At 58.5% G+C, this 57,671-nt stretch carries 48 protein-coding genes and 2 tRNA genes (2 of these 50 cut by a window edge); 25 read left to right on the forward strand and 25 right to left on the reverse strand.

The window, feature by feature from the left end; translation table 11 throughout:
• From I2E69_RS06960 to I2E69_RS06990, 7 genes are all read left to right on the forward strand, one after another.
• On the forward strand, window positions 1-510 hold the end of the coding sequence (locus I2E69_RS06960; RefSeq protein WP_195460267.1) for a cupin domain-containing carboxymuconolactone decarboxylase family protein. The gene continues 759 nt to the left of window position 1, outside the view; 510 of the gene's 1,269 nt are visible here — the last part of the coding sequence; its start codon lies beyond the left edge, outside the window; the stop codon is at window positions 508-510.
• A 16-nt stretch (window positions 511-526) separates the two neighbouring features.
• Window positions 527-1,369: an aldo/keto reductase gene (locus I2E69_RS06965; RefSeq protein WP_195460269.1), complete on the forward strand. Its 843-nt coding sequence runs from the start codon at window positions 527-529 to the stop codon at window positions 1,367-1,369.
• 6 nt (window positions 1,370-1,375) lie between these two features.
• A complete protein-coding gene (locus I2E69_RS06970) occupies window positions 1,376-1,915 on the forward strand; it encodes a flavodoxin family protein (protein ID WP_195460271.1) in 540 nt (179 codons plus the stop codon).
• Between the two features lie 148 nt (window positions 1,916-2,063).
• Window positions 2,064-3,545: a 4Fe-4S binding protein gene (locus I2E69_RS06975; protein ID WP_195460273.1), complete on the forward strand. Its 1,482-nt coding sequence runs from the start codon at window positions 2,064-2,066 to the stop codon at window positions 3,543-3,545.
• Between the two features lie 12 nt (window positions 3,546-3,557).
• Window positions 3,558-4,952: an aldo/keto reductase gene (locus tag I2E69_RS06980; RefSeq protein WP_195460275.1), complete on the forward strand. Its 1,395-nt coding sequence runs from the start codon at window positions 3,558-3,560 to the stop codon at window positions 4,950-4,952.
• Window positions 4,953-5,069: 117 nt separating this feature from the next.
• Window positions 5,070-6,425 (forward strand): MATE family efflux transporter, encoded by a 1,356-nt coding sequence (locus tag I2E69_RS06985; RefSeq protein ID WP_195460277.1) that lies wholly within the window; start codon window positions 5,070-5,072, stop codon window positions 6,423-6,425.
• Window positions 6,426-6,459: 34 nt separating this feature from the next.
• Window positions 6,460-7,038, forward strand: a complete 579-nt coding sequence (locus tag I2E69_RS06990; RefSeq protein WP_195460279.1) for a Crp/Fnr family transcriptional regulator — start codon at window positions 6,460-6,462, stop codon at window positions 7,036-7,038.
• Window positions 7,039-7,046: 8 nt separating this feature from the next.
• Here I2E69_RS06990 and I2E69_RS06995 read toward each other — a convergent pair whose 3' ends face one another.
• The 3 genes from I2E69_RS06995 to I2E69_RS07005 are packed head-to-tail and all read right to left on the reverse strand — an operon-like array spanning window position 7,047 to window position 12,811.
• Complete coding sequence (locus I2E69_RS06995) at window positions 7,047-8,444, reverse strand: efflux transporter outer membrane subunit (protein ID WP_195460281.1); 1,398 nt, start codon at window positions 8,442-8,444, stop codon at window positions 7,047-7,049.
• Window positions 8,441-11,539, reverse strand: a complete 3,099-nt coding sequence (locus tag I2E69_RS07000; protein ID WP_195460283.1) for an efflux RND transporter permease subunit — start codon at window positions 11,537-11,539, stop codon at window positions 8,441-8,443. Before I2E69_RS07000 ends, I2E69_RS06995 begins: the two co-directional genes overlap by 4 nt.
• A 6-nt stretch (window positions 11,540-11,545) precedes the next feature.
• Window positions 11,546-12,811 (reverse strand): efflux RND transporter periplasmic adaptor subunit, encoded by a 1,266-nt coding sequence (locus I2E69_RS07005; RefSeq protein ID WP_229095413.1) that lies wholly within the window; start codon window positions 12,809-12,811, stop codon window positions 11,546-11,548.
• 234 nt (window positions 12,812-13,045) lie between these two features.
• Between I2E69_RS07005 and I2E69_RS07010 the strand changes: the two genes are divergently transcribed.
• From I2E69_RS07010 to I2E69_RS07050, 9 genes are all read left to right on the forward strand, one after another.
• Window positions 13,046-13,630 carry a L,D-transpeptidase gene (locus tag I2E69_RS07010; RefSeq protein WP_195460285.1) on the forward strand — a complete coding sequence of 195 codons (585 nt, stop codon included), beginning with the start codon at window positions 13,046-13,048 and terminating at the stop codon, window positions 13,628-13,630.
• A 155-nt stretch (window positions 13,631-13,785) separates the two neighbouring features.
• Window positions 13,786-14,409, forward strand: a complete 624-nt coding sequence (locus I2E69_RS07015) for a TetR/AcrR family transcriptional regulator (protein WP_195460287.1) — start codon at window positions 13,786-13,788, stop codon at window positions 14,407-14,409.
• Window positions 14,410-14,412: 3 nt separating this feature from the next.
• Entirely contained in the window at window positions 14,413-15,693 is a 1,281-nt protein-coding gene (locus tag I2E69_RS07020) for a TolC family protein (protein WP_195460289.1), read from the forward strand.
• Window positions 15,690-16,577, forward strand: a complete 888-nt coding sequence (locus I2E69_RS07025) for an HlyD family secretion protein (RefSeq protein ID WP_195460291.1) — start codon at window positions 15,690-15,692, stop codon at window positions 16,575-16,577. The genes I2E69_RS07020 and I2E69_RS07025 overlap by 4 nt, the downstream gene beginning before the upstream one ends.
• On the forward strand, window positions 16,574-17,482 hold the full coding sequence (locus tag I2E69_RS07030; RefSeq protein WP_195460292.1) for an ABC transporter ATP-binding protein: 909 nt from the start codon (window positions 16,574-16,576) through the stop codon (window positions 17,480-17,482). Before I2E69_RS07025 ends, I2E69_RS07030 begins: the two co-directional genes overlap by 4 nt.
• Window positions 17,475-18,215: an ABC transporter ATP-binding protein gene (locus I2E69_RS07035; RefSeq protein ID WP_195460295.1), complete on the forward strand. Its 741-nt coding sequence runs from the start codon at window positions 17,475-17,477 to the stop codon at window positions 18,213-18,215. The genes I2E69_RS07030 and I2E69_RS07035 overlap by 8 nt, the downstream gene beginning before the upstream one ends.
• A 2-nt stretch (window positions 18,216-18,217) precedes the next feature.
• Window positions 18,218-19,312 carry an ABC transporter permease gene (locus I2E69_RS07040; protein WP_195460296.1) on the forward strand — a complete coding sequence of 365 codons (1,095 nt, stop codon included), beginning with the start codon at window positions 18,218-18,220 and terminating at the stop codon, window positions 19,310-19,312.
• A gap of 2 nt (window positions 19,313-19,314) precedes the next feature.
• A complete protein-coding gene (locus I2E69_RS07045) occupies window positions 19,315-20,418 on the forward strand; it encodes an ABC transporter permease (RefSeq protein ID WP_195460298.1) in 1,104 nt (367 codons plus the stop codon).
• Between the two features lie 6 nt (window positions 20,419-20,424).
• On the forward strand, window positions 20,425-21,003 hold the full coding sequence (locus I2E69_RS07050) for a TetR/AcrR family transcriptional regulator (protein ID WP_195460300.1): 579 nt from the start codon (window positions 20,425-20,427) through the stop codon (window positions 21,001-21,003).
• A gap of 112 nt (window positions 21,004-21,115) precedes the next feature.
• Here I2E69_RS07050 and I2E69_RS07055 read toward each other — a convergent pair whose 3' ends face one another.
• From I2E69_RS07055 to I2E69_RS07090, 8 genes are all read right to left on the reverse strand, one after another.
• On the reverse strand, window positions 21,116-22,831 hold the full coding sequence (locus tag I2E69_RS07055) for an ATP-binding protein (protein ID WP_195460302.1): 1,716 nt from the start codon (window positions 22,829-22,831) through the stop codon (window positions 21,116-21,118).
• 3 nt (window positions 22,832-22,834) lie between these two features.
• Window positions 22,835-23,956, reverse strand: coding sequence for a sensor protein KdpD (locus I2E69_RS07060; RefSeq protein WP_195460304.1), 1,122 nt, complete (start codon window positions 23,954-23,956; stop codon window positions 22,835-22,837).
• A 2-nt stretch (window positions 23,957-23,958) separates the two neighbouring features.
• Window positions 23,959-24,714 carry a hypothetical protein gene (locus I2E69_RS07065; RefSeq protein WP_195460306.1) on the reverse strand — a complete coding sequence of 252 codons (756 nt, stop codon included), beginning with the start codon at window positions 24,712-24,714 and terminating at the stop codon, window positions 23,959-23,961.
• 3 nt (window positions 24,715-24,717) lie between these two features.
• Entirely contained in the window at window positions 24,718-25,293 is a 576-nt protein-coding gene (gene kdpC / locus I2E69_RS07070; RefSeq protein ID WP_195460308.1) for a potassium-transporting ATPase subunit KdpC, read from the reverse strand.
• Window positions 25,294-25,308: 15 nt separating this feature from the next.
• Entirely contained in the window at window positions 25,309-27,351 is a 2,043-nt protein-coding gene (kdpB, locus tag I2E69_RS07075; protein ID WP_195460310.1) for a potassium-transporting ATPase subunit KdpB, read from the reverse strand.
• Window positions 27,352-27,363: 12 nt separating this feature from the next.
• Entirely contained in the window at window positions 27,364-29,055 is a 1,692-nt protein-coding gene (gene kdpA / locus I2E69_RS07080) for a potassium-transporting ATPase subunit KdpA (RefSeq protein WP_195460312.1), read from the reverse strand.
• Between the two features lie 27 nt (window positions 29,056-29,082).
• The gene (gene kdpF, locus I2E69_RS07085) at window positions 29,083-29,163 is read right to left on the reverse strand and encodes a K(+)-transporting ATPase subunit F (RefSeq protein WP_195460920.1); all 81 of its coding nucleotides are present in this window, start codon (window positions 29,161-29,163) and stop codon (window positions 29,083-29,085) included.
• 379 nt (window positions 29,164-29,542) lie between these two features.
• On the reverse strand, window positions 29,543-30,877 hold the full coding sequence (locus tag I2E69_RS07090) for a sigma-54-dependent transcriptional regulator (protein ID WP_195460314.1): 1,335 nt from the start codon (window positions 30,875-30,877) through the stop codon (window positions 29,543-29,545).
• A gap of 152 nt (window positions 30,878-31,029) precedes the next feature.
• On the opposite strand from I2E69_RS07090, the gene I2E69_RS07095 reads away from it, so the two are divergent.
• The gene (locus I2E69_RS07095; protein ID WP_195460316.1) at window positions 31,030-32,547 is read left to right on the forward strand and encodes a sulfatase-like hydrolase/transferase; all 1,518 of its coding nucleotides are present in this window, start codon (window positions 31,030-31,032) and stop codon (window positions 32,545-32,547) included.
• A 101-nt stretch (window positions 32,548-32,648) separates the two neighbouring features.
• Window positions 32,649-33,782 carry an acyltransferase family protein gene (locus tag I2E69_RS07100; RefSeq protein WP_195460318.1) on the forward strand — a complete coding sequence of 378 codons (1,134 nt, stop codon included), beginning with the start codon at window positions 32,649-32,651 and terminating at the stop codon, window positions 33,780-33,782.
• Here I2E69_RS07100 and I2E69_RS07105 read toward each other — a convergent pair.
• The 5 genes from I2E69_RS07105 to I2E69_RS07125 all read right to left on the reverse strand — a co-directional run bounded on the left by I2E69_RS07105 (window position 33,777) and on the right by I2E69_RS07125 (window position 39,001).
• Window positions 33,777-34,994 (reverse strand): MFS transporter, encoded by a 1,218-nt coding sequence (locus tag I2E69_RS07105; protein WP_229095414.1) that lies wholly within the window; start codon window positions 34,992-34,994, stop codon window positions 33,777-33,779. The genes I2E69_RS07100 and I2E69_RS07105 overlap by 6 nt on opposite strands.
• Window positions 34,995-35,105: 111 nt before the next feature.
• Window positions 35,106-35,606 (reverse strand): cyclophilin-like fold protein, encoded by a 501-nt coding sequence (locus I2E69_RS07110; RefSeq protein WP_195460322.1) that lies wholly within the window; start codon window positions 35,604-35,606, stop codon window positions 35,106-35,108.
• The gene (locus tag I2E69_RS07115) at window positions 35,603-36,781 is read right to left on the reverse strand and encodes an MFS transporter (RefSeq protein WP_195460324.1); all 1,179 of its coding nucleotides are present in this window, start codon (window positions 36,779-36,781) and stop codon (window positions 35,603-35,605) included. The genes I2E69_RS07110 and I2E69_RS07115 overlap by 4 nt, the downstream gene beginning before the upstream one ends.
• A gap of 3 nt (window positions 36,782-36,784) precedes the next feature.
• Window positions 36,785-37,804 carry an alpha/beta hydrolase gene (locus I2E69_RS07120; protein ID WP_195460326.1) on the reverse strand — a complete coding sequence of 340 codons (1,020 nt, stop codon included), beginning with the start codon at window positions 37,802-37,804 and terminating at the stop codon, window positions 36,785-36,787.
• Between the two features lie 21 nt (window positions 37,805-37,825).
• The gene (locus I2E69_RS07125) at window positions 37,826-39,001 is read right to left on the reverse strand and encodes an iron-containing alcohol dehydrogenase (protein ID WP_229095415.1); all 1,176 of its coding nucleotides are present in this window, start codon (window positions 38,999-39,001) and stop codon (window positions 37,826-37,828) included.
• 283 nt (window positions 39,002-39,284) lie between these two features.
• On the opposite strand from I2E69_RS07125, the gene I2E69_RS07130 reads away from it, so the two are divergent.
• Genes I2E69_RS07130 through I2E69_RS07140 form a run of 3 tightly spaced genes read left to right on the forward strand, consistent with a single transcriptional unit; the run spans window position 39,285 to window position 41,522 of the window.
• Complete coding sequence (locus I2E69_RS07130; protein ID WP_195460328.1) at window positions 39,285-39,692, forward strand: hypothetical protein; 408 nt, start codon at window positions 39,285-39,287, stop codon at window positions 39,690-39,692.
• Entirely contained in the window at window positions 39,689-41,005 is a 1,317-nt protein-coding gene (locus I2E69_RS07135; RefSeq protein WP_195460330.1) for a DUF3440 domain-containing protein, read from the forward strand. The genes I2E69_RS07130 and I2E69_RS07135 overlap by 4 nt, the downstream gene beginning before the upstream one ends.
• On the forward strand, window positions 40,950-41,522 hold the full coding sequence (locus tag I2E69_RS07140) for an IbrB-like domain-containing protein (protein ID WP_195460332.1): 573 nt from the start codon (window positions 40,950-40,952) through the stop codon (window positions 41,520-41,522). Before I2E69_RS07135 ends, I2E69_RS07140 begins: the two co-directional genes overlap by 56 nt.
• A 179-nt stretch (window positions 41,523-41,701) precedes the next feature.
• Here the strand turns inward: I2E69_RS07140 and I2E69_RS07145 are convergent.
• Window positions 41,702-41,774 (reverse strand) — tRNA-Gly (locus tag I2E69_RS07145).
• Between the two features lie 110 nt (window positions 41,775-41,884).
• Window positions 41,885-42,487, reverse strand: coding sequence for a nitroreductase family protein (locus tag I2E69_RS07150; RefSeq protein WP_195460334.1), 603 nt, complete (start codon window positions 42,485-42,487; stop codon window positions 41,885-41,887).
• A 94-nt stretch (window positions 42,488-42,581) separates the two neighbouring features.
• Between I2E69_RS07150 and I2E69_RS07155 the strand changes: the two genes are divergently transcribed.
• The 4 genes from I2E69_RS07155 (at window position 42,582) to I2E69_RS07170 (ending at window position 45,181) form a co-directional block, all read left to right on the forward strand.
• Window positions 42,582-43,568, forward strand: a complete 987-nt coding sequence (locus tag I2E69_RS07155; protein ID WP_195460336.1) for an acyl-CoA reductase — start codon at window positions 42,582-42,584, stop codon at window positions 43,566-43,568.
• Window positions 43,569-43,619: 51 nt separating this feature from the next.
• Window positions 43,620-44,129, forward strand: a complete 510-nt coding sequence (locus I2E69_RS07160) for an IS1096 element passenger TnpR family protein (RefSeq protein WP_195460337.1) — start codon at window positions 43,620-43,622, stop codon at window positions 44,127-44,129.
• Complete coding sequence (miaA, locus tag I2E69_RS07165) at window positions 44,122-45,027, forward strand: tRNA (adenosine(37)-N6)-dimethylallyltransferase MiaA (RefSeq protein ID WP_195460339.1); 906 nt, start codon at window positions 44,122-44,124, stop codon at window positions 45,025-45,027. The genes I2E69_RS07160 and miaA overlap by 8 nt, the downstream gene beginning before the upstream one ends.
• Before the next feature lie 68 nt (window positions 45,028-45,095).
• Window positions 45,096-45,181 (forward strand) — tRNA-Leu (locus I2E69_RS07170).
• A gap of 57 nt (window positions 45,182-45,238) precedes the next feature.
• Here I2E69_RS07170 and I2E69_RS07175 read toward each other — a convergent pair.
• The 7 genes from I2E69_RS07175 to I2E69_RS07205 all read right to left on the reverse strand — a co-directional run.
• Window positions 45,239-45,703: a lipocalin family protein gene (locus I2E69_RS07175; protein WP_195460341.1), complete on the reverse strand. Its 465-nt coding sequence runs from the start codon at window positions 45,701-45,703 to the stop codon at window positions 45,239-45,241.
• A 19-nt stretch (window positions 45,704-45,722) separates the two neighbouring features.
• A complete protein-coding gene (locus I2E69_RS07180) occupies window positions 45,723-47,735 on the reverse strand; it encodes a S8 family peptidase (RefSeq protein ID WP_195460343.1) in 2,013 nt (670 codons plus the stop codon).
• Window positions 47,736-47,828: 93 nt separating this feature from the next.
• On the reverse strand, window positions 47,829-50,309 hold the full coding sequence (locus I2E69_RS07185; RefSeq protein WP_195460345.1) for a hypothetical protein: 2,481 nt from the start codon (window positions 50,307-50,309) through the stop codon (window positions 47,829-47,831).
• A 30-nt stretch (window positions 50,310-50,339) separates the two neighbouring features.
• Entirely contained in the window at window positions 50,340-51,965 is a 1,626-nt protein-coding gene (locus I2E69_RS07190) for a RagB/SusD family nutrient uptake outer membrane protein (RefSeq protein WP_195460347.1), read from the reverse strand.
• A 6-nt stretch (window positions 51,966-51,971) separates the two neighbouring features.
• Window positions 51,972-55,175 (reverse strand): SusC/RagA family TonB-linked outer membrane protein, encoded by a 3,204-nt coding sequence (locus tag I2E69_RS07195; protein ID WP_195460349.1) that lies wholly within the window; start codon window positions 55,173-55,175, stop codon window positions 51,972-51,974.
• A 169-nt stretch (window positions 55,176-55,344) separates the two neighbouring features.
• Window positions 55,345-57,243 carry a hypothetical protein gene (locus tag I2E69_RS07200; RefSeq protein WP_195460350.1) on the reverse strand — a complete coding sequence of 633 codons (1,899 nt, stop codon included), beginning with the start codon at window positions 57,241-57,243 and terminating at the stop codon, window positions 55,345-55,347.
• A gap of 60 nt (window positions 57,244-57,303) precedes the next feature.
• Window positions 57,304-57,671, reverse strand: partial view of a hypothetical protein gene (locus I2E69_RS07205; RefSeq protein WP_195460353.1) — the 3' end only. Its footprint extends 1,882 nt past the window's final position; only the last 368 of its 2,250 coding nucleotides appear in the window; its start codon lies beyond the right edge, outside the window; its stop codon occupies window positions 57,304-57,306.

A 57,671-nucleotide genomic window follows, 5' to 3' on the forward strand; every position in this document is an offset into this window, starting at 1 on the left:
CCGGTCGAGGTGAAAGAGGTGCTTTATCAGGCTGTTCCTTACGTCGGTATGGCCCGTGTGGCCGATTTTATCGGCCTGACCAACGAGGTATTGGCGGTGCACGGCGTGACGCTGCCGCTCGAAGGACAGTCGACGACGACGCCTGCGGACCGTTTTGAAAAGGGGCTGGCCGTGCAGAAGTCGATTTTCGGCGCGGAGCGTATCGACGGGATGCACCGGACGGCTCCGGAGAACCAGAAGCACATCCAGCGTTACCTGTCGGATAACTGCTTCGGCGATTTTCTGACCCGCCGGGGCCTGGACGTGAAGATGCGCGAACTGCTGACGTTCTCGATGCTCGTGTCGCTCGGGGGCTGCGAGCCGCAGGTCAGGGGGCATATCGCCGGAAACGTGAACGTCGGCAACGACAAGGCTACCCTGCTGGCCGTTGTGACCCAATTGCTGCCCTACATCGGCTATCCGCGCACGCTGAACGGCATTGCATGCCTGAACGAAGTTATACCCGAATAATGAAAAAGTAAAAAAAATGAAATACGTAAAATTGAATAACGGCGTCGAAATGCCGATCCTCGGTTTCGGCGTTTATCAGATTCCGGACCCTGCCGTTTGCGAGCAGGCTGTCGGCGATGCCCTGAAGATCGGTTACCGCTCGATCGACACTGCCGCGGCCTATGACAACGAGGAGGCCGTGGGCCGTGCGATCCGCCGCAGCGGCATTCCCCGCGAGGAACTTTTCATCACCACGAAACTGTGGATCAGCGGCGCGGGTTATGAACCGGCGAAGAAGGCGTTCGAAGAGTCGATGTCGAAGCTGGGCCTGGACTATCTCGACCTTTACCTGATCCACCAGCCTTACGGCGACGTTTACGGCTCGTGGCGTGCCATGGAGGAGTTGTACCGGGAGGGCCGCATCCGGGCCATCGGCGTTTCGAACTTCTATCCCGACCGCCTTGCGGACCTGATCCTTCACAACGAGGTCGTGCCGGCCGTCAACCAGGTCGAGACCCATCCCTTCCACCAGCAGACCGTCCCTGCGGAGTTCATGCGTTCGAAAGGCGTGCAGATCGAGTCGTGGGCGCCGTTCGCCGAGGGCAGGAACGGATTGTTTACGAACGAATTGCTGCTGGCGATCGCTGCCCGGTATCGGAAAACGGTGGCGCAGGTGGTGCTGCGCTGGCTGATCCAGCGCGAGGTGGTCTGCATTCCCAAATCGGTGCATGCGGAGCGTATTGCGGAGAATTTCGATGTGTTCGGCTTCGAACTCGACGCCGAAGACATGGCCGTGATCGCCACGCTGGACCGTCCCGAGAGCAGCTTCCTCGATCACCGTGATCCTGAAATTGTTGAATGGCTGAGTAATTTACATTAGGATAATATGGCAAAGAAAGTTTTGATTCTCTCCTCCAGCCCGCGCCGCGGCGGAAATTCCGACCTGCTGTGCGACCGCTTTATGGAGGGCGCCCGTGAGGCGGGCCTCGAGGTCGAGAAGATATTCCTGAAAGACAAGACGATTAACTATTGTATGGGCTGCAACCGCTGTTATAACGGCGAGCATCCCTGCCCGCAGCGTGACGATGCCGCTGAGGTCGTCGGAAAAATGGTCGAAGCGGATGTGATCGTGATGGCCTCGCCGGTCTATTTTTACACCGTGTGCGGGCAGATGAAGACCCTGATCGACCGCGCCTGCGCCCGCTATACCGAGATGAACGACAAGGAGTTCTACTTCATCCTGACGGCTGCCGAAGAGAGCATCGACATGATGCAGCGCACGGTGGAGTGCTTCCGCGGCTTCCTCGACTGCCTCGAAGGGCCTGCGGAGAAAGGCGTTATCTACGGTGTCGGAGCCTGGCACGCGGGCGAGATCAAATCCTCGCCTGCGATGCAGGAGGCTTACGAACTGGGCCTGCGGGCGTAACGCATAACGGAACCAGCATCCGGCGGTCGGCGAAAACGCCGGCTGCCGGATGAATAAAGCCCCGCGAGGGGCGGATTTATCAACGGCGCCGGAATGGGCAAACGGCGTTGAATCCGGAACGACAATAATAAACTACCAGACTTAATCTATGTTACGAAAAATCCGAATTGCGGCTGCGGCCCTATTCTTCGTGCTGATCACGCTGCTGTTTCTCGATTTTACCGGGACGCTCCATGCGTGGTTCGGCTGGATGGCCAAAATCCAGTTCCTGCCTGCCCTGCTGGCCCTCAACGTCGGCGTTGTGGCGTTCCTCGTGATCCTGACGCTTCTCTTCGGCCGTATCTATTGTTCGGTCATCTGCCCGCTGGGCGTGATGCAGGACATCGTTTCGTGGGCCTCCGGGAAACGCAAAAAGCATCGCAACCGCTTCAGCTACTCCCCGGCGCTCACCTGGCTGCGCCGGGCGATGCTCGTGGTGTTCATCGCAGCGATGCTCGCAGGCGTCGGTTCGCTGCTCGCGCCTTACAGCGCCTATGGACGCATCGCTTCGAACCTGCTGGCCCCGGTCTACGCGTGGGGCAACAACCTGCTGGCATACATCGCCGAACGCATGGACAGCTATGCTTTCTATTCGGTCGACGTGTGGATGAAGGGCCTCTCTACGTTCCTCGTTGCCGTCGTAACGTTCGTCGTGCTCTTTATCCTTGCCTGGCGCAGCGGGCGTACTTACTGCAATACGATCTGTCCCGTGGGTACGGTGCTGGGATTCCTCTCCCGCTACTCGCTGTTCAAGCCGCGTTTCGATACGTCGAAGTGTAACGGCTGCAAACTCTGCGCCCGCAACTGCAAGGCGTCGTGTATCGACCCGGCGGCGCATAAGATCGATTACAGTCGTTGCGTGGCCTGCATGGACTGTCTCGAAAACTGCCGCCAAGGGGCTATTACCTATACGCTGCGGCGATCGGAGTCCCCCGTAGTTCCCGAGGCCCCGAAGCCGGAGACCGACGCCGCACGCCGTAAGTTCCTGGGGCTGGCGGGCGTACTCGCCTACTCCGCGCTCCGAGCGCAGGAGAAGAAGGTCGACGGCGGACTGGCCGTGATCGTCGACAAGAAGGTTCCGAACCGCGCTACTCCCATCGTGCCGCCGGGCGCGCGGAGCCTGCGCCACTTCAACGCCCATTGCACGGGCTGTCAGCTCTGCGTCTCGGTGTGTCCCAACCAGGTGCTGCGCCCGTCGGGTAAGCTGATGACCCTGATGCAGCCCGAGATGTCGTTCGAGCGCGGTTATTGCCGCCCGGAGTGCGCCAAGTGTGCCGAAGTGTGCCCTACGGATGCCATCCGCCTGACCGACCTTGCCGAAAAATCGTCGATCCAGATCGGCCACGCCGTATGGATTGCGGCCAATTGTGTGGTCAATACCGACGGTGTAACCTGCAACAACTGCGCGCGGCATTGTCCTGCCGGAGCGATCAAAATGGTGCACAGGGACCCCGACGACCCGAAATCGCCGCGCATTCCCGCTGTGAACGAGGAGCGCTGCATCGGCTGCGGAGCCTGCGAAAACCTCTGTCCGGCGCGACCGTTCAGCGCCATTTACGTCGAAGGCCACGAGCGCCACAGAACTGTTTAAAAACGTCAATCCATGGAAAAGAAAAAGATAGACCGCCGGGTATTCCTGAAAACGTTCGGCCTCGGCGCCGCCGCCGCGACTGCCGGGCTTTACGGCTGCAAAACGAAAGGTGCGTCGGAAAAGACTGCCGCTGTCGGCGAAGTTCCGACCGGTGCGATGACTTACCGGGAATGCCCCTCGACGGGCGACCGGGTATCGCTGCTGGGCTACGGGTGTATGCGCTGGCCGCTGCTGGAAACCCCTGCCGCCGACGGTAACCCGATCGACCAGGAGGCCGTCAACGACCTCGTCGACTACGCCATCGCCCACGGAGTCAACTATTTCGATACGGCGCCCGTCTACATCCAGGGTTTTTCCGAGAAATCGACGGGTATCGCCCTTAAACGCCATCCGCGCGACAAGGTGTTCATCGCCACCAAGATGTCCAATCACCGCATGGCAGGGCGCGGAATGTCTCCCGCTCAGATATTAAAGGATTCGAAGGAGATGTACCGACGTTCGCTCCGCGATTTGCAGACGGACTACCTGGATTACTACCTGCTTCACTCGGTGGGCGGCGATAAGGGCGTCGAGACCTTCAACGAACGCTTTGTCGACAGCGGCGTCCTCGATTTCCTCCTGCGTGAGCGTGAGGCCGGGCGTATCCGCAACCTCGGGTGGTCGTTTCACGGCGACCAGAAGGTTTTCGATCACCTGCTGGCGATGGATATCAAGTGGGATTTCGTGCAGATCCAGATGAACTATGTCGATTGGAAGCACGCTTCGGGCCGCAACGTCAATGCCGAGTACCTCTACGGCGAGTTGGAGAAGCGCGGCATTCCGGCCGTCATCATGGAACCCCTGCTCGGCGGCCGTCTGTCGCGGCTGAACGACCACCTGGTCGAGCGGCTCAAGGAGCGCCGCCCGACGCTGAGCACCGCTTCGTGGGCATTCCGTTATGCAGGGTCCTATCCCGGGGTGCTGACCGTGCTGAGCGGTATGACCTACATGGAGCACCTGCAGGACAATATCCGCACCTATTCGCCGCTGGAACCCCTGACCCCTGCGGAGTTCGAACTGTTGGAGGATACGGCGCAGCTGATGCTCAAATACCCTACCGTGCCCTGCACCGAATGTCAGTACTGCATGCCCTGTCCCTATGGGCTCGACATTCCGGCGATCTTCGCCCACTACAACCGCTGCGTGAACGAGGGCAACGTTCCCAAGGACCGGCAGGACCCCGCTTACCGGGCATCCCGGCGGGCGTTCCTCGTCGGGTATGACCGTTCGGTTCCCAAACTTCGGCAGGCAAGCCATTGCATCGGCTGCGACCAGTGTGTGTCGCATTGCCCGCAGTCGATCAAAATTCCGCAGCAACTGCGCCGCATCGACCATTTCGTCGAACAACTCAAGCAGGAAACGCTCTGATTCCCGCCGTGTAAAGCCCCTTCGTTCCGGAGGGGCTTTTTTAGGGCACTTTTTACCAAATGGTAACTTTTGTCCGTCGGGAAGCGCGTATCTTTGCACACCCAAAAAATGAATGCAATGAAAGACAGTATCGATTTCGGCAGCATGGAGATTCCGAAGTTATTTCGGAAACTGCTGATCCCCACCGTCCTGGGGATGGTTTTCTCGGCCGTTTTCGTAATCACGGACGGGATTTTCGTGGGACGCGGCATCGGCAGCGATGCGCTGGCGGCGGTCAACATCGCCGCGCCGCTGTTCCTGATCAGCACGGGCGTCGGGCTGATGTTCGGTGTCGGGGCTTCGGTCGTGGCGTCGATCCACCTCTCGCAGGGGAAGGTCAAGGCGGCGCGTATCAACGTCACGCAGGCCGTCGTGGTGTCGTCGCTCCTGCTGGCGGTGTACAGTTTCCTGATCACCTTTTACGCCCGCGAAGTAGCGCTGCTGCTGGGCAGTTCCGAGCGGCTCCTCCCGCTGGCGGTGGAATATATGCACTGGTTCGCACCGTTCCTGCCGTTCAGCGCACTGCTGAGTTCGGGCATGTTCTTCATCCGGCTCGACGGGTCGCCCAATTATGCGATGCTCTGCAATGCGGTTCCCGCCGTCATCAACATCGTACTGGACTACGTTTTCATTTTCATCTTCGGCTGGGGCATGATGGGTGCGGCGCTGGCTACGAGCCTGGGCTATATCGTGGGTGCGGCCATGATCCTCGGCTACCTGGGCCGCCGCCGCAACGTCGTGCGTTTCTGCCGGGTGAAGACGAGCTGCAAAAGCATGCGCCTGACCCTCCGCAACGTGGGTTATATGTGCCGGCTGGGGCTTTCGACCTTCCTTTGCGAGGGGGCTATCGCCACGATGATGTTCGCCGGGAATTACGTCTTTATCCGCTATCTGGGTGAGGACGGCGTGGCGGCATTCAGCATCGCCTGCTACTTCTTCCCGATCATCTTCATGGTCTACAACGCCATCGGGCAGTCGGCCCAGCCGATTCTGAGCTACAATTTCGGCGCCGGTAACGGTGTGCGGGTGCGAAAGGCCTTCCGGTTGTCGCTGGTGACGGCCGTGGTGACGGGACTGGCGTTTTTCGGCGTCACGGCGCTGTTCAGCCACTGGATTGTGGCGATGTTCATCGACAGTTCCTACCCGGCGTATGCCATTGCCGTCAAGGGACTTCCGCTCTTTGCTTCGGGATTCGTCTTTTTCGCGGTTAATATCGTTTCGATCGGTTATTTCCAGAGCGTCGAGCGGCCGCGTCCGGCAATGGCGGTGACCCTCCTGCGGGGATTCGTTTTCATGATCCTCTGCTTCTTCGGACTGCCCCTGTTGTTCGGCGTGGAAGGTATCTGGCTGGCCGTGCCGCTGGCCGAGGTGCTTACCTTTGCGGTCGTTGGCGCGATTTACTGGCGCGGGCGGCATCTCGTCCCGACTCGATAATTTCACTATCTTTGCCTTCTCAAACTTGTAAGGCATGGAGGCATTTATCGAGAAATTCAGCAGGAAATACAACCTGCCGGCGGCGGACTGCGGACGGCTGATCGGCCGGATGGCGCGCTGTACGTTCCGCAAGGGGGAATGCGTCGTTCGTCAGGGCGAGCGGAATCCCGATTTCTACATCGTGAGCCGCGGCATCTGGCTGGGCCACTATTTCGACGACGGCGTGGATGTCTCGGTCTGGTTCGCCGCCGAAGGCGAAGCGCTCTTTTCGACGTGGGGATATGTCGAAAACGAAATTTCGCGGATTTCGATCGAAGCGATGTGCGACGCCGAACTTTACCGCATCTCCAAAGCCGACCTGGAGGCCTTTTTTGCCGAATCGGTCGAGGCGGCCAACTTCGGGCGGAGGCTTTTCGAACAGCAGTTCCTCGGCCTCGAAAACTGGATACTCTCGGGCGGCGCCCCGCGGGCCGAAGAGCGTTACCGGACATTGATGGCGGAGAGTCCCGAGTTGTTGCAATATGTGCCGCTGAAGCACATCGCCTCCTACCTTTGGATTACGCCGCAGTCGCTGAGCCGCATCCGCGCCAAACTGGGAAAGAAAAAGGGTTGACCGTGCGGTCAACCCTTTTTTTCGATGTCCGACGGTTGCCACCCGCCGCCGAGGGCTTTGTAAAGCCCGACCAGCGCGAGGTGCTCGTTGCGCACCGCCTTACCCTCCTCGACTTGTGCGTCGAAGAACTTACGCTGGGCGTCGAGCACGTCTATGTAGCGGATTACACCGTTGATATACTGCAATTTGGCCAGTACGACATACTGCCGGGCCGCCTCCTTGAGGTTGAATTTCAGTTCGGCCGTCTTGCGCATGTTGCGGTAGGCGACCACGGCGTCGTTCACCTCGCGGAAAACCTCCAGCACCTTCTGTTCGTAAGCCAGCCGTGCCTGGTCGTAGGCCGCCAGCGACGCCCGGTATTTCGCTCGTTTCGACCCGAAGGCGAACAGCGGAGCGGTGAGGCTGCCGACGGCGTAGGAGAAGGGCGAATTGATCAGTCCCTTGAGCGCGTCGTTTTCCAGTCCTCCCGTCAGTGAGATCGTCAGCCGCGGGAAACGGTCGGCATAGGCCATGCCCGCAGCGGCCATTGCCGCGCGCAACTGCTGTTCCGACTGCCGTACGTCGGGACGGCGCTGCAACAGTGTCGAGGGCAGGCCGACAGGCAGCGAGTCGGGCATCCTGACGTTCATGTTCATCTTGCTGCGCGCCACGCGTGAAGGATAGTTGCCTGCGAGCACCGAAATCTGGTTCTCCTTCTGGGCGATGCGCAGTTCGAGGTCGGGGATCAGCGCCGCGGCGCTCGCCAGTTCGACCTTCGCCTGCTGGTAAGCCGTCTCGGAGGTCAGACCGCCTTCGAAACGCAGTTTTGCCTGGCGCACGCTCTCCTCTCGGGTCTCCACCGTGCGGCGTACGACGCCCAGTTCATGGTCCAGGGCCGTCAGTTCGAAATAGGCTGTGGCGACTTCGGCGATGAGCGTCATCTGCACGGCGCGTGCCGCCTCGACCGAAGCGAGGTATTCGGCCGCGCCCTTGCGTTTGGCCCAGCGCAGGCTGCCCCACAGGTCGGCCTCCCAGCTCAGGGTGGCTTTGACGCTGAATTCGGCGTCGCTTTTGTGCGCTTCGCCGTAGTAATCGTTGGTTTCGTTGTCGGCGAGAACCAGTCCGCTGAGCGACGGCAGGCGTGCGGCTTTGCTTACGCGGTAGAGTTCTTCCAACTGGCGGATGCGCGCTTCGGCCGAGAGCATGTTGCGGTTGCGGTCGAGTGTTCGTCCGATCAGCGAACAGAGCGTCGTATCGGTGTAAACCTCCCACCACTTCCGGTCGCTCAGCGTCAGCGAGTCGCTTTGCCCGGCGACGATCTCGGCGGGCATGTCGAACTCCGGAGCCTTGCACTTCTTCTGCACGGAGCAACTGCCTGCCGCCAGCAGCAGGAGCGCGCCGAAAATATAGGTTGTGCTTCGTTTCATCGTTTTGACCATTTTTCTTTCACTTTGTAAACCCAGACGAAGAAGAGCGGTACGAAGACGATACCGACGGTGATCGCCACTAACATGCCGAAGAATACGCCCGTACCGATGCCCTGGCGGCTGGCCGATCCGGGTCCGCTGGCGAAGACCAGCGGCAGCATGCCGAGGATGAAGGCCAGCGAGGTCATGACGATGGGCCGGAAGCGCAGGTGTGCCGCCATGATGACGGCCGTCAGCGTGTCGTGCCCCTTTTCGACCTCGTCTTTGGCGAATTCGACGATCAGGATGGCGTTCTTGGCCACGAGGCCCACCAGCATCACTAGTCCGATCTGGAAATAGATGTTGTTTTCCAGTCCGCATACCCAGTTGCCCAGGTAGGCCCCGATGCCGGCGATCGGCAGCGAGAGAATCACCGCCACGGGAATCAGCCAACTTTCGTACTGCGCCGCGAGGAACAGGAAGACGAAGAGGAAAGCCAGCGCCAGCACATACCCGGCTTGTCCGCTGACGTGTTTTTCCTGGTAGGAAAGGCCGCTCCACTCGACGCCGATCGTCGGCGGCAGGTGGCGGCGTGCGATCTGTTCGAGGATGGCCATCGCCTGTCCCGAACTGTACCCCTGCGCCGCTTCGCCCGAGATGGTCGCCGCATTGAACATGTTGAAACGGCGGATCGTGCCGGGGCCCGTGGTGTAGGAGGTCGTACCGAGCGCCGTGATGGGGATCATCGCTTTATCGGCGCTCCGGACGAAGAAGAGCCCGAGGTTTTCCTGGTGGGCGCGGTACGGCGCTTCGGCCTGGATGTAGACGCGGTAGATACGGTTGAACAGGTTGAAGTCGTTGACGTAAACCGATCCCGTGAAGGTTTTGACCGTCGAGAAAATGTCGGCCATCGGCACGCCCAGCATCTGGGCTTTGTCGCGGTCCACGTCGAAATAGAGCTGGGGAATGTCTTTCTGCATCGACGACGAAAGCCCCGTCAGTTCCTTACGCTGCGCCGCATAGTGCAGCAGTGTGTCGACGGCGTGTTGCAGGTCGCTGTAAGAGGCGTTTCCGCGCGCTTCGAGCACCAACTCGAAGCCGCCCGAGGCTCCCAGTCCCGGAATGACGGGCGGTGTCGAGAGGTAGACCTTGCTTTCGGGATAGCGCCGCATCTCTTCGCGCACGCGGCCCATCAGTTTGCGGATATCCGAGGTTTTGCGTTCGTCCCACGGTTTGAGGATGACGGTCAGTTGGCTGCGCGACTGGTTGGTTCCCACACGCGGGCTCGATCCCGTAACGTTGAGCACATATTCCACATCCTCGCACGACATCAGGAATTCCATGGCGCGCTCCGTCACGCGGCGCGTGCGTTCGAGCGTGGCCCCTTCGGGCAACTCCAGTTCGACGGTGAAATATCCCTGGTCCTCCTGCGGCATGAAGCTCTGGGGGACGACTTTATTGAGCAGCCACAACGCCACGAGTGTCAGCCCGAAGAGCGTGAGCATGCGTTTCGAATGGCGCACGCCGCCGCGGATCATCTTTTCGTAAAACTTGTTGCCGCCTGCCAGCCAGAGGTTGATGCGGCGGAACAGCCGGTTTTTCTTTTTGCCCGATTCGGGGCGCAGGATCAGGGCGCACAATGCCGGCGAAAGCGTCAGGGCCACGAAGGTCGAGATCAGCACCGACACGGCGATCGTGATGGTAAACTGCCGGTAGAGTTGTCCCGTGATGCCCGAGAGGAAACTTACCGGAACGAATACGGCGCACAGCACCAGCGACGTAGCGATAATGGCGCTTCCCAGTCCGCCCATGGCTTTCTTGGTCGCCTCGTAGGGCGAAAGCCCCTCTTCGTCCATCGTGCGCTCCACGGCTTCCACGACCACGATCGCGTCGTCCACGACGATACCGATCGCGAGAATAAGTCCCAGCAGGGTCATCATGTTGAGCGAGAATCCGAATGCGAGCATCACGCCGAAGGTTCCGATCAGCGAGATCGGCACGGCGATGGTCGGGATCAGCGTCGCACGCCAGTTCTGCAACGAAAGGAAAACGACGAGGATCACGAGCAGCAGCGCTTCGAACAACGTGTGGTAAACCTCCTTGATCGACTGCGAGATGTAGGAGGTCATGTCGAACGGAATCTTGTAGGAGATTCCCTCCGGGAAGTTGCGGCTGATCTCGTCCATCGTCTCCCGGACGGCGCGTGCCACCTCCATGGCGTTTGCGCCCGGCAGCATGTTGATGTTCATAACGGCCGCGTTGCCGCCGTTGATGCCGCTTTCGGTGCTGTACGACGAGGCTTCGAGCGATACGCGTGCCACGTCGCGCAGGCGGATGAGCGATCCGTCGGGATTGGCCCGGATGACGATTTCCTCGAATTCGCCTACCGACGAAAGACGCCCGCGGGCGGTGATCGGAATTGTAACGTCGAGGTCTGTGATGGGCTGCTGGCCCAGCACGCCTGCCGCCGATTCGCGGTTCTGGTCCTTGAGGGCCTTTTGCAGGTCCTGCACCGTCAGTCCGAGGTTGGCCAGCCGGTCGGGCTGTACCCAGATCTGCATGGCATAGTAACGGCTGCCGACGTTCGAAACGCTGCCGACGCCCTTCACGCGGCGCAGCATGTCCAGCACGTTGAGCGTAGCGTAGTTCGAAAGATAAATTTCGTCGAACTTGGGGTCGGTCGACAGGAGCGTGATGGTCATCAGGCGGCTCGACGCCTGCTTCTGGACCGAAATGCCGTTCTGTATGACCTCGGCCGGGAGGCGTGCCTCGGCCTGCTTCACGCGGTTCTGAATCTCGACGGCCGCCAGGTCGGCGTCCGTGTCGATGTCGAAGGTTACGGTAGCGGAGAATCCGCCCGAGTTGCTGCTCGTCGACTCCATATAGAGCATGCCGGGCGTTCCGTTCAGTTCCTGCTCGATGGGTGTTGCCACGGCCTGCGTCACCGTCTGGGCGCTGGCGCCGGGATACGAGGCCGAGATTTTGACTACCGGGGGCACAATGCGCGGATACTGGTCCACGGGGAGCATCACCAGTCCCAGCAGTCCGACGATCACGATGATTACGGACAGGACGGTCGAGAATATGGGCCGGTCGATAAAGAAATCCAACTTCATAACTCGCTATTTTTCGGACGTTTCCGCCTCGGTATTATGGTTTTTCTCCGGGGCGCGTACGGGGTCGACCTTGTCGCCGTGCGTCAGCTTGTGGAAGCCCTCCACGACGATCATTTCGCCCGGAACGACGCCGCGCTCGACGATTACCCGGTTGTTGACTTCGGGACCGAGTTCGACCAGGCGGCGTTCGGCGATGCTGTCGCGCCGTATGACGAAGACATAGGCGCCGCCCTTCTCGATAATGACCGATTTGGTCGGAACGACCGTGGCTTTCTCTCGTACGTCGAGCAGCAGGCGCACTTTGGTGAACTGTCCCGGCAGCAGGATGCGGTCGGGATTGGCCATTTCGGCGCGCACGGAAAAGGTTCCCGTTTCGGGGTCTACCTGCGGGTCGGCGAAGTCGACCAGTCCGCGCAGCGGATACTGCGTGTTGTCGGCCAGCGTGATGGTGATGTAGGGGTCCCACTTGCGGGTGGAGTCCTTTTGTCCCAGGTTGACGTTGCGGGCCTTGCTTTTCAGGTAGTCGAGGCCCGTCATGCTGAAGTCCACGCGCACGGTGTCGCTCTTGACGACCGTTGCCAGCAGCGACTTGCCGTTGGGGCTGACGATCGTGCCGATGTCGACGCTGCGTTCGGAGATGTAGCCCGACAGCGGCGAACTGACGGTGGTATAGCTCAAGGCGGTTTCAGCCTGCGTGAGGTCGGCTTCGCTCATCGCCACGGCAGCCGTAGCGCTTTCGTAGGAGGCGATGGCGTTGTCGAGGTCCAGCTGGCTCGCGGCGTTCTGCTCGTAGAGCGGGCGGATTCGTTTCAGGTCGCGGTCTGCCTTGAGGGCCATGGCCTTATCCTTGTTCAGCTGAGCTTTTGCTTTATTTACACGGGCCTCGTAGAGCAGGGGGTCGATGATGAACAGCGGCTGCCCTTTTTTGACGTAGGTTCCCTCTTCGAAAAGCATTTTTTCAAGGAAGCCCTCCACCCGGGCGCGGATTTCGACGAACTGCTGGGCGCGGATGCGGCCCACGTATTCGCCGTAGATTTCGATGTCGTCGGTCTGTACCGGGTCGACCTGGACCACGGGCAGTATGGGCTGCTGGGGCTCGGGGCGCAGCCACCACCAGAGTCCTCCGGCGATCAGTAGGGCTATTGCGGCCAGGATCAGCCAGGAGCGTTTCGACAGACCGCGTATTTTGTTACCTGCATTTTCTCCGAATTGCAAGGTGCGGCGGCCGGCATGGGTCGCCTGCTGCATGATTTTCTCGCGTGATAGTTTCATGTTGTCTTTCTAACTAAGGTTCCGGATTGTTTGCCTGTGTCGTCCGGTTTTTCGGCGTAAAATTATGAATTTTTTTGCCAACATATTATCCTAACGACAGAAGTTAGACGAATATGATGCCGCAATGCCTATTTTTGTTTGGTCGGAGGCTATTGACGACTTTTCGGAAAATGCAGGGCGGCTTTTTCGATCAGTGCGGCGGATTTTGCCCGGGAAAATCGTATATTTGTGCCTATGAAAACAATTCTGCATATTCTTATCCTCTCTGTGCTGTTTTTCAGCAACGACGCACTGGCCCAGCAGGCCCCGCCTTCCGGTGCGGCCCTTATCGCCATTTCCAAAGAGTCGATGACCCTTGCGGTCTACGATTTCAACAGCCGCCTGCTGGCCGCCTATCCCATAGCCTGCGGCCGGGCGCTGGGCAACAAGGAGAAGCCGGGCGACATGAAGACCCCCGAGGGCCTTTTTTCCGTCCAGCAGGTGCAGGACGCAAGTGCGTGGACGCATGATTTCGGTGACGGCAAGGGAGAGATCAAAGGGGCTTACGGTTCGCATTTCATCCGTCTGAAGACGCCGGGCCACCGCGGTATCGGCATTCACGGTACACACGATCCCGCTTCGATCGGCACGCGTGCTACCGAAGGATGCATCCGTTTGAATAACAGCGATCTGCTCGAACTCGTTAAAAAATATGTCTATGTCGGCATGCCGGTCGTGATCATTACTTCCGAGGCGGACAGCGCTGTCCCCTGCCGCCTGCCCGATGCGGCAAAAAACGCTCCCCGGCTGACGAGCGGTTCGCCGGCGCGGCCGAACTAAGGCTTTTGTTCCCGGAACTTGATTTTGCTACCAACTCTGTTGGTAGCATTTTTTATGTGCGAAATTTTTATTAACAAAATTGTTGGACAATTCGATTCTCTGTGTATATTTGCATTAACAAGATTGTTAAATAAGTTTGTTAAAACAAAGGAATGATGACGGAACAGACTCAGAATAAGGAACAAGCGATCCTTGAAGCGGCCGAACGGGAGTTTCTCGCCAAGGGGTTCGACGGGGCGCGCACGATTTCGATAGCCCGGGCTGCGGGTGTGACGCATGCCATGCTCCACTACTATTTCCGTACGAAGGAGAATATCTTCGAGCGCATCCTCGACGAGAAAATGCGCCTGATGGGCGAATTGGTGATGACGACCTTCGGCCGTCCGGGACTGCCCCTGTTGGAGCGATTGCGGGACGGCGTTGCACGGCACTTCGATTTTATCGTCGTCAATCCCGATTTGCCGCGCTTTATCGTCAATGAGGTTTTTGCCCGGCCGGAACGCCACGAAGTCATGCGGCAGCGTCTCCGGAAAATCATGGACGACCTGTTGAGCGGCATGCAAAGCCAACTGGACGAATCGGCGGCCCGGGGCGAGACCGAACCGATGGATGCGCGGATGCTGATGCTCGACATCATTTCGCTCAATGTCTTCATATTCATCGCCTACCCCATTATCGAACCGATCCTCGGCGACCTGACGGCCGATCGGGAGCGGTTTTTCGAACTGCGCAAGCAGGAGAACATCGAAACCATCATGCGACGACTGAAAAAACAATAAACCATGAAACGAATCCTTCTTTTGTGCGGATGCCTGCTGGCGGGCTTTTCGGCGCAGGCGCAACTGACGCTCGGCGAGTGCCGGGCGCTGGCACGGGAGCACTACCCCGAAATCAGGCAGTACGACCTGATCCGCCGGACCGAGGCCTATACCCTTTCGAATGCCGCACGCTCCTACCTGCCCCAACTCTCTTTCTCGGCGCAGGCTGCGTGGCAGACGGCCGTGCCGGAATTTCCCGATGCGCTTACAGGTATGCTCTCCCAGCAAAAAGTCTCGATTCCAGGGATGAACAAGGATCAATATAAAGTGATGCTTGAACTCAGCCAGACCATCTGGGACGGAGGTAAGACGAGCGCCGACAAACGAATTGCCGAAGCTGAGTCGGCCGAACAGCAACGCTCTGCGGATGTCGACCTTTATGCGCTCGAAGGACGTGTTGACGGCTTGTATTTCGGGATTCTGCTGCTCGACGAGCGTATCGCGCAGACGCGACTGACGATCGGCCTGCTGCAAAGCAATCTCGAAAAGGTCCGTTCGTACCTTCGCAACGGCGTTGCGATGCAGTCCGACGCCGATGCCGTGGAGGCCGAACTGCTCGCCGTGAACCAACAGTTGACCCAGTCCGAATCGATGCGCGACAGTTACCGCCGGATGCTCGGCGTTTTCATCGGCCGCGATCCGGAAGGCGAGCGGTTGGTGAAGCCCGACATGGTGTCGCCGGCCGCCGCGGAGCCTGCGCGCCCCGAGCTGGCACTGTTCGACGCCCGTATCGACAAACTCTCGGCGCAGGAGCGGCTGGTGAAGTCGTCGACGCGGCCCCGCTTCGGGCTTTTTGCGCAGGGGTATTACGGTTATCCGGGACTCGACTATTTTCGGAGTATGACCTCTTCCGACTGGTCGTGGAACACGATGGTCGGCGTGAAGATGTCGTGGAATTTCGGCGGCTATTACACGCGGAAGAATTCGCTGAACCAACTGCGTACGGCTAAAGAACAGGTTGAAGTACAGCGGGATATTTTCTTGTTCAACAATCGGTTGGAAACGACGGAGGATAACGGGGAGATCGCCCGCCTGCGCAAAGCCCTTGCGGACGACGACCGGATCGTCGCCCTGCGCCGCCGTGTGCGGGAAGCCGCCGAATCGCGGCTCCGCAACGGTGTGATCGACACCAACGACCTGTTGGGTAAGATTACCGAGGAAGATGCCGCCGCCGCGGCCCGCAGTGCCCGGGAGATCGAACTGCTGAAAGCGATTTACGAATTAAAACACACGATAAACCAATGAAACGGATTGTTATTTATGGTGTTACGGCCCTGTCGGCCGTAGCGTGCGGCCGCGGCGGGGATTTCGACGCTACGGGAACCTTCGAAGCCACGGAGGTGACGGTTTCAGCCGAAGCTGCCGGGCGGATTCTTTCTTTCGACATCGAGGAGGGCGACGATCTGGCTGCCGGGAAGCAAATCGGGGCCATCGACACCGTGCAGCTCTATTTGCAGAAGTTGCAGTTGGAGCGCCAGCAGGCTTCGGTGCGCTCGTCGCGCCCCGACATCGCCAAACAGGTGTCGTCGCTGCGCGAGCAGATCGCCAAACAGCAGACCGAACGCCGCCGTGTCGAAAACCTGCTCAGGGACGGAGCCGCCGCGACCAAGCAGCTGGACGACATCGACTCGCAGTTGAAGGTGCTCCAGCAGCAGTTGGACGCCCAGCTTTCGACGCTGGGCAACAATGCGGCGTCGATCGACGAAAACTCGTCGGCCATCGAGTTGCAGATCGCGCAGGTCGAGGATCGGCTTGCAAAATGCCGCCTCGCGTCACCCATAGCGGGGACCGTGCTGGCCAAATATGCCGAGGCTGGCGAACTGGCCTCCGTGGGGCGTCCGCTGATGAAGGTCGCCGACCTGGGACGGATCTACCTGCGGGCCTATTTCACCTCGGACCAGTTGGCGGAACTGACGCTCGGCCGGCAGGTGACCGTTACGGCCGATTTCGGAGGCGGCGAACGGTTCGAATATCCGGGACGGGTGACGTGGGTCGCTTCCGAAAGCGAATTTACGCCCAAGACGATCCAGACCCGCGACACGCGCGCCAACCTGGTTTATGCTGCGAAGATTGCCGTCGAGAACGATGGACGGCTGAAAATCGGCATGTACGGCGAAGTGAAATTATGAATGCCATCGAAGTCGATAAACTGACCAAGCGGTACGGCGCATTGACGGCGCTGGACGGGGTGTCGTTCTCGGTAGCCCGAGGCGAACTGTTCGGGCTGATCGGCCCCGACGGTGCAGGCAAGACCACGCTGTTCCGCCTGCTGGCGACGTTGCTGAATCCCGATTCGGGGCGTGCGTCGGTCGACGGCTGCGACATCGTGTCGGACTACCGGACGATCCGTTCGCGGGTGGGCTACATGCCGGGGCGTTTCTCGCTCTACCCCGACCTGTCGGTCGAGGAGAACCTCGCGTTCTTCGCGGCTCTGTTCGGTGTCGGGGTGCGGGACAACTACGGCCTGATCGCCCCGATCTACCGTCAGATAGAGCCGTTCCGCACGCGTCGCGCCGGGAAACTTTCGGGCGGCATGAAGCAGAAACTGGCCCTGTGCTGTGCATTGATCCACCGTCCCTCGGTGCTGTTGCTCGACGAGCCGACGACGGGCGTCGACCCCGTTTCGCGCAGCGAGTTCTGGGACATGCTTTCCGAACTCAAACGCGAGGGCATTTCGATGCTCGTATCGACGCCCTACATGGACGAAGCGCGGCGATGCGACCGCATCGCCCTCTGCGATAAAGGCCGGTTGCTGAGTATCGACACGCCCGAAGGGGTGGTCTCTTCGTTCGGGGAACCGCTGTATGCCCTTTCGGGCGAAGACATGTACGGCCTGCTGAAAGCGGCCCGCAACTCGGCGGAGGTGGCCGAAAGCTACCCTTTCGGAGCGGAGCACCACCTGATCGTCCGCGAGGGGTTCGATGCCGGTGCGTTTGCCCGCAAACTGGCGGATGCGGGTTTTCGCGGCGTCGGGGTACGGCGGGCCGAGCCGGGGATTGAAGACGTATTTATAAAACGGATGCGCCATGAATGATGCGATCATATCGGTCAGGGGCCTGACCAAACGTTTCGGCGGCTTTACGGCTGTCGACGGCATTACGTTCGAAGTAGCGCGCGGCGAGATATTCGGTTTCCTCGGGGCCAACGGAGCCGGGAAAACCACGGCGATGCGCATGCTCTGCGGGCTGAGCTACCCCACTTCGGGCAGCGGCACGGTCGCGGGTTTCGACGTGATGCGCGACGGCGAGCGGATCAAACGCCGCATCGGCTACATGAGCCAGCGGTTCTCGCTTTACGACGACCTGACGGTGATGGAAAATATCCGCCTCTACGGCGGCATCTACGGCCTGGGGCGGATGCAGATACTCCGCCGTACGGTCGAGATCCTCCGGCGGCTGGATTTCCGGTCGGAGATCGATACGCTGGTGGGATCGCTGCCGCTGGGCTGGAAACAGAAGCTGGCGTTCTCGGTGGCGACGCTGCACCGTCCCGAGGTGGTGTTTCTCGACGAGCCGACCGGAGGCGTCGATCCCGTGACGCGCCGCCAGTTCTGGGAACTGATTTACGAGGCGGCGGCCGGAGGCACGACGGTCTTCGTGACGACGCACTACATGGACGAGGCGGAGTACTGTTCGCGCGTGTCGATCATGGTCGACGGCCGGATCAGCGCACTGGGAAGGCCTGCCGACCTCAAAAAACAATTCGCCGCCGACTCGATGGACGAGGTGTTCCGCCGGCTGGCCCGCGAAGCTAAACGAACCGAATAGAGATGGGAAGTTTTCTGTCATTCGTCAAAAAAGAGGCGCTGCATATCCTGCGCGATTCCCGCACGATGCTCATCGTGCTGGGGATGCCCGTCGTGCAGATGCTGTTGTTCGGATTCGCCATATCGACCGAAATCCGGAACATCGACTTCGCCGTCGTGGCGCCGCATCCGACCGAGGCGGTGCGCCGCGCGGTGGAGACCGTCGGGGCCAACGAATATTTTACCTTCAGAGGCTACGTCACCCAGCCGGAAATCGACCGTACGCTGCGTGCGGGAGACGCCGACGTGGTGGTCGTGTTCGCTGCCGATTTCGACCGGCAGATGCTTGCCGCGGTGCATGGGGAACCCGCGCAAAGCGCCGTGCAGTTGATTTTCGACGCTTCGAATCCCAACACGGCGTCCGCCGGGATGGGTTATTTGCAGCAGATACTGCTGTCCGACGGGCCGGCTTCGGCCCTGATGCCCGAGATGCGGTTGTTGTACAATCCGCAGATGAAGAGCGCTTACAACTTCGTGCCGGGCATCATGGGACTGATTTTCATTCTGATCTGCGCCATCATGACCTCTGTCTCGATCGTCCGCGAAAAGGAGACCGGGACGATGGAGGTGTTGCTGGTGTCGCCCGTGCGGCCCGTGTGGATCGTCTTTGCCAAGATGATCCCCTATTTCCTGCTGTCGTGTTTCAACCTGGTTACGATCCTGTTGCTGGCCCGCTACGTGCTGGATGTACCGATGTCGGGCAGTCTCGCGGGGCTGGTGGGGCTGTCGCTGCTCTACCTCGTGCTGGCGCTGGCGCTGGGGCTCTTTATCTCCACGGTTTCCGACAAGCAGTCCACGGCGCTGATTATTTCGGGAATGCTGATGCTCCTGCCGATCATCATGCTTTCGGGCATGGCATTCCCGGTCGAGAACATGCCCGGCATCCTGCGGGGTATCTCGTGCATCATCCCGGCCCGGTGGTATATCGAAGCCGTGCGTAAGCTGATGATCGAAGGCCTGCCGTTCGGGGCTGTCCTGAAAGAGTTCTCGATCCTGCTGGTCATGACGGCTGCGCTGGTCGTCGTGGCGCTTAAAAAGTTCAACGATAAACTCGAATAACGATGCGTACGCTGTTAGTTTTGCTCGATAAGGAGTTCCGGCAGTTTTTCCGGAACCCGTTCCTGCCGCGAATGGTCGTGATATTTCCCTTGATGATCATGTTCGTGATGCCGTGGGTGACGACGATGGACGTGCGCCATATCAATGTCGCGGTGGTCGACCACGACCGTTCGGACGCTTCGCGGCGGATCGTGCAGAAGATCGCCGCTTCGGATTACTTCTCTCTGCAGGAGATTACGGCCGATTATGTTGCGTCGCTCGAAAACCTCGACGCGGGGGCTTCGGACGTTATCCTGGAGATTCCCCGCGATTTCGAGCGCGGACTTACCCTCGGGCGTCCCGAGCGGGTCGCCATCGCGGCGAACGGCGTGAATGCCGTCAAAGGCAGTCTCGGCGGGCAGTATCTTATGGCCGTGGTGACGCAGACCGTCGCCGAGCTGAGCGGCGAGCGGGGCGCGCCGGCGTCGCCGGATCTGATTACGGTGCAGAACCGCTACAACCCTACGCTCGAATACCGTCATTACATGATTCCTGCACTGATGATCATGCTGCTGGTGATGCTCTGCGGATTTCTTCCGGCCCTGAACCTCGTGGGCGAGAAGGAGACGGGAACCATCGAGCAGATCAACGTTACGCCCGTCAGCGCACTGACCTTCACGCTCGCCAAGTTGATCCCGTTCTGGATCATCGGCCTGGCCGTGCTGGCGGCGGTGATGCTGGTGGCCTGGATCGTTTACGGGCTGATCCCGGCCGGCAGCATCGGGGCGCTGTTCCTTGCGGCCGGACTCTTCATTTTCACAATGTCGGGCCTCGGCGTCGGGATCGCCAACGGCTCTTCGAACATGCAGCAGACGATGTTCGTGATGTTTTTCTTCGTGATGATTTTCGTGCTGATGAGCGGCCTGGTCACTCCGGTCGAGTCGATGCCCGTGTGGGCGCAGTGGATCACCCGCATGCTGCCGCCGAGCTATTTCGTCGAGGTGATGCGTTCGGTTTACCTCAAAGGCACGACGATCGGCGAACTGTGGGTCAACTATGCGTCGTTGGCTGTTTTTGCCCTCCTGTTCAACAGTTGGGCGGCATTGAGTTACAAAAAACAAGCATAAAAGACTATGGAACGGAATCAGATGTTGGACGCTGCCTACCGGATTTTTATCCGCGAAGGCATTCAGGATTTGCGCATGCGTACGCTTGCCGGGAAGATCGGAATCACGAAGCAGGAGCTGGACGCATGTTTCGCAAACAAGCAGGACCTCGTGACACAGAGTGTCGAGCGGGCGCTGTCGCTGTTGAACGAACGGATGGATGCGGCCTGCCGTACGGCAGCAACGCCCCTCGAGGCGTTCGTCCGCCTGGCGGCGGGAATCTACGACACCTTCGGAAAGGTGAGTGACCTGTTTATCGACGATGCGGAATATTACCCGGCGGTGGTCGACGTGATCGGCTACGAACGGCACACGTTGCAGGAGCGGCTGCGCGACCTTTTCGACGACGGCGTACGGCAGGGATATCTGCTCGGAACGGAGTATTTCGACATGTTCGGGGAGTTGTTTTGGCCGGGAATGACAGCCGGCCGGGACGCCGCCGGCAAGGCGCTGTTCATGTTCCTGCGCGGCTCCTCGACCGAAAAGGGCTGGCTGGAGATGCAGCGCCTGCGACAACTGAAAGAAACCCTCGCGGAGGACGAATAGCCGCTCTTTCCGGGGAGGACCGCCAAGCCCGGCCGCGCGCCTTTGGGCATTGGCGAACGCCGGGCCAGGAAGCCGGAAACGACTGGCGGTATTCTTTGTCCGGGAAACGGCTTTATGCCGGCAGCAGGATCGAGAAGCGGCTGCCGCGGCCGATTTCGCTTTCGACCGAGATCGAACCTCCATGCGCTTCGACGAACTCCTTCGAGATGGCCAATCCTAACCCGCTGCCCTGCACCTTGGTTCCCGGAACACGGAAATAGCGTTCGAAAATGCTCTTGTGGTAGCGCGGGTCGATGCCGCGGCCGAAGTCCTGGACGTAGATTTCGACGGCCTTTTCGCGTTGTACGGCCCCGATGATGATGCGCGACCGTTCGGGCGAATGGTGGATGGCGTTCGACAGCAGGTTGGTGATGACCCAGGCGATCTTTTCGTTGTCGACGAATAGTTTTGCAATTTTCTCGGGATAATCGACTTCGACGAAACAGCAGAACCGTTCGGCGAGCACCTGCGTGGCCTTTACTGCATAGTCTATTAGCTCGATAGGCTTGGTTACTTTAGGTATCAGTTTAAGTTTGCCGGTTTCGATCTGGGTCATGTTCAGCAGTTCGCCCGTGATCGAAAGCAGGCGGTCGCTGCTCTCTTTGATGCTGGTGACGAGTTGCTTCTGTTCGCCGTTAAGTTCTCCCAGGCGGTTGTCGCCGAGCAGTTGCAGGCTCATCAGGATCGACGAGATCGGGGTTTTCATTTCATGCGAAACCGTCGAAATGAAGTTGGTCTTGGCCGAATCCAGTTCCTTGAATTTGGTGATGTTGTTCAGGATGATCAGGTTGCCGACGAACTGCTGATCGCGCCCGCCCACGGGCGTGATGTAGAGCGGCGTGTTTTCCACCTGGAAATAGCTCTCCTTGTTGTCGGCATAGATTTTCAGCGGCTCGTCGACGGCTTTCTTCGCCTCGTCGTAAAGTCCGCGGATCAGTCGCCGCAGCAGGTCGTTCGAGAGGGCTACTTCGGTAGCGTTGCGCCCGACGGCGTCTTCCCGGAGGTTCAGCACCGAGAGCGCCTCGCGGTTCATGAAGAGGATTTTACGGTCGGGACCCAGCCCTACGATCGGCTCGTGGAGGGTATTCACGATCGCTTCGATGCGTTTTTTTGCCGTCATCAGGTCGTCGAGCGAACTGCGGCGGTATTCGTCGAGTTTGGCGGCCATGTTGTTGAACGACTCGGCTACCGATTCGAATTCGCGGTTGCCCGAGAAATCGAGCCGCTGCCGGTAGTTGTGGTTGGCAATCTCGGTGATACCCTTTTTCAGGGCGTCGATCGGACGCAGCACCAGTTGCGGAAACCAGACCAGAAAGCCCCCGGCGATCAGGGCGCAAAGGGCTGCGGCGGCGATCAGCCACCACATTACGTAATCGGCGCGCTGCTCTACCCCGGCGCTTTTGGCGCGGATAGCTGCCATGTTCAGTTCCATAATCCGGAACAGGTCCTGGCGCACGGTACGTATTTCGGCCTCGGTGACGGGATCGCTCAGCGAGGCGACATGCCGTTCGAGCGCCGCAGTGGTCTCTTTCTCGCTGATTTCGGTGATGTTCTCCTGCTGGAGCGCGAGGCTCTGGCGCAGGGCGTGCCGCGACACGGAGTCGGCGCCGATGTCGTTGAGCGACCGCAGCATGTCCCCGGCGTATTGTAGCGAATTGTAGTTGTCGGCGAGAATGGTTCCGGTTGCCCGCGAGAGCTGGCGGACGTAACTGACCGACTGGATGCCCAGCAGCAGGATCATGGCGAAGAGGATACCGATGCCCAGGGTGATTCTCCTTTGTATTCTCATGGCTTATGAAAAGATAAAAAGGTCGATGTTCATGCGCGACAGCAGTCCGGTCAGCCGCCGCAGGTAGATTGTACTTTTCAGCAGCGAAAGTAATGAAAATTCGGGACGCCCGACGCAGACGATGTTTATTTTTTGTTCCCGGCACAATCCTACGATGCTCTCCACCGGGGAATTGGAGCGTATCCGGCGCGCCTCGCCGCCGAGTTCCGTGGCGAGGTTCAGGTTGTTGATCAGGTAGCGCTGCCGGGCGAGCGGAATACGGTCGTCAGCTTCGTGGTCGCCCTGCACGTAGAGTACCGTGAATGCGGCGTTCAGATGCGTGGCCATGCGTGCCGTCTTGCGGATGATGCGGCGGGCGCGCTTTTCGGAGGAGTCGATCACCGCCAGCAGTTTGTCGCGCCGGAACACCTCGGAACCGGTCACTTCACTGTCTACCTTCTTTTCCACGCGCAGCGCTACCTCCTTGAGCGCCAGTTCGCGCAGTTGCAGCAGGTTGTCCTGCGTGAAGAAGTTGCCGAGCGCCGCGGCGATCTTGTCGGGACGGTAGATTTTTCCGGCTTTCAGGCGTTCGATCAGTTCGTCGGCCGTGAGGTCGATATTCACCACCTCGTCGGCCATGGCCAGCACGCTGTCGGGAACCCGCTCGCGGATTTCGACGCCCGTGATCTCCTCGACGGACTCGTTCAGTCCCTCGATGTGCTGGATGTTGACGGCGGAGATGACGCTGATTCCCGCGTTGAGAATTTGCATCACGTCCTGCCAGCGCTTGGGGTTGCCGCTGCCTTCGATGTTGGTGTGGGCCAGTTCGTCCACGACGACGATCTCGGGGTGCAGGTTGACGATGGCCTGCGTGTCCATCTCCTCCAGTTCCTTGCCCTTGTAGAAGAGCCTGCGGCGCGGCACGAGCGGAAGTCCTTCGACGAGGGCTTCCGTTTCGGTGCGGCCGTGCGTTTCGACGTAGCCGATGCAGACATCGACGCCTGCATCGTGCAGTTGACGGGCCTCCTGCAGCATGCGGTAGGTCTTGCCTACGCCGGCGCTCATGCCGATGTAGACCTTGAACTTCCCGCGGTGCGAACGCCGGATCAGTTCCAGGAACCGCTGGACGCTGTCTTCTTTTTCCATCGTTACATCCTCAATGAGAATCCGCCCACGAAATTGACATCTTCCGCTGCGGGATTCCAGCTCAGCGAGGTGAAGACGCCCAGTTGCAGCGATTGGAACACGGTCCAGCTCTTTCCGACATTCAGAAAGACGTTCTGCACGTAGAAATCGCGGTCGATGCCGTAGGTTCCGAGGGCGTTCCACGGCACGATGCCCACCCCGGCCTTCATTTCCACGTCCTTGACAGCGAAGGGATACGAAACTTCGGCGTAGGTGGCGTAGGCCCGCTCCCCGGTTGCATTCACGTCGGCGGGACCGAACAGTACGGTGTTCCAGGCCAGCGTGACGGGGATTTTCTCGTCGATACGCCATGCGATGCCTGCCTCGACGCGGTGGGGCGAATCGTTTCCGAAGCGGAAGTAGTTGCGGCTGACCGTGCCGCGGTCGGCGGCTCCGCCTTCCCAGTAAAGGTCGGCCAGCGAGAAGGTTACGGGACCGAGCGTGTAGGCCAGTGTGAGGTCCATCTCTTTGTAGGAGGTTGCGGCGAAGTCTACCGAACCCCAGGCTGTCGCCGAGAAGTTTCCGGCGGTCATCGTCAGCGTGGGTTGTAAGGCCGAACCGCTTTCCCAGACCCCGCGCCAGATGTAGGCGCTCACTACGTCCGTGCCGCCCGAGAAGCGTACGCCGCGCTCCTGGGCGCAGAGGTCGGTTGTCTGGAAGACCGCCAGGGCAGCCGTCAAAATAAATAGCCAGCGTTTCATCGTTTTGTATAATTTCATGGTTTACAGTTTGTTATTGTTCAGTTCTTCCAATGCGACGTTCAGGCGGAGCACATTGACTTTCTCCGTGCCGAAGAGCCCCAGCCACGGTTTTCGGGTCAGCGAGTCGACCAGGCGCTGTACGGTTGCGGCGTCCAGTCCGCGGGCCCGGGCCACGCGCTGCACCTGTACCTGTGCACCGCGGGGCGAGATGTCGGGATCGAGTCCCGACCCGCTTGCTGTTACCATCTCTGCGGGAACCTCGGCACGGGTGAGGTAAGGATGCGCAGCGAGGAAATCTTGTACGCGCTGTTCGACTTGGGCAAGGTATTCGGGGTTGGTGGTAGCCTTGTTGCTGCCGCCCGATCCGCCGCCGTTGTAGTCGACGGCCGAAGGACGGCTCCAGAAATGGGTGTTGTCGGCGAATGCCTGCCCGACGTTCGCCGCGCCGACGATTCGTCCGTCGAGCATGACTGTTTCGGCCTCGCCGCCGTTGGGGCCTGCGACGGCCGATACGCCGCGCAATACGAGCACATAGCCCACGCCGAGCAGCAGGCACATGGCCAGCGTTATTTTGAGTGAAATCCAGAGGTTTTTCATAGTTGAAGCAATGCTTTAGAAAAATACGCTTATTAACATGTCTATCAGTTTGATGCCTATGAACGGTACGATCATGCCGCCCAGGCCGTAGATAAAGAGGTTGCGGCGCAGCAGCGCCGAAGCTCCGATCGGTTTGTACGTCACGCCGCGCAGGGCCAGCGGAATAAGCAGCGGGATGATCAGGGCGTTGAAGATCACCGCCGAGAGGATGGCGCTTTCGGGCGAATGCAGGTGCATGACGTTCAGGGCTTGCAACGACGGAATCGAAGCGATGAACAGCGCCGGGACGATGGCGAAATACTTGGCTACGTCGTTGGCGATGGAGAAGGTCGTGAGCGTGCCGCGCGTCATCAGGAGCTGCTTGCCGATCTCGACGATCTCGATCAGTTTGGTGGGGTCGTTATCCAGGTCGACCATGTTGCCCGCCTCCTTGGCGGCCTGTGTGCCGCTGTTCATTGCGACGCCTACGTCGGCCTGCGCCAGCGCCGGGGCGTCGTTCGTGCCGTCGCCCATCATGGCCACCAGTTTGCCGGCCTGCTGTTCGCGGCGGATGTATTCGAGTTTGTCCTCGGGCCGGGCTTCGGCGATGAAGTCGTCGACACCGGCCTTTTCGGCGATATATTTCGCCGTCAGCGGATTGTCGCCCGTGACCATCACGGTTTTGACGCCCATCCGGCGCAGGCGCTCGAAGCGTTCGCGGATACCGGTTTTGATGATGTCCTGTAACTCGATGACACCTGTGATGCACTCGTTTTCGCAGACTACGAGCGGCGTGCCGCCGTTCTCGGAAATCGTACGGGCCGAGGCTTCGATGCCGGCCGGGCAGGGGTTTTCATGTTCGGCGGCAATGCGGAGAATCGCCTCGGCGGCTCCCTTGCGGATGCGGCGGCCGTCGGGCATGTCGACACCCGAACATTTGGTCTCGGCGGTGAATTTCACCATTCGTACGCCGACCATCGTCATCGGGTCGACGCGGACGCCTTCGGCCGCGCCCAGTTCGACGACAGACTTGCCTTCGGGCGTCGGGTCGGCGACCGACGAGAGTACGCACATGCGGACGAAAGCCTTGGGGTCGACGCCTTCGGCCGGGTAAAAGCGCGTGGCTTTGCGGTTGCCGATAGTGATCGTGCCCGTCTTGTCGAGCAGCAGCGTGTCGATGTCGCCCGCGGTTTCGACGGCCTTGCCCGACTTGGTGATGACATTGGCCCGCAGCGCGCGGTCCATGCCGGCGATGCCGATGGCCGACAAAAGGCCGCCGATGGTCGTCGGGATCAGGCAGACGAACAACGAGATGAACGCCGCGACGGTGATGTTCGCACCGACGTAGTCGGCGAAGGGTTTGAGCGAGGCGCAGACGATGACGAAAACGAGCGTGAACCCTGCCAGCAGGATTGTCAGGGCGATTTCATTCGGCGTTTTCTGGCGCGAGGAGCCTTCGACGAGGGCGATCATCCTGTCGAGGAAACTCTCGCCGGGTTTGGCCGTGACTTTCACCAGGATACGGTCGGAAAGCACCTTCGTGCCGCCCGTGACGGAACTTTTGTCACCGCCCGCTTCGCGGATCACCGGGGCGGACTCGCCCGTGATGGCACTTTCGTCTATCGAAGCCAGTCCCTCGACGATTTCGCCGTCGGCAGCTACCGTGTCGCCGGCGACGCATTCGAAAACATCGCCCTGGCGGAGCGCCGAACTGCTCACGATGTGCGATTGTCCGTCGGGATCGATGCGTTTGGCGGGGGTCTCTTCGCGGGTTTTGCGCAGGCTGTCGGCCTGTGCCTTGCCGCGCGCTTCGGCGATGGCTTCGGCGAAGTTGGCGAACAGCACCGTGAGCAGGAGCACGGCGAAAATCACGAGGTTGTAGAGCAGCGAACCCTGTGACGTGTTGCCCGTCACGGCGATCCAGACGATCAGCAGCAGCATGGCGAAGGTGACGGCTTCGACGGTGAACATGATCGGGTTTTTGACCATCGTGCGCGGGTCGAGTTTCGTGAACGAAGCACGCAGGCTCTGACGCAGTAACGTGCGGTCGAACAGTGAATTATTGCGATTTTGTTTCATGGAAATAACGATTTAGAAAGTCAGGTAATCGGCGATGGGTCCCAGCGCCAGCGCGGGGAAGAACGAAAGGGCCGCGACGATGATGATGACGGCGAAGGTCATCAGCGAGAAGGTTCCCGTGTCGGTCTTGAGTGTTCCGGCGCTCTGGGGGATATACTTCTTCGAGGCGAGGAGTCCTGCGATGGCGATTTGTCCCACGATCGGGAAATAGCGGCCCATGATCAGTGCGATGCCCGTCGAGATGTTCCAGAACGGCGTGTTGTCGGCGAGCCCTTCGAAGCCCGAGCCGTTGTTGGCTGCCGAGGAGGTGTATTCGTAGAGCATTTCGCTCAGGCCGTGGAACGAAGGGTTGTTGAGCCACCCTATTTCGGGATTGGCGGCGGCGACGGCTGCCGAAATGCCCGTGCCGACGAGGATCAGGAAGGGATGCATCAGCACGACCAGCGTGGCGATTTTCATTTCCCGGGCCTCGACCTTCCGGCCGAGGAATTCGGGCGTACGGCCGACCATCAGGCCGCTGATGAAGACTGCGATGATGAGGAATGCGAAATAGTTCATCCACCCTACTCCGACGCCGCCGAACCAGCAGTTGATCTGCATGTTGAGCATCTGCATCATGCCGCTCAAGGGGGTCTGCGAGTCGTGCATCGAGTTGACCGAACCGTTCGACGTGACGGTCGTCGTCATACCCCACATGGCCGAGGCGGCAGAGCCGATGCGGATCTCCTTGCCTTCCATCGAGCCTGTTTCCTGTGCAATACCCATCTTGTCGATCTGCATGCTGCCGCTTGTCTCCTGCCAGACGGAGAAGACCACGCCCGCGGTATAGGCGAAGAGCATCACCCCGAAGATCCAGGCTGCGAGTTTGCGGCGGCGGACGAAGAACCCGAAGGCGAAAACCATCGCCATGGGCAGGATCAGGATCGACCAGCATTCGAGGATGTTGGTGAAGGCATTGGGGTTTTCGAGCGGGTGCGCCGAGTTCGTGCCGAAGTAGCCGCCGCCGTTGGTTCCCAGTTGCTTGATGGGTACGATGGCCGCCGTAGGACCTTGCGAGATGACTTGTTCGGCGCCTTCGAGCGTCGTGAGCGACTGTTTGCCGTCGAAAGACATCGGTGTGCCGTTGACGATGAGCAGGACGCCGACGACGAGCGACAGCGGCATCAGAATGCGCGTTACGCTGCGGGTGAGCAGCACCCAGAAGTTGCCGATGGTTTTGGTGGTTTTGCCGGCCAGCGCTTTCATCATTCCGGCCATGGCCGCCATGCCGCAGGCGGCAGTGACGAACTGGAAGAGCATGATGACGAACAGTTGCGTGAAGTAGCTCAGGCCCGTTTCACCGCTGTAATGCTGGAGGTTGCAGTTGACCATAAACGAGATGCAACTGTTGAACGCCAGGTCGGGCGACTGTCCGGGGTTGGCGTCGGGGTTGAGCGGCAGCCAGCCCTGGAGGACCAGCAGCAGCATCCCCCAGAAGAACCAGAAGAGGTTGACTGTCAGCAGCGCCTTGAGGAATTGTTTCCAGTTCATCTCTGCGGCGGGGTCGATGCCGCAGAAACGGTAGAGGGCCCGTTCGACGGGGGCCATGAAGTCGAGCCAGGTGCGTTCGCCCCGGTATACTTTGGCAATATAACGCCCCAGCGGGTAGCTCAGCGCCACCAGAAGGGTCCATTGCAGGATTACACCGTATAGTTCCGTATTCATTTATTGCGGGGTTAATAAGTCAGACAATCAGAATTTCTCGGGTTTGATGAGCACGTACATCAGATAGACGAATCCGAGGATGCTCAGGATAAGGAGGCTTGTAAACATAAGGCGTTAAATTTTTTCGAACCAGTCCACACATTTAAAATAAAATCCGTAGCACAGCACGCCGAGCGTGCAGAGCAGCAGGAACAGCATGATTTCATTCATCTCTTCGCTTTTTTGAATTAGACATTTTTTTTACGAACCCGCACAGCATCAGGTCTAACAGCAGCATTGCGCCGCAGAAAATCAGTATCAGGATAACGATTGCCATTTTGCCGTCGGGTTTTGTTGCCGATAAGCATACGAAGGGGATGCCAGAAAGTCGTTTTCGGGTTTAATTCGCTGATAAAGTGTTGTTTATAGGTTTGGTATGCGTGCCGGAAAAGAGGGCCGCCCTATCAAAATGATAAGGCGGCCCTCTCGGAATGAGACGGTGCGGAGATTATTTTACCCCGTAACTCTCCAGTTTGCGGTAAAGCGTAGCGATGCCGATGCCCAGCAGGCGGGCGGCTTCGGCCTTGTTGCCTTTCGTGTGTTCGAGGACTTTGAGGATGTGGTGGCGTTCGAGTTCGTCGAGCGCCAGCGAATCGGAACCGGCGCAGTCGCCCGCCGTATGGAATTCGGGCGAAAGACAGTCGACCGTGAGCCGGTTGCCGTCGGCCATGATCATGCTGCGTTCCACGACATTGCGCAGTTCGCGGACGTTGCCGTGCCATGTGTGGCGTTCGAGGGCGGCGATATAAGCATCGTCGACGGAGTCGATCCGGCGCCCCATTTTATCGGCGAACTGCGCCGCGAAGAAGCGGATATACCCGGCAATGTCGCCGGGCCGTTCGCGCAGTGCGGGAAGGTGGATGTGGAACACCGAGAGGCGGAAATAGAGGTCCTCGCGGAAGTTTCCCGCGGCGATCTCTTTTTCGAGGTCGCGGTTGGTGGCGGCGATCAGACGCAGATCCACCCGTGTGGGGCGCGTTTCGCCGATTTTGATAAATTCGCCGCTTTCGAGCACGCGGAGCAGTTTGGCTTGCAGCTCGACGGGCATCTCCCCGATCTCGTCGAGGAACAGCGTGCCTTTGTCGGCCTCCTCGAAAAGTCCTTTCTTGTCCTTGGCGGCTCCCGTGAAACTGCCGGCGCGGTGGCCGAACAGTTCGCTTTCGAGCAGTTCGCGCGAGAATGCCGAGCAGTTGATCGCTACGAAAGCCCCTTTTGCCCGGCGGCTGGCGTGGTGGATGGCCTGTGCGAATACCTCCTTGCCGGTTCCCGTTTCCCCCGTGAGTAATACCGAGGTGTCCGTGACCGCGACTTTACGCGCCAGGTCGACGGCTCGGCGCAAGGGGGCCGATTCCCCGGCGATCCGGTCGAAGGAGTGTTCCTCGGAGAGCTGGTTTTCGATGCGGGCCAGCCGCCGCTGCATTTCGGCTTTTTCGGCCGCCCGGCTCAGCAGGGGCAGTATCTTGTTGTTGTCGTCGCCTTTGGTGATGTAGTCGAACGCGCCGTTCTTGATGGCCTGCACCCCGTCGGGGATATTGCCGTAGGCTGTCAGCAGAATCACCTCGGCGGCGGGCGCGGCTTCCTTGATCCGGCCTACCATCTCGACGCCGTTGCCGTCGGGGAGTTTGACATCGCACAGCACTACGTCGGGATCGTACTGACGGAGTTTTTTTAGTCCCGAAATGCAGTCCGAAGCCTCGGCTACGTCGTAACCCTCCAGTCCGATGATCCGCGCCAGCAGCCGGCGCAACTGTTCTTCGTCGTCGATAATCAGAATTTTCGCCATGTAGTTCTCAGACTCTTTCTTTTCGGGCAAAGGTAAGACAAATTCAGGCTGCGTCGGCACGGCATGACCATTTTCTGTTGTTTTTTGAATAGTTGTCGCCCCGGATTCCGGGTCGGAATTACGTTATTTGCATCAACTTAAATGAATGCAATATGAATAATAAAACCTTATTGTGCTGCCTTCCGGCGATTCTGGGCGCGCCGTCGTTCGGGGCTCACGCTTCGGGGAAAGAGACTCCGGAAAGAGACGGTAACGGGACGGCCGGGCGCCCCAATGTACTCTTCCTGCTGACCGACGATCAGACGTTCAGTACGATTCGGGCATGGGGCAACAGCGATATTCACACCCCGAACATGGACCGGCTCGTGCGGCGGGGCGTGTCGTTCACCCAGACCCATGTGATGGGCGGTTTCAACGGCGCCATTTCGCAGCCCAGCCGCGCGATGCTCCTCACGGGCCGCGGCCTGATGGATGTACACCGCAACGGCGGCCTCATTCCCGAGACGGAAAAAACCTTCCCGGAACTGTTCCGCGAGAACGGTTATACGACCTTTGCGACCGGGAAATGGCATAGCGACAACGCCTCGTTCAACCGTTCGTTCTCCACGGGTGCGAACATCTTTTTCGGGGGAATGCACCCCTACGGGCGGAATAACGAATTGGGCCACAGGCGTCCCTATCTCCACCAATACGATCCTGCGGGACGCTACGACAATACCAACGGCGTGTGGGTGGATGCTTCGCTCGACACCTTCTCGTCGGAGCTTTACGCCGATGCCGCCATCGGGTTCCTGGAAACTGCGTCCTCGGACGACGCGCCGTTTCTGATGTACGTTGCATTCACCTCGCCGCACGATCCGCGCAACGTGCTGCCGGGCTACGGCCGCAAGTACGACGGCGCCGGATTGCGGATGCCTGCGAACTTCGTCGCACAGCATCCCTTTGATAACGGCGACCTGAACGAGCGCGACGAGAAACTGCTTCCCACGCCGCGAGTCCCGGAGCAGGTGCTGGCCGAAAGAGCCAATTACTACGGGATGGTCAGCGAAGTCGATTTCCAGATCGGACGGCTTCTCGATGCGCTGGAGAAGAGCGGCAAAGCCGATAACACGATTATCGTTTTCACGTCGGACAACGGCTTATGCGTCGGCGAGCACGGCCTGCTGGGCAAGCAGAATCTCTACGAGGCGGCGGTGAGGGTTCCGATGGTGATCTGCGGGCCCGGCATTCCGCAGAATACGGTGCGCGACGCCTATTGTTACCTCTACGACCTCTACCCCACGCTTTGCGACCTTGCGGGCATCGGGGTTCCGGCTACCGTGAAGGGCATTTCGCTGGAAGAGACCCTGCGTGATCCCGGGGTGAAAAAACGCGAAGACATCCTGCTGACGTATATCAACCTCCAGCGCGCCATCAAGAAGGACGGTTTCAAACTCATCCTCTACAATGTCGACGGGCAGCGTCATCCGCAGCTTTTCGACCTCAAGGCCGATCCGATGGAGCTAAAAAACCGCTACGACGACCCCGCCTACCGTGAGAAACGCGAGGAACTGACCGGGCTGCTCTATGCCCGGATGAAGGCCGCAGGCGATTTCTGCGATCCCGAAAAACCCGACTGGGGCTATCCCGCGAAACTGAACTGGAAGCAGGTGATGCAGGTGAATCCCTGATTCCTGCATGGTGTGAAACGCAAAAAACAGGATATTTTGTTATCTTTGTCCGATAAGCATTTGTTTCAACCTGTATTTTAAGAACCCAACCTTACTGGCCGATGTCGAATATCTCAGCGACCGCATTTGCAGATACCAAACCCCATTACAACATTCTCGACGGATTGCGGGGAATAGCCGCCCTTACGGTCGTATGTTTCCACCTGTTCGAAGCCTTCGCAACCAGCCATCTCGACCAGCGGATTAATCACGGCTATCTGGCGGTCGATTTTTTCTTTATCCTTTCCGGCTTCGTCGTCGGTTATGCTTACGACGACCGGTGGAAAAAGATGACGGTAGCGGAATTTCTCAAGCGCCGTTTTATCCGCCTGCATCCCATGGTCGTCATGGGGGCTGTCATCGGAGCCGTCATGTTCTACTTCCAGGGTTGTTCGGTCTGGGACGTTTCGACGGTATCCATGTCCATGCTGCTGGTAGCGACGCTGCTCAATGCGCTGCTGATCCCGGCTGCGCCCGGTTCCGAAATCCGGGGCCTCGGTGAGATGTATCCGCTCAACGGTCCGAGCTGGTCGCTGTTTTTCGAGTATATCGGTAATATCCTCTATGCATTCTTTATCCGGAAACTTCCGACCAGGGCCCTTTCCGTATTGGTATTGCTTGCCGGCTGCGGATTGGCCGCGTTCGCCATCTGGGGCCCTCTGGGCGATATCTGCGTCGGATTCGCCATGGACGGCGTCAATATGACGGGCGGTTCCCTGCGCCTGCTGTTCGCTTTCTCGGCGGGACTGCTGCTGTCCCGCGTGTTCAAGCCGATTCATATAAAAGGCGCGTTCTGGATTTGCAGTCTGGCTGTCGTTGCGCTGTTGTCGGTTCCCCGCATCGGCGGGAGCGAACATCTGTGGATGAACGGTTTATACGATACGGTCTGCGCCGTTGTCTTCTTTCCTCTGCTCGTATACCTCGGGGCATCGGGAAAGACGACGGATAAAATAACCACCCGGGTTTGTAAATTCCTGGGCGATATATCCTATCCGCTGTACATGGTGCATTATCCTTTCATTTACCTCTACTATGCCTGGGTTAAAAATGAAAACCTCACCTTCGAGCAGTCGCTGCCCGGTGCTGCGGCCCTCGTCGCGGGGTCGGTGATCCTAGCTTATCTGTGCCTGAAATTGTACGACGAGCCGGTGCGCCGTTTCTTGACGAAGCGCCTTTTGCCCAAACAAAAGTTATAACCGGGTCTCTATATTGGGCAAAAAGCCCGTGATTATTCCCAACAGAGGCAGCAGGGTGCTGATCTGGAAAATAAACTCGATACTCGTCCGGTCGGCCAGCCAGCCGAAAAAGGCCGAGCCGAGGCCGCCCAGTCCGAACATCAGTCCGAAGAATACCCCGGCGATCATTCCGACTTTTCCGGGCATCAGGTCGGTCGCATAGACCAGGATGGCCGAGAAGGCCGACGAAATGACGAGGCCGATAATCACCGCCAGCACAATGGTCGCGCTCAGCCCGGCATAGGGCAGCAGCAGCGTGAAAGGCGCCGCGCCGAGAATCGATCCCCAGATGACGTACTTGCGTCCGATACGGTCGCCCAGCGGCCCGCCGATAAGCGTCCCCGCTGCCGAAGCGGCCAGGAATGCAAAAAGACAGTATTGCGCCCCCTGCACCGACATCGAAAACTTATCCATCAGAAAGAATGTGAAATAGTTGGTCATGGAGGCGATGTAGAAGTATTTCGAGAATACCAGCACACCCAGGATGACGAGCGCCGCCCGGACTTTCCGTTTCGGGAGGCCGTGTGCAGCAACCGTCGTCGTTACGGCGGATTTGCGGGCCGCGGCGGCCAGTTGCCGTTTATACCAGTTTCCGATTCTTATGAGTATGAAAATGGCGAGCAGGGCGGTCAATGCAAACCAGCCGATCGAAGCCTGTCCGAAAGGAATCACGATCAAGGCGGCCAGCAGGGGCCCCATGGCGCTTCCGGCATTGCCTCCGACCTGGAAGATCGACTGCGCCAGCCCTTTGCGGCCTCCCGAAGCGAGCTGCGCCACACGCGAAGACTCGGGATGGAAGACCGACGATCCGCAGCCGATCAGGCCCACCGACACCAGAATGAGGGAAAAGCCCGGAGCGATGGAGAGAGCAAGCAGCCCGGCCAGCGTGAAGCACATGCCCACGGCCAGCGAATAAGGCCGCGGATGGCGGTCTGCCATCATCCCGGCAACGGGTTGCAGGAGCGACGAAGTCATCTGGAAGACCAGCGTGATGATACCGATCTGGGCGAATGTAAACCCGAATTTCTCCTTGAGGAGCGGATAGACCGCCGGGATGACCGACTGCATCATGTCGTTGAGCAGGTGGGTGGCGCACACCATCAAAAGGATCGGATAGACCGTCCGGCTTGCCGTAATCCGAAGTGGCTGCGCGGAGGCAGGAGTGGTATTCATAGGCATCGACCGCTAAAATCCGTGCAAAAGTAGACTATTTAACCGGAATAAACAAGCCGGACCGCGGGATGAACGCACTTTCCCGGCGGCATACGGAAAACCGGGAGCGGATTATTCGGCCGGCTCGAATGAAACCGTCACCTCACTCCGTCCGAGGGCGGCTTCAAGGCCGGAAGTATCGTCCAGACGCCCGAGGCGGGTGTAACTGTAAGAGGTCGCAAACGTTTTGTAAAACAACACCAGGCAGTCGGACCCGTAAAGCATCAAATCGCCGGTATGGATCGTGCCGGGATTGGACGCCGATGTCTGCAAACGGTCCGGCAAATAATAGTATTTTTCATTGCCGTTCAGTTCGCCCATCCGGACGGTCATCGGCAGCATCGCCCTGAATGCCCGGGAGGCGGCATTGTCGGACAAGGTAGCCGTAAAGGATACCGTCCCGACGGCAATCCGCAAACGGTTGCCTGCCGACGGGCCGGGCCCGGGATCAGGTGTCGGCCCGGGCGTTTGATTGCCGGGAACAGGGGCCGTGTCATCCGGGCTGCATGCCGTGAATGCCGGCGATACGGCCATAACGATGAAAGCCATCGCTATTGTGAGAATACGTTTCATAACGGGACTTTTTTAAGTTTGACAATGTGGTTCCGTACAAGGACAAACCCGATGCCTGCCGCCAGGAACAGCAGGGCTCCCATCAGCGAATACCGGGAGCCGAATCCTGTGATAAACACCCCGCAGACAGCCGTGCCGACCGTCGTGCCCAGGTTGGCCGAGGTGAGGAACAGGCCGTTGGCAAAATCGGGAGCCTCGGGTGCGGCGTCGGAGATCATGTATTGCCCGGTATTGCTGGCTATGCCCGCCAAAATACCCAATACCAAAATAAGCACACTCGCCGGGATGGTTTGCGAACCGGTCGCGAAGAGCAGCAGGTAGGCCGCCGATAGCAGGAACGGCACGACGATCATGCAGCGACGGGCGTTCCTGAAGAGCAGCCGCCCGGCAACGACGTTGCCGACGATGTTCGCCCCGCCGTAAACCAGCAGCAGGACGCTGACCGCATCGAAAGGCAGTTCCGTGACCGTATCCAGGAAATCGGACATATAGCTGAAGAAACCGAACATCGCGCCGTTTATAAACGTAAAGGCGATGACGGAGTGCCACGTTACGGCTTTCCTCAGGACCCCCAACTGTGCGCCGTAGGAGAGTTTTCGCTGAACAGGCAGCGACGGTATGCAGAAGATCGTTGCGATCAGTACCGATGCGTTCACGATCGCAAAAAACGCCATCGCCACGGAAACGGAGGTATGTCCGGCGATAAAACCGGTGACCGGAACGCCCAGCACCATGCCGGCCGAAACGCCGACGAATACTTTCGAAACCGCTTTCGGGGCCATCTCCTGGGGTACGGATGCCGCAGCGACCGAAAAGGCCATCGACAAATAGACCGGGTGAAGGAATGCGGGCACAGCGCGGGCGACGAGCAGCACGGCGAAGTCGTCGGTCAGCGCGGAAACGATGTTGCCGACCGTAAAAAGCCCCAGCGCCAGCAGCATCGCCGTCCGGCGGTTGACGCCCGAAAACAGCAGCGGCATCACCGGGGCCGAGAGGGCGACGATAAGTGCGAATACACTTACCGTCCAGCCCGCCTCGGGAACCGTAACTCCGAACGTTTCCGCAATCCGGGGAATAATTCCCACCACCCCCATCTCGGTGTTGATGATGCCGAAAACCCCGAACGTCAGGATCAGGACCAGCAATCCCGGCCTATGTGCGGATAACCTTTTCATCGCTTACAGCCGTTCCTGGAAGAATGCCGTTAGTTTGCCGAAAGGAATCACGTCGGTTCGGTCGTAAAGGTCGACATGGCCTGCGCCCGGTACGATGTAAAGCTCCTTCGGTTCGGCTGCCCGCCGGCAGGCATCCTCGCTGAATTCGCGCGAATGGGCATTCTCCCCGGCAATGAAGAGCAGGGCGCGCGGCGAAATGGTTTCGATATCGTCGAACGGATAGAAGTTCATAAACTTCACTTCGCTCGTCAGCGTCGGATGTGTCGTAGTCCGGGGCGTTGCTCCCCGGGGTGTATATTCGCCGCGGGGCGTGCGGTAAAATTCGTAGAACTCCCGCTCGATCGGCGTCGATTGTTCAGTCAGTTCGTGTACCGTGCCGCCGGTGTAGCGGGTTTCACCACCCAAAAATTCGACGTAACGCTGTTCGGCGGCTTCAATGAGGGCCTGTTTCCGCTGTTCGGGCGTCACCGCATTTTTCAGTCCGTTGCGTTTGGCCGTTCCCATGTCGTACATGCTTACGGTAGCGATCGCCTTCAGCCGCGGATCGATCTTCGCCGCACTGATGGCAAAACTGCCGCTGCCGCAGATGCCTACCGCACCGATGCGTTCCCGGTCGACGAACTCCCGCGTTCCGAGGAAATCGACCGCTGCACTGAAATCCTCCGCATAAACGTCCGGCAGGACAGCGTTGCGCGGTTCCCCGCCGCTGTCGCCCCAGAACGAGAGGTCGATGGACAGCGTCACGAAACCCTGTTCGGCCAGCTTCGTGGCATACAGATCGGCGCTCTGCTCCTTGACGGCTCCCATCGGATGACCCACGATGACTGCAGAACGCTTCTCGCCCGGCTTCATATCCCGGGGCAGGAAGAGGTTTGCACCCACCTTCATCTTATACAGGTTCGGGAACGAGACTTTTTCCACATTCACCTTATCGCTCTTATAAAAGTTGTCCGCATCGGTTTGTGCGGAAGAAATACCGTGTATCATAAAAAGGATTGTCGTTAAAATAAGTATTCGCTTCATATTCGTTGTTTTTTAATCGGTTTACCGGTAAGCCGCCTTGTAGATTCCCAGGCATTCGTCGATACTCAGCCGATGCCGGTCCGATTCGAACAGGGCAGGCATCGTATCGAAAGCGTTGAACGTCATTTGCCGCAATTCGTCGGGCGTGATACCGAAATCGGACATTTTCAGATCGGACACCCCGCAGGCCTCCTGCAGGCGGGTGAGCGCCGTGATGAAATCCCCGGGTTTCGAGGCATCCTCCATGCCCATCGCACGGGCCATCCGCACGAACCGGTCGTCGCAAACATGTTTTTCGACGAAGAACGAGAAGTAGGCTTTCGAAAGCATGATCAACCCCGCACCGTGGGGCAACGCCTGATGGTAGGCCGACATGGCGTGCTCCATCGAGTGCTGGCTGGTGGTCGCGCTCAGACACATCACCACGCCCGAAAGGGTGTTGCCGAACGCTACGCGGGTACGGGCTTCCAGGTCATTTCCGTCGGCGACGGCACGCGGCAGGTTGCGGGCGACGTTTTCGATAGCCGTCAGGGCATACATGTCGCTTACGAGGTTTGCGAATTTCGAGATATAACTCTCGACGCTGTGGAACAGCGCATCGAAACCCTGATAGGCCGTGAACGCAGGCGGCACGGTGAGCATCAGTCGGGGATCGACGACCGACAGCACGGGAAACGCACCTTTGACGCCGATCTTTTCGTGTGTTTCGGAGTTGGTGACAACGCCCCAGGCATCGGCCTCGGAGCCGGTTCCGGCCGTCGTCGAAATAGCCACGAGCGGTAGCGGTTCGTGTGCAGGCTTCATGCCTTTGCCCGTTCCGCCGGAAACGTAGTCCCACAGGTCGCCGTCGTTGACCGCCATCAGGGCAATGGCCTTGGCTGCATCCATCACACTGCCGCCGCCGAGTGCGACAACCAGATCGCATCCGTTTCCGCGAGCCGCGGCGGCTCCGGCCATGACGGTCGATTTCAGGGGATTCGCTTCGATCCGGTCGAAGACGACCGTCTCGATCCCGGCCATCCGGAGTTGCTCTTCCGTCGCAGCCAGATAGCCGTTTGCACGGGTCGACGTCCCGTTCGAGATTACCAGCAGCGCCTTGCTGCCGGGCATCGCCTGCCTGTGCAGGTTCTGCAATTCACCGGCCCCGAAAAGTATCCGGGTCGGAATCCACATGTCGAAATTCATTTTCGTTTTCATAATCCGATCGTGTTTGAGATTTTTCACACTGCAAAATTACGATCCCGAAAGCACCGGGACAGTATGCGGATTACGGATATTCTTACCCCGATTACTGGTTTTGGACTGTCGGCCGACAACTCCGGTCTGGCGTCGGCTCGACTGACGAGCGTGAACCTCGGTTATCTTTGCCGGAAAATTTGAGAAAACAGCCGATATTTTTTATATTTGTAAGGATTGAATGTGTTTTTAATACATTCGGTCTCTGGTATATAACATTCGGTCGTTTTGTAGCCTTTCGGATATGACAATCGAGAAACTGGACGGAACTTCGCCCCGACTTTACACGCTCGTCGCACCGCTGGTCATGCGGCGCAGCGTGTTGCGCCAGAACAATAACTACCCGTTCTGGACCTCGCGTTCGCATACGTGGTTCGTGGCGTGGGAAGGTGAGACCGTTTTCGGATTCATGCCGGTGGAGATCACCGACAGTGGCGTGGCCAAGATCAACAACTACTATGTTTCGGGCGATGATCCGCAGTTGTTGTCGCGCTTCCTGCGCGAAATAATCCAATATTACCACCGCGACTATACGATACGTTCCGTGACGCTGATCCGCCATGCGGAGATATTTCGGACCGAAGGATTCGCGCAGGTCCGGGAATGGAAAGAGTACGTGGCGATGCAGTACGGGAAAAACCGGCAGCCATGAACGTCTACGAGCGGACACAGCAGCGGCTGAAAACGGTTTTCGACCTTTTCGACAACATCTACGTCTCTTTTTCCGGCGGCAAGGACAGCGGTGTGCTGCTCAACCTCTGCATCGACTACATCCGGCGGCACGGATTGCGGCGCCGGATCGGGGTGTTTCACATGGATTATGAAATCCAGTACCGCGACACGATCGACTACGTCGACCGGACGCTGGCCGCGAACGCCGATATTCTCGACATTTACCGGGTCTGTGTCCCGTTCAAGGTTCAGACCTGTACCTCGATGTTCCAGCGATACTGGCGGCCTTGGGAGGAGTCGAAACGGGAGCTTTGGGTCCGGGAAATACCTGCGGGGAGCCTCACACTGCGCGACTTTCCGTTCTTCACCGAAGAAATGTGGGATTACGAGTTCCAGAACCGCTTCGCCGAATGGCTCCACGAGCGCAGCGGCGCGGCGCGCACGTGCTGTCTGATCGGCATCCGCACGCAGGAGAGCTTCAACCGCTGGCGTACGATTTACAGCGACCGCAACCACCACCGGTTCTCCGGCAAACGGTGGATACGCCAATGGGTCGGCGGCGGCATCTGCAACGCCTATCCGCTCTACGACTGGCTGACGACCGATATATGGACGGCCAACGGACGCTTCGGCTGGCCCTACAACCGGCTGTACGACCTTTTCTACCGGGCCGGCGTGCCGCTCGACAGCCAGCGTGTGGCCAGTCCGTTTATCTCGCCGGCCATCGCCAGTCTGCACCTCTACAAAGCCATCGACCCGGATACGTGGGGACGCATGGTCGGTCGGGTCAACGGGGCCAATTTCGCGGCGCTGTACGGCCGGACGACGGCTGTCGGCTGGCAGGCGGTGCGCCTGCCGAAAGGGATGACCTGGGAGCGCTACATGTATTTCCTGCTCTCTACCCTGCCCGAGCCGACGCGGCGCAACTACCTGGAAAAACTCTCCGTAAGCATCCGTTTCTGGCGCGAAAAAGGCGGATGTCTCTCCGAGGCTACCATCGGGAAACTGCAAAAGGCCGGCGTCCGGATCGAAGTCGGCGGCCGCACTGCCTACCGCACCGACAAGCGGCCGGTACGCATGGAGTATCTCGACGACATAGACCTTCCGGAATTCAGCCAGCTGCCCACATTCAAACGTATCTGTATCTGCATTCTGAAGAACGACCACGCCTGTAAATACATGGGATTTTCGCCCAGCAGGAGCGAAACGCAGCGCCGCAAGAAAATCATGGAAAAATATGAATCGTTACTACGAATCTCAAACGAAGAACACCTACCGGAGCCCTGTCTATAACGTTCGTGCCGTGCCGGTGGAGAAGGTCGTGGCGAACAGTTACAATCCTAACGTCGTCGCGCCGCCCGAAATGAAACTGCTGGAACTGTCGATCTGGGAAGACGGCTACACGATGCCGTGCGTCTGCTATTACGACGCCGAAAAAGACCGCTACGAACTGGTGGACGGCTACCACCGCTATCTGGTGCTCAAAACCTCGAAACGTATCTACGAACGTGAACGGGGACTGTTGCCCGTTGCCGTGATCGAAAAGGACCTTTCGAACCGCATGGCCTCGACCATTCGCCACAACCGGGCGCGCGGGACGCACAACGTCGAACTGATGAGCGAAATCGTTGCCGAACTGACCCGCGCGCGGATGTCCGACCAGTGGATCATGCGTCATATCGGCATGGACCGCGACGAACTGCTGCGCCTCAAACAGATCACGGGCCTTGCCGAACTCTTTGCCGACAAGGAGTTCAGCCTCGGCGACGCCGATGAGGGCACGGCCGAAACAGCCGGGAACCTGCGCTGATTGAAAAACATGTCCCGGATATTGTATTTTAAAGACCTGAAAATTAGGTCACGAATAAGGATTAAAAACCTGCTTTTCGTTGCTTTTTCCGGCTTCAACCTAAAAACGAAAAAACCTTACATGTCATTGATACATAAGGTTTTTGCTCTTTATTGCTGCCTCTTTCTCAAGGCTTCGAGAGCGGAAAACGGGACTCGGACCCGCGACCTCAACCTTGGCAAGGTTGCGCTCTACCAACTGAGCTATTTCCGCAAAAGCATATTTCGTAATTGCGAGTGCAAAGATAGCTAAAAAATTCGATACTCCAAATTTTTTAACCGCATTCTGCAAATTTTTTACGATATGCCTTGCTGCCGATTATCCTATTTGAATATCCGGATGCGCTCTTCCAGCGGCTCGAAACTCCTTTCCTGGGGTTTCCCGGCCGGAAGCCCGAACGGCATCTGTGCGATCAGCCGCCAACTGCCGGGCAGTGCCCAGCGTTCGCGCACATCCCTGTCGATGAGCGGATTGTAATGCTGGAGCGATGCCCCGAATCCGGCATCTTCGAGCATCGTCCACACTGCCAGTTGATGCATGGCCGAAGTATGTTCCGACCAGGTCGGGAAATTATCCGCATAGCGTGGAAAGCGGTCCTGGAGGTTCCGGACGACGGTTGTGTCTTCGTAAAAGAGTACCGTGCCGTAACCCGATGCAAAGCTGGTGTCGATTTTCTGCTTCGTGGCAACGAACGCCTCCGGGGAGACGACTGCCTGCAGGGTTTGTTTTACGATTTCCCAGAATGCCCCGTGGTGCTCGTGCAGCAGGAGCACGAGCCGTGCCGACTGCGAGTTGAAAGCCGACGGAATGTGTTTTACGGCAAAACGCACGATCTCCTCGATCTGAGCGTCGTCGATCGGGGATTCGGGCGTCAGTTCATAATAGCTGCGGCGGTGTTGCAGCGCGTCTTTCAGATTTTTCTCCATAGTCATTGGCATGTTATTGTATGCCCTCTTGCAAAAATAACACAACTTTGGGAAAAACGTGCGGATTACAACGTGAAATAGTATCTTTGTAGCCATGAAAAACAGAATTGAAACGTTTTCTGCATTGGGTGTGCGTTTGCTCGATTTTGGTGGCGACGATGCGACGCGTGCGGTTATAGCTGCCGCATGCCAGGCCAACGGTTGGTTTACACCTGCCGATATCTGCCGTGCCGTACGTGCGATTGCCGGGGACATGCTGCAACGTGAAAAGCTCGAAGCGTGGTTGGCAGCCTACCCTGCCGTTCCTGTCGCCATGCCGCGCCGCGTGCTGGTGGTGATGGCCGGGAATATCCCGCTCGTCGGATTTTTCGACCTGTTGTGCGTGCTTGCGAGCGGTCATCATTGCCTGGTAAAACCCTCGGCCAAGGATTCGGTGCTGATGGAATACGTGATCGGCCTGCTGCATGAAATCGACCCGTCTGTGCCTGTCGGGTTGTACGACGGAGAATCGGCCGTCGACGCCGTTATCGCTACCGGAAGCGATAATGCCAACCGTTATTTTCGTGCACACTATGCCGGGATTCCTTCGCTGCTTCGGGGTAGCCGCCAGTCGGTCGCCGTGCTTTCGGGCCGGGAAACGCCGGAACAACTGGCCGGATTGGCCGACGACATCTGGGCCTATTCGGGATTGGGATGCCGCAATGTATCGCTGATCTTCATGCCGGAAGGATATGAACCAATGTTGCAGATGCCGTCTGTAAATGTCAAATATAAAAATAATTATCGACAGGAACGGGCGTTGCTGGAGATGCAGGGACAGTCGTTTGTCGATCTGGGGAGCGCCGTGGCTGTCGAACAGCGGGCTTTCCCGGCGGCGTTGAGCCGGATCGCCTATACGCATTACAAAACTTTGGAAGAAGTCGCCGTGTGGCTTGCCGGACACGACGACGAATTGCAATGCGTCGTCACCGAGTCCCTCCCCCACAGCCGCCGTGCCGGTTTCGGCCGTGCCCAGTCTCCGGCCCTGACCGATTATCCCGACGACTGCGATGTTCTTGCATGGCTCACGGCACTGAATTGACAAAAAGTACTATATTTGCTATTGAGAAATAAATTTTAAAATATTACTGCAATGTCGATGGTTTTTCGATTCCGGATGTTGAGCGACGAGAACGACAACTTCGTGCGCGATTACGAAGTGTTGTACGACATGACGCTGCTCGATTTTCATAATTTCATTCTCCAGACACTCGAATACGAGGATTGCATGGCCTCGTTCTTCACGGCTGATGACCGTTGGGAGAAACAGCGTGAATTTACGATCGTGGATATGGGTGACGGTACGGAAGATGCGCCCGTAGCGATGGAGAGCGTGACGCTCGGACAGGTTATTCACAATCGCCGCGACCGCCTGATCTATCTTTTCGACCTGTTCGGCGACCGGGCTTATTTTCTGGAACTTACCGGAGCTTTCGAGGCGGAGAAAGAAGCCTCCTATCCGCGTGAAATCTATGCACAGGCCGATGCTCCCGACCAATACGACCCGTCGAAGACGCGAGTCGGGGACGAAGGGTCGATCTTCGGCGACGTAATGAGCGAATTCAGCGATTTCGAAGGCGACGAGAATTACGAAGATGAGTAGTAAACGGCTGCTTGTTGTCGTCGGGCCGACGGGTTCGGGTAAAACCGACCTGAGCATCCGGCTTGCCCGCCGCTATGCTGCGCCGGTTCTTTCTACCGATTCCCGGCAGGTTTACCGGGGCATGCCGATCGGCACGGCACAGCCTTCTGACTATCAGCTTCAAGTCGCTGAACATCATTTTATTGCCTCGCATGATATAAAGGATAACTTGAGCTGCGGCGAATACGAGGTGCAGGCTCTTGAGCGGCTCGAAAAACTCTTTGCCGATCACGATTATGTCGTCGCTGTCGGCGGTTCGGGACTTTATGTCCGGGCGTTGTGCGAAGGCATGGACGACCTGCCGCAGGCCGACGAATCGCTGCGTGCCGAACTGGGCCGGAGGCTCGAAGCCGAGGGCGTCGGGGCACTGGCGGAGCAACTCCGGGAACTTGATCCCGTCTATTACGAAGTCGTGGACCGCAGTAATCCGGCGCGTGTCGTGCGGGCATTGGAGGTTTGTCTCCAAACCGGACGCCCCTACTCCGAACAGCGTACCGGGGAACGTCGTTCCCGGCCGTTCGGAATCGTGAAAATAGGTGTGGACCTGCCGCGAACCGAACTTTACGACCGTATCAACCGCCGGGTGGACCAGATGCTTGCCGACGGTTTGGAGGCCGAGGCGCGGGCGATGTACCCCTACCGGGAGTTGAATGCGCTCCAAACGGTCGGCTATCGTGAATTTTTCGATTATTTCGATGGTCGTACGGGTTATGACGAGGCTGTTGAGTTGATCAAGCGCAATTCGCGCCGCTATGCCAAGCGACAGCTTACGTGGTTTCGTCGTGATCCGGAAATCCGCTGGTTCCGGCCCGATGACGACGACGCAATTCTGGAATATATTGGTTCGGAAGCGCGTTAAGCAGCCTGGATTTTTGCAAATCGCAAATATTTTCGTACTTTTGCGGGCATCTTTCGCTGAAAGAGTGCGCCCGGATGGTGGAATCGGTAGACACGCCGGACTTAAAATCCTGTGGCCAGTAATGGCCGTGCCGGTTCGATCCCGGCTCCGGGTACGGAAAACGCTGCTTAATCAACTGATTAAGCAGCGTTTGGTTTTCAGAAGTAACGGATTAGAGAATCCGTCGGAATCCGCCGGGAAGGGCGGACCGTACTTCGGGAGCGTTCCGGACCTCTTCGGGAATGGAGGTCTTCGTGTAAATGCTTACCACGGCGGTATCGGTGTTGCTGGTCATCGTCAGCGTTTTGCCGTTGTCACTCAGCTCGAAGGTGTAGTCGGCGCCCCAGGACTCACCGTCGTTGTAACGGCCCGAAAGACGCGTACCTTCGATCGTGAAGTTGCCGGAATACCGCATATAAGCCGAAGTTTCCACTTTCTGATAGATGTTGAATGTTCCGTCGGACAGGAACTCGATGTAAATATCGAAATCCGCCTGCGCTTCGTTGTTCCATTTCGTCTGGCGCCACTCGCCTACTATGCCCGAATCGATGACTGCAGGGCCGTCGTCGTCTTTCGAACATCCGGCTGAGAGTATGAGCAACGCGGCCGCAAACAGGAAATAAATATACTTTTTCATTGTATTTTAGCTCTATAGTTTATAACCAACCTCCGTTTTCCGTCTCTGTCTCACGCGCAATGACGGCGAATTCCTTGGAGATTTCGATGCCGCCCATAACCGTTCCCGTTCCGGGTCTGTTGCCTCCGCCTACCGCTTTCACGGTGATGTGCGCGACGCCCGGCTTGGTGCATTTGAGCATTAACTGGCCGTTGTACATCTTCGGGGCCGCGGTCATACCGAGTTTTTGCATGTCTTCCGCGGATATTTCGACGCCTGTGTAGGTCAGTTCCTGGGCCGAACCGCCGAAATGCTTCGTGAGGGTGACGAGTTCCAGTTTATCGGTCGTGATTTTCAGACAGGGAGTTCCTTCGATCTGCATCAGTAGTTGGTAGGCATCGGTCAGGCCTGTACCCATTTTCCCGCGATACTTTTCCATGCTGATCTTTCCGCCGGAGGTTTTGGTTCCTTCGAGCCGCGACTCAATGTCGTTCACCGACGTGAGCAGCATCGAGATAAACTCCTCGCGCGAAAAATGCTTGCCTTTCTTGAGCGCATAGGAGAGTCCCAGCGCGGCTACGCCCGAGACGTGCGGACAGGCCATCGAGGTCCCCTGCATGTAGCCGTAGTCTATGTCGCTGATTTCCGAACAGAGCGTCGAGAGCACACCGGCCTTTTCGCCGCCGCTCAGGCCGCTCGTTTCGCCGCCGGGGGCGGCGATGTTGCAGCCGGGGCCGTAGCAGGTGTAGGGAGCCGGCAGGCCGTCCGGTCCGATCGAAGTGACGGAGATGCAGTTGCGATGGCCGCCCGGGTAGTTGGAGATGGATCTGGATTCGTTGCCTGCGGCGAAGATGGCCAGACCGCCTTCCAGCGCGGGACAGTTGTTCTGCGAGATAAAATAGCTGATGGCTTCATACTCCAGCGGAGAGGTTCTTTCGTAGACCCGGTCCGAAGTGATATCCGCTCCCTGGTACCCGTACGAGCACTGAAGAATAGAGGCTCCGTGGTCTGCGGCGTATTTGATGGCACGGCTCACGACATAGTCGGTGGATTGATTCTTGCCCGAGAAAATCTGGCACGACATCAGACGCACTCCGTCGTTGTGTCCTGTTCCGCCCGCCACGCCTCCTACGCCGATGCCGTTGTTGTTGACGGCGGCTACAGTGCCTGCGACATGCGTTCCGTGGCCGCTGTCACCATCCTTCTTGCCGCTGGCGCCTACCGTAAACTGATCCCACGTAATGGGGCCGTCGTCCACGAAGTTCCAGCCGTGGATGTCCTGGTTGTTGTACTCGGGTGAGGGATTGGGGTTGGTCCACATGTTGGCGGCCAAATCGGGATGGGTGTATTTCACCCCCTCATCGATGATGGCCACAATGATGCGCGGGTCGCCTCCGGTGAGTTTCCACGCCTCGGCCACGTTGACGTCGGCCCCGACGCACGAAGTCGTGGCGATCGCCTGGTCGGCGTTGTTGATGTAGTGCCACTGCCAGAAGAGGTTGGGATCGTTGAAATCCGAACGGATCAGCGAACGGGTCTTGCCGGGTGCGCTCTCCCGGAACGGATAGGCTTTGCCGTCGAAAGCCATCTGGCGTTTGGCGCTGAACTGGATGGTCGCGATTTCGGCCACTGCGGCGAGCCTTTCGGCGGCTTCGTCGAGGTTCTGATCCTCGTCGAAATGGAGCACGTACCACTTGTGCAGTCCAGCCGCGCGCGTGCGGGCTTCGTGCTCCCCGGCATCGGGGAACACCCGTTTGAGCGAGGTGACGTGCAGGTCGGTAAGAATCTCGTCTACGCTTTGGATGCCCGACCGGGTCATGCTCCCGCGGGTCGCAGCATATCTGGCAGCGGCCTGTTCGAGGGCAGGAATGGCCTCATCGCTGAATTTGGCGATCAGCGTTCCCCGGACGGCATCGTCGGAGGTGTTGCATATTTTGGGTGCGGCCGCTTCTTCCCTGCCGCCGGTCGCATCCGGTGACTCCTGCAGGGGGGCTGTCGTACAGGCCGCAAACAGGACGGATGCAAGGATCAGAAATTTATTCAGGTTCCTCATATAATTCTTGAGTTGAATGGTCGGCATGTTCTTTTTGTCTGAAAAAAGAGGGAGACCGGCGTCATGCCGAAGTACCGGTCTCCCGCCGGTCGTCTATTTTACAGCCTTTACGGTTTTTGCGGCCTTTACTCCCACGTTCCGGAACGCCCCTTCCCCTGCTGCCGCAGGAGCCGGAGTTGCCATTGCGACGGTGATTCGGGCTTCCGCATGCTTTATGCTTGGAGCCGAAGCGGGCATCGGTTTGATGACGAGGTTTTCGGGCATTCCGGCCGTTGCCGCCGGTACGTAACCGGCCGGACAGTTGAATCCGGGCAGTTCGACGAAATTGCGCGGGGTAAACGCTTCGACCGCTTGTTTGCGCAAGGCCGCGATGCGCTCCAGAGCCGCACCCGAAAGTCCTCCGAGGTCCTTGGCGGGGTCTACGAGCATCATTTCGCCCATCAGGCTGAACAGTGCGGAGGGCGTTCCCGTAAACAGGAAACTGAACGTGAGGCCCTGTTCGATGGCCAGGGGCGACGGTACGCAATAGAGGTACCCGTCGGCCACGGCGCCCATGAACATGCCGTATCCGAAGTAGATGTTCATGTTCTCCAGCGGGATGAATCCCATTGTCGTGGTCTGGCCGTCGTAAATGCCTGTTGTCAGTTTCTGGTCGGTGAAGAGCGCCAGTGCGCCGTTGTAACCCTTAAACATGCTGACGCCGGGCATGTACATGCCGAGGAGCGCGCCGCCCTCCTGGAACTCGATGCCCGAGAAGCCCTTGACATCCATAACCGGCAGGTCCGCCGAACTTTGGGTGGTGTTCTCTTCGATCGTTACCTGTCCGATCTTCCGGCGAACCGGGTGCGTTTCATTGTAGTCGATCGCGTAATAATTCCACACCGTCGATTTCAGGTAGTCGAGCGAAGGCTGTTGTGCGGAGGGAAGGAAATCGGTGTACTCGAAGGTATCCAGCGCCGGATTGTACGTTCCCGTGGTCCGGTAGTCCGCCTGCATGATTTTGCGGACGTAACCGTTGTTGGCGCGAAGCAGCAGCGTGTAGCCGCTGCCGCCGTTCAGTCCCGTGAGCATCGTGCTGAAATGGCCGTCGTTGAGCGCCGCAAGTTGCTCCGGGGTAAAATTTATGCCCTTTGCGTCCAGCAGTTCGCCGTAGTCCTTGTCCTTGATCCGGTCGGTACGGAAAAGCCCGTAGGTTGCCGATTCGATATCTTCGCCGAAGGCGTAGAATTTCACCGAGTTGTCCGGCGTGATACCTTGTCCGGCAAACTCGTTGGTGGCTTCGAGGCCGATGGTCAGAATCACCGGTTTTTCGTCGTCGCGGGCGATGTAGCCGAAGCTGATCGATGCATAGTCGCGCATGGTCCCCTTTTCATCGTAGATGCAGCCCACAAGCGTGTATTTTCCGGTCGCCTTATTCTCAATCCGGATGGTCCCTGACCCGGTAATCTCCCCGTCGAACCGCTTTTCGGCGTCCATATCTTGCGCAGCGAGGCTGGCCTGTCCGTCGTCGAGCACGCCCTCGAATACCGAGAACTTCATCGCCCGGGCATCGGCCACGAACGTCGCGGCGATTTCCACGATGCCGTCTGCGGGTTCGCTCTTCGCAAGCGTTACCTTGTAATCGGGAACCACGATGCCCGGAAGCAGGATGCGGAGCATGCCGTTGCGGTTGCCGTAGTAGAACTTACCGGCATTTTTTTCCTGTTCGAGCAGGATACTTTGGGCCGGGAAAGTGATGATGCCGTCTTTGAGCGTTCCGTACTGTCCTGCCGATTCGTCCATCATGAAATTTTCCGGGACATCGGACCCGAACCTGAGTTCACCGTCGTCGTTCACCAGCGTCAGTCCGGTGGACTGGTAGGGAATGAAAACCTTTTCGGGGTCGCGGGCGTCGACGATCGTGTAGAGATCCCGGCCCTGGAAATTCACCGGACCGCCGGCCAATGCCGTAAGCAGTGCGTCGCCGTAGACCTTCATGCGGTAGTAGCCCGGAATGTCGTTGCGCTGGTAAATTTCCACTTCGATCTCCGGATAGGGATTGAATCCCGCGGACGGGAGCGAATACATGTCGCCGACCACTTCATCGCGCCATTTGCCCTTGGTCTGAGTGCCGTCGGCGCTCTTCACGAGCCCCCAGCCCGCACGGATGACCGAGAACGAAAGCCCGGTCGCACGGGGGCCGTAAAGCGAGATGTAATGCGGGTCTTCGATACGGATGTCGCAGGTGTATTTCACGCCCTCCACAGCCTTGGGGAAAGAGACCGTGAATTCGGTCTCCTGTTCACCGGGACCGAACGTGATCGGCTCGATTTCGAGGATACCCTCTTCACTGGTTGTGATCTCGACGGGAACCGTGATCGCATCGAGGTATTTGGCGCGGCGAACCTTGTAGGTTACCGTCGCTTCGTCGGCAGGATCCCGCTCCACCTCCGTCGGGGAGCTCTGTTCCGGGAAATAGACGCCGTAATTGTCGGGGTCTTCTTCGGAACCGCCCGTATAGGTCGGATCGTCCGAGCAGCCGGCGAATACGGCGGCCGCCAGAAATGCCCATAAGATATGTTTGAGTGTCTTCACTGTACGCTTATTTAGATATTTACGATTCGGCTAACCTTTCCACGGCTCCACCAGGCCCGAAGGGTCCGGGTTGTTCTGATTGGCGATGGCGGTATTGTTCTGGGCCTCGTTGCGGCCGATTACCAGATTCCAGTACGGGGCGCGGCCGTCAACGTTGAGACGGTACGACGCCGGGGCGTTCGTGCCGACATATCCGCGTTTGCTGGACATGTCGAGCCGCTTCATGTCGAACATGACGATACCTTCGCCCCAGAACTCGATGCGCTTCTGGAGCATCAGTTCGTTGACGAAACTCTTGAGCGTCGATTTGGCCGAGCAGTCGTAGACGGCGCCGTTCATCATGCGGTATGAGTTCATGAACTCGTTGAGCAGCCGGATGCCTCCCGGAATATCCCCGGCCTGCGCCGTGGCTTCGGCTTCGATGAAGTACATCTCCTCGACGCGCATACAGCAGTGGTCCGCTGCGCCGCCGACCTTGGATTCCTTGTATGCGCCCTGCGCCGGCCGGAACTTGATGTTGACATAGTCGGCGAGCTTTTCGGCGAAATACTCCTTGCTGTCCGGACGGCAACTCTTGTAGGCATAGGATCTGCGGTCCGGGTCGAGCCACGAGTGGCGGCGGAAGTCGCGGATGTCGATACTGTTGTAGAGGTTGCGGTTGATGGCGCGGCCGGCATTGTAGGCCGACCAGTCGTTTTCGCAGCTCATGTGTGCCGTGAAACAAAAGAGGTTGGCGACGCTTTCGCTCGGGAGCGCAAGGCCCCAGATCCAGGCATTGTTCGATTCGGCGTTGTTGAATCCGTTCGTGGGATCCTCCCACTCCTCCTGCGTCAACGGCGTGCGGCCGCTCGCGGTAATGGCTTTGCGGGCATACTCCGCGGCCGATTGGTATGCCCTGGCGTCGTTCTTGGCTGTACCCCGTTCGAGGTACGCGCGGGCTTTCAGACCGTAGACCAATGCCAGGCTGATGGTGTATTTGTCGGACGCGGTGTAGTTCTCAAGCAGCTTCTCGGCTTTCTCCAGGTCGGGGAAGATCACCGTATCGTACACGTTGTCGACCGTCGCACGGGGATTGTTCTTGGCCTGAGCCTCCGTGGTTTCGGGCAGTACGATCGGAACGCCCAGTCCGAGCAGTTCGTCGGCCCGGGTGATCGTATTCTCCTTGAATTCGTACAGACGTACCAGGTCGAGGTAGAACATGGCCCGGTAGGTGTAGGCGAAGCCCAGGTAGGACCGCTCCGTGGCGCCCAGCGTCGCAACGTTCGTTTCGTCGATCAGGCTGATGACGTTGTTGGCCATCATGATCCAGGTGTAGTAGTTGTTCCAGGTGAGTGCGCATACGGCATAGTCCGATCCGAGCGCATCGTTGGTCCCCCACTGCTGGAACCAGTCGTAACCGATATTGCCCGTAATGGCGATATCGCCCGTCATGGACTCCGTAGCGAGGTGGATGGCCGGAAGCGCGAAGTCCCAGGCCTGGCCATCCTTGGCATAGCCGGCCGAACCGGCCTTTACGAGCGCTGCCGGGATACCGCCGACCATCGTTTCGAGGGTTACCTGGTCCTCGATGGCAATATCCGTGGGTGTGGCGTCTTTGATGCAGCTGCCGAGCAGGACACAGCAGGCCGCCGCCGATATTTTCAAAATGTTTTTCATAGGACGTTAGAATTGGAGTTTGATACCGCCCGAAATCGTACGGACAGGCGAATACGAGGCTTGGGAGGTAGTACCCGAATAAGAGTAGCGGGGATCGAATCCCTGGCGCTTGGACCAGTACCATACGTTTTCGCAGGAGAGGTAAATGCGCAGTTTGTCCACGCCGAACTTTGCGGTCCACGACTTGGGCAGCGTGTAGCCGAAATTGATGTTCTGCAGGTTCAGGTAGCTGGCGTTCAACAGAAAACGGTCCGACATGCCATTCTGGTCCTGGTCCTCGTATTGCAGGCGCGGGATGTTCGACGCGGGATTCTCCGGGCTCCAAGCTTTCAGGATGTCCTTGTGCCAGTTCTGCCCCGTCGATTTGTTGGCCGGCGAGTACATCGCGGCGGCATATCCCGAATCGTAGGCCAGACCGCCGATCTGGTAGGTGAAGGCTGCGCTCAGGTCGAAGCCGTAGAAGTTGAGGCCCGTTCCGAAGCCGCCGTAAAGATCGGGAATCGGGTTGCCGCAGAGGTAATCCGAGGCTTTGGCATATTCGGTTGTCGTGACGCGGCGTCCCGTGGGCTTTTTGTCTTTGTCCAATTCATTCATATACCACATGGACTTTCCCTCGTCCGAAACCCCGGCGTATTTCTTCATGTAGAAAGTGTACATCGGCAGGCCTTCGCCGTAGAACGTGGAGCCGCTGGTGTAGCCGTAATATCCGTCGACCTCCTTGTTGCGGCGCTCGGGAGGCAGCATGGTGATCTTGTTGCGCAGGTGCGTCATGTTGAGGTTGATGTTCCACTGCACGTGCTCGCGGTTAATGGGCATGAAGTTGAGTTCGATCTCGACGCCGCTGTTGCGCATGTCGCCGACGTTGGCGTAGTACGACGAATAGCCCATCGACGGCGGCGTGGGGAACGAAAGCAACATGTCGGTCGTGCGGCGCAGGAAATATTCGATGCCGCCGGAAAGCACTCCCCGGAAGATGCTGAATTCTATGCCGGTGTTGAAGTTGGAGTTGGTCTCCCAGGTGATGTTCTCGGAGCCTTTATTCTTGAAAACCGTCGAAACCTCGCCGTTTGCGTTTTCGATCGTGTAGGTGTTCGTGTAACGGAAGTTGCCGATGTTGTCGTTGCCCTGCGAGCCGATCGAAACCTTGAATTTGAGGTTGTCGAGCCATTTCTGGGTCCCGGCCATGAAGTTTTCGCGCGTGACGATCCAGGCTCCGCCCAGCGACCAGAAGTTGCCCCAGCGGTGTTTGGTGTGGAAACGCGACGATGCGTCGCGGCGGAACGATGCCGAGAAGAAGTATTTGTTGCTGTAATCGTACATCACGCGCGCGAAATAACCTTCGTTGTTGTATTCGCTGCGGTAGGAGTTGGCGTTCTGCTTGTCGATGATGGCACCGGCCAGTTCGTCGTTGTCCTGCGTGAGCATGTGGCTTTTGGCCGCTGCAAGCACATAGATGGTCGTATTGTAGTACTCGTGGCCGACCATGACATTTACATTATGCCCGCCGATCTGCTTCGTGTAGTTGAGAATCTGCTGCGAGTTGTATTCCAACTGGCGCTGGTGTCCCTTCGAGACAAGTCCCTCTTCGCCGGCGAACTGCCCGAAGTAGGGATTTTTGATATCCGTCGAGCGCGTTTCGTCGAGCGAAACACCGGCGTTGAATGTGAACTTGAAGTCCTTGAGGAACGAGATGTCGAAATAACCCGTACCGTTGAAGGCGTTTCCTTCCGACGCCTGCGTATTGAGCCGTGACTCCGAGAGGGCGTTGCTGTTGGGGAAAATCGAACGCTCCATACCGGCATTCTCGCCGTAGTCGTAACGCTTGATCCCCTCTTCGGTATAGAGTATCTGTCCGTCGCCGCCGCGGATATAGAGCGGATAGATCGGGCCGACCAGCGTCGTGTAGGCGAAGACGTTGCCCGAATTGTTGCCGGCGCCGCTGTCGTCGATCTGGTTGTAGTGGAAACGGGCGTAATTGGCGTTGATACCCATCTTGAGCCATTTTTTTGCCTGATAGTCCAACTTCGCGCGGGCCGTGAAGCGGTCCATGTCCGAATTGTAGGCGATACCCTCGTTGTTGAGGTAACCGAACGATGCGTAGACCGATGTTTTGTCTCCCGAGCCGCCTATGCTGACGTTATATTCCTGGCGAAGCGACGTGCGGAATGCGGCATCGGTCCAGTTGTCGGGCCGCACGTAGTACTCTTCGCCGGCATAGACGAGGCGGCGTCCCAGTGTAGCTTGCGGATTGACCTTGCCGTTGGAGCCGATGAACTCCTGTCCGGCGGGAACCGTGTAGACCATGTATCCCAGTCCGCCGTCGCTGGCCGGACCCGCTACATTCTGGTTGGCCTTGGCGTGGGCCTGCACGGCACTCATGTCCGAGCCAAGGTAGTAGTTCTTCAGGGCGCCGTAATGCGTCTCGTAGAACTGCGCCGGGTTGGTGATGTATTCGTAATCCTTGACAGCGCGCGAATTGATGCCCCACTTGGCGTCCACGGTGATGACCTCTTCGTTCGATTTGGCTTTCTTCGTGGTAATCATCACCACGCCGTTGGCGCCGCGGGCGCCGTACAGGGAGTTCGATGCGGCGTCCTTGAGTACGGTCATCGATTCGACATCGTTGGGGTTGAGGTTGTTGAGATCCCCCGAGTACGGCATACCGTCGACGATCCATAGCGGCTTGTTGTCGGCATTGAGCGAACTGAAACCGCGGATACGGATTTCGGGACTCTTGCCGGGCTGGCCCGAGGTGTTGGTTAGCTGTACGCCCGCAACCTTGCCTGCCAGCGCCTGCGCCACATTGGATTGCTGTGTTTTGGCGATGTCGTCGGCTTTGAGGACTGCCGCGGAGCCGGTGAAAGCCTCTTTCTTGGCCGTACCGAACGCCACGACGATCACGTCGTCGATGGCCTGCGTGTCCTCTTTAAGAACGATGTCGATGCGGGTTTTGCTGCCGACGGCGATCTGCTGCGACTGATAGCCGATGAATGATACGAGCAGCGTGCCGTTGGCGGGAGCCGCGATGGCGTAGCTGCCGTCCGCATTGGAGGTGGTGCCTGCGGTCGTGCTCTGGACCAGGATTGTCGCACCTGCGACGGGCTTTCCGGCGTGGTCCTTGACCGTACCGGTTACCTGGAGTTGCTGTGCAAGGGACTGAAGACACGCTCCCAGCGCAACCAATAGGGTTACAAGTAGTTTTCTGATCATAAAAGAATGGAGTTATACGCTTAAAATGTATTTTGACGACGGTCCGGACAGCCGATTTTCGTCCGAAAAGGCCCGAAAATCCCCTTCACCCCCGTTTTCTTTCCCCGCATACGTCGATGCCGGGAAAGAAAACGAAGGTGTCGGCGGCTTTCGCCGACCGCCTTTTGTATCAATAGTCTGCGTCGGTGAGATCGTTCTTCTTCGAGCCCGAATACTTGGTTGCGGCGCCTTCCCATTCGATCGAGATCGAGTTTTTGCTGCCCTCCTTGCGGTCGGGATTATACGCTGAAGGATACGAATCCGTCATCGTGAAGGAGACTTTCCATGTTTTGTCCGTGTTTCGGACCACGGTGGCCTTCACTTCGTCGGGACAGGTTCCGTAGGTCATACCGTACATCGTATATCGCTCCGTATACTCGTTCTGCAGAACGACACTGTTGTTGTGGTACGTGAAACTCCAGTGCAGACCGTCCTGCGGTGCGGCCAGGTCGAGGTCTGCGGAGCCGAGGTACGAGGCGGGAATCATCAACTGGGGATAATACGTGAGCGTTTCGATAGGTTCGGCCGAACCTTCGTGGCGGAAGTAAAGGAAGTAGGCGTCGAATGTGGCTCCGCCGTACTGCGGATCGCCGCCGCGCAGCCGGTAATTTTTCTCTAGACGCACCTCCATGTTTGACAGATTTCGCTCCAGTACCGTTTCGCCGTCGGGCGAGAGCACCTTGATATGAGGAACAAAGGGCTTTACGGGGGTCAGGTCGAACGCTTCCTGAACGGTCGTTACGTCGCCGAACCATTCACCTTCGACCGCCGGACCGTCGGGGAATACGACCGAGAGGCGCAGGTACAGCCGCTGGGCCGTTCCGGCCGTGGTAATCGTACCTGTAACGCCTGCACCCGAAGATTTGGCGATGTCATAGGTCTTGTAAGTGAGGTAGTCGTAGAGTGCGAACGTACACATGCTGCCCTGCGTCGCCAGGTCGATCGTCTTCCCGATGTTGAGGTCGCTCAGGCCCATCTGCACGGCGTAATTGCCCGTCATAAGGCCGGCGGGCGCCGCGGCATCCGCAAGACCGAACGCAAAGTTGTTCATCAGCGACTCCTTGTAGCGGAACACGCGCTTCATGCCGGCCTGCTCCGGTGTTCCGGCGACGGTTACCTGGATGCGGTCGCTGCTCTTGTAGCCCGAGACGAACGCTCCGGCATAGGCTGCGCGCAGACGGCTGCCGGCCTTATGACGGGCGTCGAGTGAAACGGTCAGGCCCGTCCCGTCGGCGTTCTTCGAAAAGCCGAGTGCGCCGGTCGTACCTTCGCCGTTTTTAAACGCTCCGCAGAGTACCCTGACTTTTGCGGGATCGGCTGTTGAAAGGTCAATATTCGCGGTTTCGACACCCTCGGCGAAGGTGATCTGCAATCCCGCGGGCATTGCGTCCGACGGGGCTGTCACGTCGCTCTGGGCGTAGAAATACCAGGTTGCCGAGCCGTCGGCGGGATCGAGCCATTCCACGACGCTGCCGATCTGCGTAATGCTCTTGTCGAGTTCGAACTGGTTTTCGAGCTTCTGCGGAATGGCCTCGGTGCAGGTGCTGTTGTAACGCGCCAGCAGAGTCTTGCCCGACTTGAGCGTCACCTCCGTGTAGAGGTTGAGCTGCGAAGTCTCGGCCACGAGGTCGGCCGAGAGTTGTACTTTCTCGGCATCGTTCATGGTTTGCTTCTTCACGGAGATGTCCTTGTAGGAGATTTCAAACGTGTCGGACGCCGTGTTGACCGTGCCTTTGGGATTGCGGACGACTACCTTGAGGTAATCCTTTGCCGCGCTCATGCCTGCGAGGTCGGTAATGCCCGCCGAGGGAGAGAGGTAGAACGTATAGAGATCTGTATCTTCGACATCGAAGATCGCCGATTTGATGTCGATGAGTTTTCCTCCGTCGTATTCGATCTGGTTTTTCAGCTCGACGGGAGGAGGAGGATTGTCGTCATTCCCGTCGTCGGAACAGGATGCGAAACCTCCAGCAGCGAACAACACTGCCCACGTCAGGACGCGTAGTCTCGAAGAATTCAGTTTTTTCATAAGATTGAGGGTTAAGGGTAAAAAAAGGCGTGGGTGCGCCCACCCACGCCTTTAGTCGGTTTATCTGTATATTTGACGGCTCGTCAAAAGAGGCAGTTTTCCTCCGTTGCGGGACTGGATCTCACGGAACGACGGGAAGTGCCGTCTTGCTGCCGCCTGTTCGGCAACTCCGGACTGCACGACCGGCGTATCCGAACCTGCGAGGTAGATCGGACCGGTCCACGATCCCGTGATGCGGTGCTTGAGCACGTCGTGTCCGTCCACGGTGATTATGTACCAGTTGTCACCTCCGTCGGCTTTCTCGACGGTGATCGTCCCCGAATAGATCGAGGCGAATTCGCCGAACGTGGGAATGTTGAGCCACCCGTTCTGCACCGTATATTCCGGGTCGAAATATCCGGCCGGGTAGCCGTAACCGATGGCGCTCG

Source organism: Alistipes sp. D31t1_170403_E11, from assembly GCF_015553985.1.
Classification (GTDB): domain Bacteria; phylum Bacteroidota; class Bacteroidia; order Bacteroidales; family Rikenellaceae; genus Alistipes; species Alistipes montrealensis.

Coding starts and splice junctions, on each gene's coding strand:
- I2E69_RS06965 (WP_195460269.1), top strand. CDS start 527: ATGAAATACGTAAAATTGAATAACGGCGTCGAAATGCCGATCCTCGGT.
- I2E69_RS06970 (WP_195460271.1), top strand. CDS start 1,376: ATGGCAAAGAAAGTTTTGATTCTCTCCTCCAGCCCGCGCCGCGGCGGA.
- I2E69_RS06975 (WP_195460273.1), top strand. CDS start 2,064: ATGTTACGAAAAATCCGAATTGCGGCTGCGGCCCTATTCTTCGTGCTG.
- I2E69_RS06980 (WP_195460275.1), top strand. CDS start 3,558: ATGGAAAAGAAAAAGATAGACCGCCGGGTATTCCTGAAAACGTTCGGC.
- I2E69_RS06985 (WP_195460277.1), top strand. CDS start 5,070: ATGAAAGACAGTATCGATTTCGGCAGCATGGAGATTCCGAAGTTATTT.
- I2E69_RS06990 (WP_195460279.1), top strand. CDS start 6,460: ATGGAGGCATTTATCGAGAAATTCAGCAGGAAATACAACCTGCCGGCG.
- I2E69_RS06995 (WP_195460281.1), bottom strand. CDS start 8,444: ATGAAACGAAGCACAACCTATATTTTCGGCGCGCTCCTGCTGCTGGCG.
- I2E69_RS07000 (WP_195460283.1), bottom strand. CDS start 11,539: ATGAAGTTGGATTTCTTTATCGACCGGCCCATATTCTCGACCGTCCTG.
- I2E69_RS07005 (WP_229095413.1), bottom strand. CDS start 12,811: ATGAAACTATCACGCGAGAAAATCATGCAGCAGGCGACCCATGCCGGC.
- I2E69_RS07010 (WP_195460285.1), top strand. CDS start 13,046: ATGAAAACAATTCTGCATATTCTTATCCTCTCTGTGCTGTTTTTCAGC.
- I2E69_RS07015 (WP_195460287.1), top strand. CDS start 13,786: ATGACGGAACAGACTCAGAATAAGGAACAAGCGATCCTTGAAGCGGCC.
- I2E69_RS07020 (WP_195460289.1), top strand. CDS start 14,413: ATGAAACGAATCCTTCTTTTGTGCGGATGCCTGCTGGCGGGCTTTTCG.
- I2E69_RS07025 (WP_195460291.1), top strand. CDS start 15,690: ATGAAACGGATTGTTATTTATGGTGTTACGGCCCTGTCGGCCGTAGCG.
- I2E69_RS07030 (WP_195460292.1), top strand. CDS start 16,574: ATGAATGCCATCGAAGTCGATAAACTGACCAAGCGGTACGGCGCATTG.
- I2E69_RS07035 (WP_195460295.1), top strand. CDS start 17,475: ATGAATGATGCGATCATATCGGTCAGGGGCCTGACCAAACGTTTCGGC.
- I2E69_RS07040 (WP_195460296.1), top strand. CDS start 18,218: ATGGGAAGTTTTCTGTCATTCGTCAAAAAAGAGGCGCTGCATATCCTG.
- I2E69_RS07045 (WP_195460298.1), top strand. CDS start 19,315: ATGCGTACGCTGTTAGTTTTGCTCGATAAGGAGTTCCGGCAGTTTTTC.
- I2E69_RS07050 (WP_195460300.1), top strand. CDS start 20,425: ATGGAACGGAATCAGATGTTGGACGCTGCCTACCGGATTTTTATCCGC.
- I2E69_RS07055 (WP_195460302.1), bottom strand. CDS start 22,831: ATGAGAATACAAAGGAGAATCACCCTGGGCATCGGTATCCTCTTCGCC.
- I2E69_RS07060 (WP_195460304.1), bottom strand. CDS start 23,956: ATGGAAAAAGAAGACAGCGTCCAGCGGTTCCTGGAACTGATCCGGCGT.
- I2E69_RS07065 (WP_195460306.1), bottom strand. CDS start 24,714: ATGAAATTATACAAAACGATGAAACGCTGGCTATTTATTTTGACGGCT.
- kdpC (WP_195460308.1), bottom strand. CDS start 25,293: ATGAAAAACCTCTGGATTTCACTCAAAATAACGCTGGCCATGTGCCTG.
- kdpB (WP_195460310.1), bottom strand. CDS start 27,351: ATGAAACAAAATCGCAATAATTCACTGTTCGACCGCACGTTACTGCGT.
- kdpA (WP_195460312.1), bottom strand. CDS start 29,055: ATGAATACGGAACTATACGGTGTAATCCTGCAATGGACCCTTCTGGTG.
- kdpF (WP_195460920.1), bottom strand. CDS start 29,163: ATGTTTACAAGCCTCCTTATCCTGAGCATCCTCGGATTCGTCTATCTG.
- I2E69_RS07090 (WP_195460314.1), bottom strand. CDS start 30,877: ATGGCGAAAATTCTGATTATCGACGACGAAGAACAGTTGCGCCGGCTG.
- I2E69_RS07095 (WP_195460316.1), top strand. CDS start 31,030: ATGAATAATAAAACCTTATTGTGCTGCCTTCCGGCGATTCTGGGCGCG.
- I2E69_RS07100 (WP_195460318.1), top strand. CDS start 32,649: ATGTCGAATATCTCAGCGACCGCATTTGCAGATACCAAACCCCATTAC.
- I2E69_RS07105 (WP_229095414.1), bottom strand. CDS start 34,994: ATGAATACCACTCCTGCCTCCGCGCAGCCACTTCGGATTACGGCAAGC.
- I2E69_RS07110 (WP_195460322.1), bottom strand. CDS start 35,606: ATGAAACGTATTCTCACAATAGCGATGGCTTTCATCGTTATGGCCGTA.
- I2E69_RS07115 (WP_195460324.1), bottom strand. CDS start 36,781: ATGAAAAGGTTATCCGCACATAGGCCGGGATTGCTGGTCCTGATCCTG.
- I2E69_RS07120 (WP_195460326.1), bottom strand. CDS start 37,804: ATGAAGCGAATACTTATTTTAACGACAATCCTTTTTATGATACACGGT.
- I2E69_RS07125 (WP_229095415.1), bottom strand. CDS start 39,001: ATGAAAACGAAAATGAATTTCGACATGTGGATTCCGACCCGGATACTT.
- I2E69_RS07130 (WP_195460328.1), top strand. CDS start 39,285: ATGACAATCGAGAAACTGGACGGAACTTCGCCCCGACTTTACACGCTC.
- I2E69_RS07135 (WP_195460330.1), top strand. CDS start 39,689: ATGAACGTCTACGAGCGGACACAGCAGCGGCTGAAAACGGTTTTCGAC.
- I2E69_RS07140 (WP_195460332.1), top strand. CDS start 40,950: ATGAATCGTTACTACGAATCTCAAACGAAGAACACCTACCGGAGCCCT.
- I2E69_RS07150 (WP_195460334.1), bottom strand. CDS start 42,487: ATGGAGAAAAATCTGAAAGACGCGCTGCAACACCGCCGCAGCTATTAT.
- I2E69_RS07155 (WP_195460336.1), top strand. CDS start 42,582: ATGAAAAACAGAATTGAAACGTTTTCTGCATTGGGTGTGCGTTTGCTC.
- I2E69_RS07160 (WP_195460337.1), top strand. CDS start 43,620: ATGTCGATGGTTTTTCGATTCCGGATGTTGAGCGACGAGAACGACAAC.
- miaA (WP_195460339.1), top strand. CDS start 44,122: ATGAGTAGTAAACGGCTGCTTGTTGTCGTCGGGCCGACGGGTTCGGGT.
- I2E69_RS07175 (WP_195460341.1), bottom strand. CDS start 45,703: ATGAAAAAGTATATTTATTTCCTGTTTGCGGCCGCGTTGCTCATACTC.
- I2E69_RS07180 (WP_195460343.1), bottom strand. CDS start 47,735: ATGAGGAACCTGAATAAATTTCTGATCCTTGCATCCGTCCTGTTTGCG.
- I2E69_RS07190 (WP_195460347.1), bottom strand. CDS start 51,965: ATGAAAAACATTTTGAAAATATCGGCGGCGGCCTGCTGTGTCCTGCTC.
- I2E69_RS07195 (WP_195460349.1), bottom strand. CDS start 55,175: ATGATCAGAAAACTACTTGTAACCCTATTGGTTGCGCTGGGAGCGTGT.
- I2E69_RS07200 (WP_195460350.1), bottom strand. CDS start 57,243: ATGAAAAAACTGAATTCTTCGAGACTACGCGTCCTGACGTGGGCAGTG.